At 73.2% G+C, this 55,639-nt stretch carries 53 protein-coding genes and 1 pseudogene (2 of these 54 cut by a window edge); 28 read left to right on the top strand and 26 right to left on the bottom strand.

All coding sequences use genetic code 11. From position 1 onward, the window contains the following. Positions 1–660, top strand: partial view of an MOSC domain-containing protein gene (locus tag ACWGR4_RS04910; protein ID WP_452133052.1) — the 3' portion only. It extends 168 nt beyond the left edge of the window; the window shows 660 of its 828 coding nt (coding positions 169–828); the start codon falls outside the window, past its left edge; its stop codon occupies positions 658–660. Positions 661–724: 64 nt separating this feature from the next. Here ACWGR4_RS04910 and ACWGR4_RS04905 read toward each other — a convergent pair. The 7 genes and pseudogenes from ACWGR4_RS04905 to ACWGR4_RS04875 form a co-directional block, all read right to left on the bottom strand. After that, positions 725–1,123 (bottom strand): annotated as a pseudogene (locus ACWGR4_RS04905) (YchJ family protein); the annotation flags it as partial. A gap of 67 nt (positions 1,124–1,190) precedes the next feature. Further along, positions 1,191–1,682 carry a TetR/AcrR family transcriptional regulator gene (locus ACWGR4_RS04900; RefSeq protein ID WP_380000594.1) on the bottom strand — a complete coding sequence of 164 codons (492 nt, stop codon included), beginning with the start codon at positions 1,680–1,682 and terminating at the stop codon, positions 1,191–1,193. Positions 1,683–1,756: 74 nt separating this feature from the next. Next, the gene (locus ACWGR4_RS04895) at positions 1,757–3,016 is read right to left on the bottom strand and encodes an MFS transporter (protein WP_380000592.1); all 1,260 of its coding nucleotides are present in this window, start codon (positions 3,014–3,016) and stop codon (positions 1,757–1,759) included. Between the two features lie 170 nt (positions 3,017–3,186). Further along, entirely contained in the window at positions 3,187–4,647 is a 1,461-nt protein-coding gene (locus ACWGR4_RS04890; RefSeq protein ID WP_452132473.1) for a M1 family metallopeptidase, read from the bottom strand. Between the two features lie 219 nt (positions 4,648–4,866). Beyond that, positions 4,867–5,712: a siderophore-interacting protein gene (locus ACWGR4_RS04885; protein ID WP_452132472.1), complete on the bottom strand. Its 846-nt coding sequence runs from the start codon at positions 5,710–5,712 to the stop codon at positions 4,867–4,869. Positions 5,713–5,836: 124 nt separating this feature from the next. Next, positions 5,837–6,613: an SGNH/GDSL hydrolase family protein gene (locus ACWGR4_RS04880; protein WP_452132471.1), complete on the bottom strand. Its 777-nt coding sequence runs from the start codon at positions 6,611–6,613 to the stop codon at positions 5,837–5,839. Between the two features lie 12 nt (positions 6,614–6,625). Next, complete coding sequence (locus ACWGR4_RS04875) at positions 6,626–7,363, bottom strand: class I SAM-dependent methyltransferase (protein ID WP_452132470.1); 738 nt, start codon at positions 7,361–7,363, stop codon at positions 6,626–6,628. Positions 7,364–7,617: 254 nt separating this feature from the next. Here ACWGR4_RS04875 and ACWGR4_RS04870 point away from each other — a divergent pair, with 254 nt between their 5' ends. Further along, positions 7,618–8,046, top strand: a complete 429-nt coding sequence (locus ACWGR4_RS04870) for a response regulator (protein ID WP_380000581.1) — start codon at positions 7,618–7,620, stop codon at positions 8,044–8,046. 34 nt (positions 8,047–8,080) lie between these two features. On the opposite strand, the gene ACWGR4_RS04865 is transcribed toward ACWGR4_RS04870, so the two are convergent. Beyond that, a complete protein-coding gene (locus ACWGR4_RS04865) occupies positions 8,081–9,022 on the bottom strand; it encodes a TetR/AcrR family transcriptional regulator C-terminal domain-containing protein (RefSeq protein WP_452132469.1) in 942 nt (313 codons plus the stop codon). Positions 9,023–9,236: 214 nt separating this feature from the next. On the opposite strand from ACWGR4_RS04865, the gene ACWGR4_RS04860 reads away from it, so the two are divergent. Continuing rightward, positions 9,237–10,868, top strand: a complete 1,632-nt coding sequence (locus tag ACWGR4_RS04860; RefSeq protein WP_452132468.1) for an MFS transporter — start codon at positions 9,237–9,239, stop codon at positions 10,866–10,868. A gap of 21 nt (positions 10,869–10,889) precedes the next feature. Here the strand turns inward: ACWGR4_RS04860 and ACWGR4_RS04855 are convergent, their stop codons facing one another. Next, positions 10,890–11,774, bottom strand: a complete 885-nt coding sequence (locus ACWGR4_RS04855) for a class I SAM-dependent methyltransferase (protein WP_452132467.1) — start codon at positions 11,772–11,774, stop codon at positions 10,890–10,892. A 222-nt stretch (positions 11,775–11,996) separates the two neighbouring features. Here ACWGR4_RS04855 and ACWGR4_RS04850 point away from each other — a divergent pair, with 222 nt between their 5' ends. Then, positions 11,997–12,374, top strand: coding sequence for a DUF952 domain-containing protein (locus ACWGR4_RS04850; RefSeq protein WP_452132466.1), 378 nt, complete (start codon positions 11,997–11,999; stop codon positions 12,372–12,374). Positions 12,375–12,426: 52 nt separating this feature from the next. On the opposite strand, the gene ACWGR4_RS04845 is transcribed toward ACWGR4_RS04850, so the two are convergent. Both ACWGR4_RS04845 and ACWGR4_RS04840 read right to left on the bottom strand, forming a co-directional pair. Beyond that, the gene (locus ACWGR4_RS04845; RefSeq protein ID WP_452132465.1) at positions 12,427–13,584 is read right to left on the bottom strand and encodes a hypothetical protein; all 1,158 of its coding nucleotides are present in this window, start codon (positions 13,582–13,584) and stop codon (positions 12,427–12,429) included. A gap of 265 nt (positions 13,585–13,849) precedes the next feature. Continuing rightward, the gene (locus tag ACWGR4_RS04840; RefSeq protein ID WP_452132464.1) at positions 13,850–14,647 is read right to left on the bottom strand and encodes an arylamine N-acetyltransferase family protein; all 798 of its coding nucleotides are present in this window, start codon (positions 14,645–14,647) and stop codon (positions 13,850–13,852) included. Positions 14,648–14,868: 221 nt separating this feature from the next. Between ACWGR4_RS04840 and ACWGR4_RS04835 the strand changes: the two genes are divergently transcribed. The 6 genes from ACWGR4_RS04835 (at position 14,869) to ACWGR4_RS04810 (ending at position 23,152) form a co-directional block, all read left to right on the top strand. Beyond that, complete coding sequence (locus ACWGR4_RS04835) at positions 14,869–15,930, top strand: ATP-binding protein (protein ID WP_452132463.1); 1,062 nt, start codon at positions 14,869–14,871, stop codon at positions 15,928–15,930. Positions 15,931–15,941: 11 nt separating this feature from the next. Further along, positions 15,942–17,840 carry a vWA domain-containing protein gene (locus ACWGR4_RS04830; protein ID WP_452132462.1) on the top strand — a complete coding sequence of 633 codons (1,899 nt, stop codon included), beginning with the start codon at positions 15,942–15,944 and terminating at the stop codon, positions 17,838–17,840. Positions 17,841–17,989: 149 nt separating this feature from the next. Beyond that, positions 17,990–20,203: an MMPL family transporter gene (locus ACWGR4_RS04825; RefSeq protein ID WP_452132461.1), complete on the top strand. Its 2,214-nt coding sequence runs from the start codon at positions 17,990–17,992 to the stop codon at positions 20,201–20,203. Between the two features lie 112 nt (positions 20,204–20,315). Then, positions 20,316–21,545 carry a sensor histidine kinase gene (locus ACWGR4_RS04820; RefSeq protein ID WP_452132460.1) on the top strand — a complete coding sequence of 410 codons (1,230 nt, stop codon included), beginning with the start codon at positions 20,316–20,318 and terminating at the stop codon, positions 21,543–21,545. Next, the gene (locus ACWGR4_RS04815) at positions 21,542–22,222 is read left to right on the top strand and encodes a response regulator transcription factor (protein ID WP_452132459.1); all 681 of its coding nucleotides are present in this window, start codon (positions 21,542–21,544) and stop codon (positions 22,220–22,222) included. The genes ACWGR4_RS04820 and ACWGR4_RS04815 overlap by 4 nt, the downstream gene beginning before the upstream one ends. Before the next feature lie 129 nt (positions 22,223–22,351). Beyond that, on the top strand, positions 22,352–23,152 hold the full coding sequence (locus ACWGR4_RS04810; RefSeq protein WP_452132458.1) for a glutamate racemase: 801 nt from the start codon (positions 22,352–22,354) through the stop codon (positions 23,150–23,152). A 12-nt stretch (positions 23,153–23,164) separates the two neighbouring features. Here ACWGR4_RS04810 and ACWGR4_RS04805 read toward each other — a convergent pair whose 3' ends face one another. From ACWGR4_RS04805 to ACWGR4_RS04795, 3 genes are all read right to left on the bottom strand, one after another. After that, positions 23,165–23,566, bottom strand: coding sequence for a VOC family protein (locus ACWGR4_RS04805; protein WP_452132457.1), 402 nt, complete (start codon positions 23,564–23,566; stop codon positions 23,165–23,167). Positions 23,567–23,648: 82 nt separating this feature from the next. Further along, positions 23,649–24,488: an NAD(P)H-binding protein gene (locus tag ACWGR4_RS04800; RefSeq protein WP_452132456.1), complete on the bottom strand. Its 840-nt coding sequence runs from the start codon at positions 24,486–24,488 to the stop codon at positions 23,649–23,651. Between the two features lie 107 nt (positions 24,489–24,595). Then, positions 24,596–25,090, bottom strand: a complete 495-nt coding sequence (locus ACWGR4_RS04795) for an FBP domain-containing protein (protein WP_380000552.1) — start codon at positions 25,088–25,090, stop codon at positions 24,596–24,598. A 108-nt stretch (positions 25,091–25,198) separates the two neighbouring features. Between ACWGR4_RS04795 and ACWGR4_RS04790 the strand changes: the two genes are divergently transcribed. The 13 genes from ACWGR4_RS04790 (at position 25,199) to ACWGR4_RS04730 (ending at position 38,448) form a co-directional block, all read left to right on the top strand. Continuing rightward, positions 25,199–25,765: a TetR/AcrR family transcriptional regulator gene (locus ACWGR4_RS04790; RefSeq protein WP_380000550.1), complete on the top strand. Its 567-nt coding sequence runs from the start codon at positions 25,199–25,201 to the stop codon at positions 25,763–25,765. A 91-nt stretch (positions 25,766–25,856) separates the two neighbouring features. Then, positions 25,857–26,393 (top strand): DUF1697 domain-containing protein, encoded by a 537-nt coding sequence (locus ACWGR4_RS04785; protein ID WP_452132455.1) that lies wholly within the window; start codon positions 25,857–25,859, stop codon positions 26,391–26,393. Between the two features lie 109 nt (positions 26,394–26,502). Next, positions 26,503–27,174 carry an ArsR/SmtB family transcription factor gene (locus ACWGR4_RS04780; RefSeq protein WP_452132454.1) on the top strand — a complete coding sequence of 224 codons (672 nt, stop codon included), beginning with the start codon at positions 26,503–26,505 and terminating at the stop codon, positions 27,172–27,174. Then, the gene (locus ACWGR4_RS04775) at positions 27,171–27,923 is read left to right on the top strand and encodes an ABC transporter ATP-binding protein (protein ID WP_452132453.1); all 753 of its coding nucleotides are present in this window, start codon (positions 27,171–27,173) and stop codon (positions 27,921–27,923) included. The genes ACWGR4_RS04780 and ACWGR4_RS04775 overlap by 4 nt, the downstream gene beginning before the upstream one ends. Beyond that, positions 27,923–30,460, top strand: a complete 2,538-nt coding sequence (locus tag ACWGR4_RS04770) for an ABC transporter permease (protein WP_452132474.1) — start codon at positions 27,923–27,925, stop codon at positions 30,458–30,460. Before ACWGR4_RS04775 ends, ACWGR4_RS04770 begins: the two co-directional genes overlap by 1 nt. Before the next feature lie 211 nt (positions 30,461–30,671). Further along, positions 30,672–31,028 (top strand): arsenate reductase family protein, encoded by a 357-nt coding sequence (locus ACWGR4_RS04765; protein WP_452133166.1) that lies wholly within the window; start codon positions 30,672–30,674, stop codon positions 31,026–31,028. A gap of 89 nt (positions 31,029–31,117) precedes the next feature. After that, a complete protein-coding gene (locus tag ACWGR4_RS04760; protein WP_452133165.1) occupies positions 31,118–33,991 on the top strand; it encodes a Na+/H+ antiporter subunit A in 2,874 nt (957 codons plus the stop codon). Then, entirely contained in the window at positions 33,988–34,800 is an 813-nt protein-coding gene (locus ACWGR4_RS04755) for a Na(+)/H(+) antiporter subunit C (RefSeq protein ID WP_380000538.1), read from the top strand. Before ACWGR4_RS04760 ends, ACWGR4_RS04755 begins: the two co-directional genes overlap by 4 nt. Beyond that, positions 34,797–36,368 carry a Na+/H+ antiporter subunit D gene (locus ACWGR4_RS04750; protein ID WP_452133164.1) on the top strand — a complete coding sequence of 524 codons (1,572 nt, stop codon included), beginning with the start codon at positions 34,797–34,799 and terminating at the stop codon, positions 36,366–36,368. The genes ACWGR4_RS04755 and ACWGR4_RS04750 overlap by 4 nt, the downstream gene beginning before the upstream one ends. Further along, positions 36,365–36,952 carry a Na+/H+ antiporter subunit E gene (locus ACWGR4_RS04745; RefSeq protein ID WP_452133163.1) on the top strand — a complete coding sequence of 196 codons (588 nt, stop codon included), beginning with the start codon at positions 36,365–36,367 and terminating at the stop codon, positions 36,950–36,952. The genes ACWGR4_RS04750 and ACWGR4_RS04745 overlap by 4 nt, the downstream gene beginning before the upstream one ends. After that, positions 36,949–37,227 carry a monovalent cation/H+ antiporter complex subunit F gene (locus tag ACWGR4_RS04740; protein ID WP_380000532.1) on the top strand — a complete coding sequence of 93 codons (279 nt, stop codon included), beginning with the start codon at positions 36,949–36,951 and terminating at the stop codon, positions 37,225–37,227. The genes ACWGR4_RS04745 and ACWGR4_RS04740 overlap by 4 nt, the downstream gene beginning before the upstream one ends. Further along, the gene (locus ACWGR4_RS04735; protein ID WP_380000529.1) at positions 37,214–37,564 is read left to right on the top strand and encodes a cation:proton antiporter; all 351 of its coding nucleotides are present in this window, start codon (positions 37,214–37,216) and stop codon (positions 37,562–37,564) included. The genes ACWGR4_RS04740 and ACWGR4_RS04735 overlap by 14 nt, the downstream gene beginning before the upstream one ends. Positions 37,565–37,785: 221 nt before the next feature. Then, positions 37,786–38,448, top strand: a complete 663-nt coding sequence (locus ACWGR4_RS04730) for a sirohydrochlorin chelatase (protein ID WP_452133162.1) — start codon at positions 37,786–37,788, stop codon at positions 38,446–38,448. Between the two features lie 232 nt (positions 38,449–38,680). Here the strand turns inward: ACWGR4_RS04730 and ACWGR4_RS04725 are convergent, their stop codons facing one another. The 8 genes from ACWGR4_RS04725 to ACWGR4_RS04690 all read right to left on the bottom strand — a co-directional run bounded on the left by ACWGR4_RS04725 (position 38,681) and on the right by ACWGR4_RS04690 (position 49,383). Next, positions 38,681–38,980: a DUF6342 family protein gene (locus ACWGR4_RS04725; RefSeq protein ID WP_380000526.1), complete on the bottom strand. Its 300-nt coding sequence runs from the start codon at positions 38,978–38,980 to the stop codon at positions 38,681–38,683. Positions 38,981–39,254: 274 nt separating this feature from the next. Beyond that, positions 39,255–39,707, bottom strand: a complete 453-nt coding sequence (locus tag ACWGR4_RS04720) for an NUDIX hydrolase (protein WP_452133161.1) — start codon at positions 39,705–39,707, stop codon at positions 39,255–39,257. Then, positions 39,707–40,411, bottom strand: coding sequence for an HAD family hydrolase (locus ACWGR4_RS04715; protein WP_452133160.1), 705 nt, complete (start codon positions 40,409–40,411; stop codon positions 39,707–39,709). The genes ACWGR4_RS04720 and ACWGR4_RS04715 overlap by 1 nt, the downstream gene beginning before the upstream one ends. A 68-nt stretch (positions 40,412–40,479) precedes the next feature. After that, a complete protein-coding gene (locus tag ACWGR4_RS04710) occupies positions 40,480–41,307 on the bottom strand; it encodes an SWIM zinc finger family protein (RefSeq protein ID WP_452133159.1) in 828 nt (275 codons plus the stop codon). Then, positions 41,304–44,075, bottom strand: coding sequence for a DEAD/DEAH box helicase (locus ACWGR4_RS04705; protein WP_452134180.1), 2,772 nt, complete (start codon positions 44,073–44,075; stop codon positions 41,304–41,306). The genes ACWGR4_RS04710 and ACWGR4_RS04705 overlap by 4 nt, the downstream gene beginning before the upstream one ends. Positions 44,076–44,080: 5 nt before the next feature. Then, positions 44,081–44,761 (bottom strand): TetR/AcrR family transcriptional regulator, encoded by a 681-nt coding sequence (locus ACWGR4_RS04700; protein WP_452133157.1) that lies wholly within the window; start codon positions 44,759–44,761, stop codon positions 44,081–44,083. 254 nt (positions 44,762–45,015) lie between these two features. Then, positions 45,016–46,995, bottom strand: coding sequence for a hypothetical protein (locus ACWGR4_RS04695; RefSeq protein WP_452133156.1), 1,980 nt, complete (start codon positions 46,993–46,995; stop codon positions 45,016–45,018). A 105-nt stretch (positions 46,996–47,100) separates the two neighbouring features. Next, on the bottom strand, positions 47,101–49,383 hold the full coding sequence (locus tag ACWGR4_RS04690) for an ATP-binding cassette domain-containing protein (protein WP_452133155.1): 2,283 nt from the start codon (positions 49,381–49,383) through the stop codon (positions 47,101–47,103). A gap of 135 nt (positions 49,384–49,518) precedes the next feature. Between ACWGR4_RS04690 and tsaD the strand changes: the two genes are divergently transcribed. Then, complete coding sequence (gene tsaD, locus ACWGR4_RS04685; RefSeq protein ID WP_452133154.1) at positions 49,519–50,595, top strand: tRNA (adenosine(37)-N6)-threonylcarbamoyltransferase complex transferase subunit TsaD; 1,077 nt, start codon at positions 49,519–49,521, stop codon at positions 50,593–50,595. A gap of 26 nt (positions 50,596–50,621) precedes the next feature. Here tsaD and ACWGR4_RS04680 read toward each other — a convergent pair whose 3' ends face one another. Beyond that, positions 50,622–50,915, bottom strand: coding sequence for a hypothetical protein (locus ACWGR4_RS04680; RefSeq protein WP_452133672.1), 294 nt, complete (start codon positions 50,913–50,915; stop codon positions 50,622–50,624). 77 nt (positions 50,916–50,992) lie between these two features. Between ACWGR4_RS04680 and ACWGR4_RS04675 the strand changes: the two genes are divergently transcribed. After that, positions 50,993–51,679, top strand: a complete 687-nt coding sequence (locus tag ACWGR4_RS04675; protein ID WP_380000508.1) for a helix-turn-helix transcriptional regulator — start codon at positions 50,993–50,995, stop codon at positions 51,677–51,679. 19 nt (positions 51,680–51,698) lie between these two features. Here ACWGR4_RS04675 and ACWGR4_RS04670 read toward each other — a convergent pair whose 3' ends face one another. Both ACWGR4_RS04670 and ACWGR4_RS04665 read right to left on the bottom strand, forming a co-directional pair. Continuing rightward, complete coding sequence (locus ACWGR4_RS04670; protein WP_452133671.1) at positions 51,699–52,109, bottom strand: VOC family protein; 411 nt, start codon at positions 52,107–52,109, stop codon at positions 51,699–51,701. A 77-nt stretch (positions 52,110–52,186) separates the two neighbouring features. Then, positions 52,187–53,419, bottom strand: a complete 1,233-nt coding sequence (locus ACWGR4_RS04665; protein WP_452133670.1) for an MFS transporter — start codon at positions 53,417–53,419, stop codon at positions 52,187–52,189. A gap of 152 nt (positions 53,420–53,571) precedes the next feature. Between ACWGR4_RS04665 and ACWGR4_RS04660 the strand changes: the two genes are divergently transcribed. The 3 genes from ACWGR4_RS04660 to ACWGR4_RS04650 all read left to right on the top strand — a co-directional run bounded on the left by ACWGR4_RS04660 (position 53,572) and on the right by ACWGR4_RS04650 (position 55,505). After that, positions 53,572–54,465: a LysR substrate-binding domain-containing protein gene (locus tag ACWGR4_RS04660; protein WP_452133669.1), complete on the top strand. Its 894-nt coding sequence runs from the start codon at positions 53,572–53,574 to the stop codon at positions 54,463–54,465. Positions 54,466–54,552: 87 nt separating this feature from the next. Next, positions 54,553–55,185 (top strand): YigZ family protein, encoded by a 633-nt coding sequence (locus ACWGR4_RS04655; RefSeq protein WP_380000500.1) that lies wholly within the window; start codon positions 54,553–54,555, stop codon positions 55,183–55,185. 107 nt (positions 55,186–55,292) lie between these two features. Next, positions 55,293–55,505, top strand: a complete 213-nt coding sequence (locus ACWGR4_RS04650; protein WP_380000498.1) for a hypothetical protein — start codon at positions 55,293–55,295, stop codon at positions 55,503–55,505. Between the two features lie 103 nt (positions 55,506–55,608). Here the strand turns inward: ACWGR4_RS04650 and ACWGR4_RS04645 are convergent, their stop codons facing one another. Further along, a protein-coding gene (locus tag ACWGR4_RS04645; protein ID WP_380000496.1) for a DUF1349 domain-containing protein crosses the window boundary here: on the bottom strand, positions 55,609–55,639 show its 3' end. Its footprint extends 563 nt past the window's final position; only the last 31 of its 594 coding nucleotides appear in the window; its start codon lies beyond the right edge, outside the window; it ends in the stop codon at positions 55,609–55,611.

Genomic DNA, 55,639 nt, shown 5'->3' with positions numbered 1-55,639 from the left:
ATCCGACCGGAGATCGACGCCGACGGCACTCGGCTGATCCTGCATCGGCCGGACGCCGACCCGGTCACGATCGAGGTGGACACCGACGGCCCGCGCCGGGACGTGGACCTGTTCGGCGATCCCTATCGGGGCATCGACCAGGGCGACGCGCCGGCCGCGTGGTTGTCGGACGCGCTCGGCGTGCCGAGCCGCCTGGTTCGGGTGCCGCCGGAGCACGACCGGGTGACCGACGGCGCGATACCCGGCACCTGCGGCTACGCAGACAGCTCGCCCCTGCACGTGCTCTCCCGCGCCTCGCTCGCGCTGCTGCACGCGCGCCTGGCCGAGCGCGGGGAGGCGCCGCTGCCGATGAGCCGCTTCCGGCCGAACGTCGTGGTGGACGGCTGGGCCGAACCGCACACCGAGGACCGGATCCGCCGATTCACGCTCGGCGAGGCCGAACTGGGCTACGCCAAGCTCGCGATCCGGTGCGCGGTCACCCTGGTCGACCAGCGCACGGGGGCCAAGGCCGGCCCGGAACCGCTGCGCACCTTCGCCGGATACCGTCGCGCGCCGCAGGGCGGGGTGGCCTTCGGCGGCAAGTTCGCCGTGCTGCGCCCCGGCAAGGTCGCGGTGGGCGACGAACTCACGGTCACGGAGTGGGGCGAGTCGGAGATGTAGCCGGATCGGGGCCGTGCGCGAACCGGTCGGGTCCGATCCAGGCCGACGGAGGCAGTGGGCCGACGTACACCCACGCGCCCTCGTGCCGGACGAAGCGGCTGTGCTCGCGTACCTCGCCCCGGTTGCCGCGTTCGAGGTAGGTCGCGGTGAACTCGACGGTGCCCTCCTGGTGGAACGAGCCGCCGTCGGTGCTTCCGTGCACCTCCAGGCCCAGCCAGCGGGTGCGGTCGTCGAGGCCGACCCGGTCCGGCCGGGTGTCCGGGTACCAGGTGCGCAGCAGGTACGGCTCGTCGCCGACGACGAAGGCGCTGTAGCGCGAGCGCATCAGCGACTCGGCGGTGGGCGCGGGGGAGCCGGCGTGGCGGGCGCCGCAGCACTCGCCATAGGTCGCGGACAGGCCGCAGGGGCAGGGCGAGGCGGCGGTGACGGCGTCCGGTCGGGGCCGCGAGGTGCGTCGGGACATGACCCGATTCTGGCCCATCCGGCGGGCGGGGGAGCCGGCGACCACACCGCGCGTGGTCGGGCGGGCGTCAGGCGGGCGCCAGGCAGGGGCCCGGCAGCAGGTCGCGGATCATCGCCTCCCACTCGTCGGTGCTCGGCGGCGCGTCGGTGAGCAGCGCCTGGATGAGCAGCCCGTCCAGGGCGCCGACGAAGACCCGGACCCGGACCGGATCGCCGCTGAAGCGCAGCGCGAAGTCGGTGACGGCGGCCGTCCAGTGGTCGGTCGACTCGCGCAACTCCGGGCGGCGGGCGGCGAGCAGGAACAACTCGTACTCGGCGACCAGCCGGCCGGGGGCGGTGCAGATGTGCCGCAGGTGCTCGGCCAGCGCGCGCCGAGGGTCGCCCGGGGTGTCGACGAGCCCCCGGATATGCACCGCGTCCTCGGTCATACACGTGGTGAGCGCGGCGGTGAGCAGGTCGTCGACGCCGGCGAAGTAGTACGTGGACGCGCTGGTGGGCAGGCCCGCCTCGCGCGAGACGGAGCGGTGGCTGACCCCCGCGGCGCCGTCCCGCTCGACCACCCGCAGGGTGGCCTCGATCAGTGCGCGGCGCCGGCGTTCGCCCTTGGCCCGCCGGCCGTCGACGGCTTCCTCGGTCAGTGGGACTCACCTTCTCGTACGGGTGCGGCCTGGGGCAGTGAGCCGCCGTGCGCGACGGTCGTGCCGACCACGCGCGGGGCGGTCCGCCGCAACACACGGTATCCACCGAGCGCCATCACGACCGCGACGAGGGCCGCGCCGACCGCGACTCCGAAGCCGGCCCGGGCGCCGAAGTGGTCCACGACCAGACCGGACAGCGAGGAGCCGGCGGCCACGCCGATGCCGATGCCGGTGGCGGTCCAGGTCATGCCCTCGGTCAGCCGCGCGGGCGGGACCAGGCGCTCGACCAGGCTGACCGTGAGGATCATGGTGGGCGAGATGGACATGCCCGCGACGAACACGGTCGCCGCGAGTGCGGGCAGGTTGCCCACGAGCAGCAGCGGCAGGATGGTGATCGCGGTGCAGCCCACGCTGATCAGCAACATCCGGGGCAGCGGGGCGGCGAACTTGAACGCGCCGAACGCAACCCCGGCGATGCAGGAGCCGGCCGCGTAGGTGGCCAACACGAAGCTAGCGTTGCTGCGTTGACCGTGCTCCTCGGCGAAGGCGATGGTGACCACGTCGACGGTGCCGAAGATGGCGCCGATCGCGATCAGGGTGACCACGAGCACCTGGAGCCCACGGATCCGCATGACCGACCTGGTCGGGCCGGCGGTGCGCGGGTGCGGCGGGGGCTCGGTGCCGCGCTGCACGGTGAACAGCAACACGCCGACGGTGAAGAAGACGATCGCGGCCAGCGGCCCCGCCTCGGGGAAGACGGACACCGAGAGCTGGACGGCGATGATCGGGCCCAGGATGAAGCACAGTTCGTCGACCACGGACTCGAACGAGAACGCCGTGTGCAGGTGCGCCGAGCCGCGGTACAGGACCAGCCAGCGGGCGCGGACCATGGCCCCCATGCTGGGCATGCAGCCGGCCGGCACCGCGCACACGAACAGGGTCCACGCGGGGGCGTCGTAGCGGGCGCACAGCAGGAGGGCACCCATCGCGAACACGCTGACGGCGGTGGCCGGCGGAAGTATTCGGCCCTGCCCGTAGCGGTCCACGATCCGCGACACCTGCGGCGCGATCAGCGCGGTGGCCAGTGCGAAGGTGGCCGCCACCGCGCCGGCCAGACCGTATTCGCCGCGCAGTTCGGAGAGCATGGTGACGATGCCGATGCCGGTCATCGAGATGGGCATGCGGGCGATGAAGCCGGCCGCCGAGAATCCCTTGGCGCCGGGCGCGGTGAAGATGTCTCGGTAGGGGTTACGCACGGGAGTTCCCGTCGATAGAAAAATAAAGTGGGACGTTCGTTCCGGTTTCTATCACGGGAGAGGCGGTCGGCAAAGTCGCTTACCCGGGGTTGTTTCGCGCGGGAGCACGCCGAACCGGCCCGGGCGCGGCGGTGGTCGGCCGCCGCGCCCGGGATGTCGGGATCGCGCGGTCAGGCCGGGTCGACGGTCCAGTCCGGGTGGCCCGGCATCGGCGGGGTCTTGGCGCCGTACAGCCACGGGGTCAGGAATGGGGCCAGGTCGCGCTGGGCGACCTGGGAGGCCAGGTTCACGTAGTCGGCGGTGCTCGCGGCGCGGCCCTTGAAGCGGGTGGTCCAGGCCCGTTCGATCCGGGCGAAGGTGTCCGCGCCGACCTCGGCGCGCAGCGCGTAGAAGACCAGCGCCGAGCCGTCGTAGCGCATGCGCTTGAACAGGTTCGGCTCGGTGGGCTCGGCCGGCGCGCCGGTGTCCCGGCGCCAGATGTCGTGTTGCCGGTACGCCTCGCGCATCAGCGCCTCCATGTTGGCGCCGCCGTTCTCCTCGCTGTAGACGCGCTCGTAGTAGCGGGCGTGGCCCTCGCTCAGCCACAGGTCGGACCAGCGTTCGATGGCCACGCTGTCGCCGGTCCACTGGTGCACCAGCTCGTGCACCATGTTGCGTTCGGCGTTGATCTTGTCGCCGAGCAGGTCGCCCTCGGGGAGCAGGGACAACCCCTGGGTCTCCAGCGCGACGCCGAGGTCGGTGTGCGCGACGAGCAGGCCGTAGCCGTCGAACGGGTACGGGCCGAGCTTGTCCGTCACCCAGGCCAGGTGTCGCGGGGTCAGCGAGCGGTACTGCTCGACCCGGTCGACCAGGTCCGGCGGGATCGCGTCGCGCAGCCGGGTACCGTCGGCGGCCTTGCCGTCGATCAGGGTGTACTTGCCGACGGCGAGTTGGAAGAGCTGGCCGGCCACCGGTTGCCGGCTGTCGTAGGTCCAGCGGGTGCGGCCGGGAGCGGCCGGGCGCTTGTGGACGAGGGTGCCGTTGGAAAGCGCGGTGAGGTCGTCGGCCGCGGTGATCTCGACCGTGGTGCGGGCGCGCAGGCTCGGGTGGTCGTTGCTCGGGAAGATCATCTTGGCGCCGTCGGGCTGCGGGTAGATCACCGTGCCGTCGGGGGTGGGGATCCAGCCGAACGTCTCGATGGCGTCGTCGCGGTGGCGCTGCTGGGTGGGGTCGGCGGTGTACTCGACCCGGACGGTGAACGAGCGGCCCTTGCGCAGCGGGCGGGCCGGGGTGATCACCAACTCGTCGCCGTCGCGCCGGGTTTCGGCCGGGCGGCCGTCGACGGTGACCCGGCCGAGGGTGTTGCCCGCGAAGTCGAGGTCGAACCGGGACAGCGCCTGGGTGGCGGTGGCCTCGATGGTGGTGACGGCCGGGAACGCGGCGCCGGGCGCCTGCCAGTCGAAGGCGAGCGTGTAGTGGTCGGCGCGGTAGCCGCCGTTGCCGCTCAGCGGGAACAGCGGATCGCCGATGCCGGGCGCGCCCGGGGTGGGCCGGGCGTCGTCGGCGTGGGCCACGGGGGCGACGGCCGCGGTGAGGGTGAGGGCGGTCGCGAGGGCGAGGAGGGATGTGACGGTGTGTGGTGGACGTCTCATGGGCACCACCCTGTGCCGGCCCGATCGCCCGCGGTAGTGCCCCACGCGCGGTTTCACCCGGCCGGCCCGGCAGTTCGCCCGAGCGGCGTGCACCCGCGGTCGGGCCGGGGTGGGCCCGACCGCCGTGCGGCCGTCGCCGCCCCGGGAGTTGGATCCGGGTGTGGTCGGGCGCGGCGGCGGTCCGGGGGCGGGGCCGGACCGCCGAGGGGTGGGACGGGTTCAGGCGCGCTGTTCGGTGGCGCGTTCGGCGGCCTTTTCGGCGGCCTTGTCCGCCTGGAAGCCGTCCTCGTCACGGCCCTTGCGCCAGTAGCCGGAGAAGGAGATGTCGGCGCGGTCGACGCCGCGCTCGTCGACCAGGTGTCGGCGCAGTTCCTTGACCACGCCGGCCTCGCCGTGCACGAACGCGTGCACCCGACCGGTCGGGAACTCCAGCGCGCGCAGCGCGTCGAGCAGGCCGGGGCCGGCGTCGCGGGTGATCCAGGTGAGGTCGAGGTCCAGCTCGGGATGGGTCGCGGGCAGGATGCCGGTGGGCGCCTCGGCCGCGGTGCCCACCTCCAGGAGCGCGATCGCCCGGGCGGCGGCGGGCAGCCGCTCCATCGACGCGGCGATCGCCGGGTAGGCGCTCTCGTCGCCGACGAACAGGTGCCAGTCCGCCTCGGGGTCGGGCGCGTAGGCGCCGCCGGGACCGAGCAGGCGCAGCGTGTCGCCCGGCTTGGCGCGCGCCGCCCAGGGGCCGGCCAGGCCCTCGTCGCCGTGGTGCACGAACTCGATGGTCAGCTCGCCGGCCGCCGGGTTGTTCGCGCGCACCGTGTACGTACGGGTGCGCGGCCAGTCCTCGCGCGGGAGTTCGGCCCGGATGACCTCCATGTCGAACGGCTCCGGGTAGCTCACCCCGGGCAGCGGGAAGAGCACCTTGACGTAGGCGTCGGTGTAGCCGTTGTCGGTGAAGTTCCGGTAGCCCTCGCCGCCGGCGACGATCCGGATGAGGTGCGGGCCGACCTGTTCGGTGCTGCGCACCTCGAGTTCGATCAGCTTGCGGGGCTTGCGTACCGGGCTGTCCGCCATGGGGGGTTCTCCTCGCCTGCACTGTGCGACTCGGCGCGTGTTTGTTAGGTAACCCTAACCTGACATGCGCGCCGTCGGTCGCCCGGGGCCGGAAAGATTCCGGCCGGGGGCCTGAAGACACGCGCTATCGCCACGGGGTGAGTTCGGCGCGCTTGGGGGCGCGGCCGTCGCCGGAGGAGCGGCCGGTGGCGCGGCGGGCCAGCCAGGGGCCGAGGTGGGTAGTGGCCCAGCGCGCGTCGGCGCGCCTGCGGTCGCCCCACGTGCGTGGCGCGGCGGCGGGCAGCGGTGCGCGCCAGTCGTCGTCGCCGGGCAGGCCGAGTGCCTGCGCGGTGGCCTCGGCGACCCGGCGGTGTCCTTCGGTGGACAGGTGCAGCCGGTCGTCCGCCCACATCCGGGGATCGTCGAAGACGCGCGCGGTGAACAGGTCGACCACGGTGGCGTCGTGGCGGGCGCCGACGGTGTCCACGAACTCCACCAGGCGTTCGATCCGGGGCATCAGCCGGGCGGAGGAGCGCAGTCGGCGGGTGGGGTCGGTGCTGCGGAACAGCACCAGGTGTCCCCCGCCGGCGGCGAGCTTGGCCGCGGCCTGCTCGAACACCGCGCAGACCGCGCCGACGTCGCAGCGCGGGCGCAGCACGTCGTTGAGGCCGCCGGCGAGGCTGATCAGCGCGCCGTCGAGCGCGACGGCGGTGTCGACCTGCTCGTCCGCGATCTGCCGGATCAGCTTTCCGCGCACGGCCAGGTTGGCGTAGCGCAGCGTCGGCGTGTCGTCGGCGAGTCGGTCGGCGAGGAGGTCGGCCCAGCCGCGGTAGTTGCCGTGGGCGTCCGGGTCGGACATGCCTTCGGTGAAGGAATCGCCTACCGCGACGAAGGTTTCGAAGGTGGGGTGTGTGTTGAGCATCGCCTGACGAGCCTAGTGCGGGCCGCGGTTGGGTGTTGGTCGGGTCGGATTCGGTGTGCCCGCCCGCTTCGCCCGTTGCGTTGTGTCCACGCACTGGGGTTTCGAGGCGTCGGGCCGGGCCGGTCGGGCCCCTCGGCCCTGTGGCTCCCGGCGTTGGGCCACCCCGAAGAAGTAGTCGCCGAGGAGGGACTTGCTGCCGATGACGTCGAGGCCGTGTCGGGGGAGTTCGGCGAGGAAGTCGCGGGCGTCGAAGCGGTCCTCGGTGGGGTGGTCGAACAGCAGGGCCAGGGTGGGGCGGGCCAGTGCGCGGGCGGTCATCTCGGAGAAGTAGAACCGGCCGCCCGGGCGCAACACCCGGCCCACCTCGGCCAGGCAGGCGCGCCAGTCCGGGATGTGGTGCACGATCGCGAAGTCGAAGACCGCGTCGTAGCTCGCGTCCGCCGCGTCGACCGCGGTGCGCAGGTCGGTGGCCGAACCCTGGACGATGGCGACCCGGCTGTTGCCGTGCCAGCGCCGCCGGGCCCGGGCGAGCGAGTCGGGGTCGACGTCGATGCCGTCCACCCGCGCGGCGCCGAAGCGGTTCAGGATCAGCTCGATGCCCCGGCCGGTGCCGCAGCCGATCTCCAGCGCGTGTGCGCCCGGGTCGAGCCGGCCGCCCAGGCGCAGCAGCAGGGGTGTCTCGTACCAGATCTGCGGGCCCCGGCGCAGTGGACTGGCCACGACCATCTTCTCGACGGTGTTCATCCGCATGGCGGTTCCCCCCTGGTTCGCCGAGCACCGGTCTGCGCATCCGCCCGGTTGCCGAGTGTGACCGACGCCCCACGATGGGCCATCGCGTGATATGCGTCAAGGACCGGGACGGGCGGTGCCGGTGTGCTCTCCGTATCGGTGGACCGGAGGCGTTAGCCTTCGGAGGCGGGTCGGTGGTGCGTGCGCGCCGAGTTCGATGGATGGGTGTCGGTCCGGTCGAGGGTCGGCCGTGGCCGTGATCCGAAGGTGGTGCGATGAGCCAGACCGCGATGACACGAACGCTGACGGTGTTGCTGGTGGAGGACGATCCGGGCGACGCGTTGATGATCGAGGAGGCGTTGCTGGACCGGGAACGGGGGCACACCCTGTGTCGGGTCGCGGACGGCATGGAGGCGCTGGAGTGGCTGCGTACGCATGCGCGGCCGGATCTGGTGATCCTGGATCTGAACATGCCGCGGATGGACGGTCGCGAGGTGTTGTCGGCGATGAAGGCCGACGAGCGGTGGCGGACGATCCCGGTGGTGGTGCTGTCCACCTCGGCCGCGCCGGACGACGTGCGGCGCAGCTACGACCTGCACGCGAACGCGTTCGTGACCAAGCCGGTCGAGTTGGAGTCGTTCCTGGAGGCGGTGCGCCGGATCGACGAGTTCTTCCTGAGCCTGGTGACGCTGCCGCGCGGGTGAGCGCGGGCGCGCCCGCCGTTTCGGCGCGGCGCGCTCACCCGCTCGCGGGGATCAGGCAGGCGATGCCGTCCAGGAGGCGGTCCAGCCCGAAGGTGAACAACGTTTCGAGGCTCAGTTCCAGGTCGGGGTCGGTCAACGCGGCGGAGTACATCGGGAAGTCGCCGCCGGCCAGGATCAGGTCCATGGTCTCGTCCTGGGCCTGCATCCATTCCTCGCTGGACACGCCGGTGGCGCGTTCGGCCTCGGATTCCCCGGCGAGATTGATCGCGGTGCCGCGTACATAGTTGAGCATCGTCACCGCGATGTGGATCATCACGCCCGTCGGCAGCCCCTCGAACTCGGCCATCGCCCACTCCACATGCCGCATGCCGCGCACCGTCGGCAGCGGGCGGGTCATCGACATGACCTGGGCCAGCCACGGGTGGCGGCGGTACATCGCCCACTGCATCCGGCACGAGGCCTCCAGGCGGGCCCGCCAGCCGATGCGGTCCTCGGTGGGGAACGGCGCCCCGGCGAACACGCTGTCGGCCATCGCGGCGAGCAGGTCCTCCTTGCCGGGCACGTGCCGGTACAGGCTCATCGGAGCCACCCCCACCTCGGCGGCGATCTGCCGCATCGACACCGCCGCCAGGCCGCGTTCGTCGGCGATGGCGATCGCGGCCGCGATCACTCGCTCCCGGGTGAGTTCGGCGTCGGTGCGCGGCGGGTGTGTGGGCGGGACGGTGATCGCCCGGACCCGGGCGCGCGGCGCGTCGGAGCGGTCGACGACCACGGTGCCCACCCCGCGCACCGCCCGGACCAGTCCCGCATCGCGCAGCACGGTCAGCGCCTTGGTGGCGGTGGCCATGGCCACGCCCCACTCCGCGGTGATCGCCCGGGTGGAGGGCACCCGATCGCCGGGACGCAGCTCGCCCGTCTCGATCCGCCGACGCAGCTCGTCGGCGATCCGGATCGACGGCGTGGCGTCGCGGGGCATCGGGGCCTCCCGGGCTGTCGGTACTCCCTGTCCTGGTCAGTGCACTATAGGGCACCCTTGCCGCCGGATTGGTGCACTAGTTTCTGTGCACTACTTTGTGAAGCCTTTATTCCCGCTGAATATCGGGCTGTTGTTGCGCGGCGTACGGTGTGTTTACTCTGTACGCGGCGGAGCGTACGCCGTACGGATGCAGTGCGGCGCGACAGTGCGAACAATGGGGGAGATTCCAGTGGCGATCGACGAGACGACCGGAAAGCCGGGGGCGGCGCCGTCGGCGGGGCGGCGGGAGTGGGTCGGGCTGGCCGTCCTGCTGGTGCCGCTGCTGTTGGTGAGCATGGACGTGTCGGTGCTCTACTTCGCGGTGCCGTTCATCGGCCGGGCACTGGAGCCCACCGGCACACAGCAGTTGTGGATCCTGGACATGTACGGGTTCGTGCTCTCCGGCCTGCTGATCGTGATGGGCGCGCTCGGCGACCGGATCGGTCGGCGGCGGCTGCTCCTGGTGGGGGCGGGGCTGTTCGCCGGGGCGTCGCTGCTCGCGGCGTACGCGCAGGACGCGCAGACGCTGATCGCCGCACGGGCCCTGCTCGGGGTGGGTGGGGCGGCGCTGATGCCGTCCACGCTGGCGCTGATCCGCACCATGTTCGTCGACCCCAAACAGCGCGGGACGGCGATCGCGATCTGGACCGCGGTGATGACCGGCGGCATCTCGCTCGGGCCGATCCTGTCCGGTGTGCTCGTCGAACACTTCTGGTGGGGTTCGATCTTCCTGATCAACGTGCCGGCGATGGCGATCCTGCTGATCCTGGTCCCGGTCTTCGTCCCGCGTCATCGCGGCGTCGCACACGGGTCGTTCGACCTGATCGGCGCGGTGCTATCGCTCGGCACGCTGCTGCCGGTGGTGTACGGGATCAAGGAGATCGCCCGATCCGGGGCACAGACGTTGCCGATCGCGAGCATCGCTTTCGGGCTGATCGTCGGGGCGCTCTTCGCACGGCGCCAACTCACCGCCGAGCATCCGCTGTTGGACCTGGAACTGTTGCGGATGCGGGCGTTCGGCGGGGCGGTGTTCGCCAATGTGATGTCGATGTTCGCGATCGTCGGATTCGCCATCTTCACCACGCAGTACCTCCAGTCGGTGCTCGGGATGAGCCCGCTGCGCGCCGCGCTGTGGAGCCTGGTGCCGTCGCTGGCGGTCGCGGTGGCCACGCCCGTGGCCACCGTGCTGGCCCGGCGGATCGATCGGGCCTGGGTGATGAGCGGCGGATTCACGGTGGCCATCGGCGGGTTCGCGGTGCTGGCGACCGCTCGGCCCGACTCCTCGCTCGCGCTGCTGCTCGGCGGCGCGGCGGTGTACGCGGCCGGCGTGGTCGCGGTGATGACGCAGGTGACCGAGATGGCGATGGGCGTCGCGCCGGCCGAGCGGGCCGCCTCCGCCTCCGCCGTGTTGGAGTCGGGCAGCGAACTCGGCGGTGCGCTCGGCATGGCGCTGCTCGGCACGATCGGCGACGCGGTCTACCACCGGGCGATGGCCGACACCGGTCCCGCGGGGCCGGCGCGGGAGACCCTGGGTGGGGCGCAGGCGACCGCGGCCCGGTTGTCGGGGGACGCGGGGCGGACCCTGCTGGACACGGCCCGGGACGCGTTCTGCGACGGGATGAACGCCGCGGCGATCGGCGCGGCGGTGGTCATGGTGATCGGGGCCGGCTACTGCGCGCGGTTCCTGCGCGGGGTGCCGGTGGCCGACGCCGGGGCGGGAGAGGGGACTTCGGCGCTCGCCGAGGCGCCGGTCGCGGGCGCGCCCGCGGGCGCGCCCGCGGTCGATGTGCCGGTCGACGCCCGCTGACCCCGGCGCGCGGTCGTCGGCTCAGCGGCGCGGGCAGGCGCGCGCGGTGTGGATCGTGGTCGCGGCGAGGTAGAAGGCGTCCGGGCGCCACAGGATGCCGGTGTCCGTGTCGGGATCGAGCAGGGCGTCGAGGGTGGCCAGGTCCTCGGCGTCCAGGCGGTCGGCCAACAGGGCGCGGCGGTGCGTGAGTTCGGCGTGCAGGTGCTCGCGCGGCAGGGCGTCCAGCGGTGAGGGCAGGTCGATCAGGAACGAGTGGGTGCCGGTCGGGACCAGGCCCGCGCGGGCCAGCATGGCCGGCCGGTCCTCGACCGCCGCCCGGGCGCCGGGCAGGCTCGCCCGCAGCTCGGCGAACCAGTCCTCGTGGGCGGCGTCGAGCCGGGCCTGAAGGCCGGGTCGGCCGATGCCGATGTCGCGGGGCAGGAAGCGGGTGGACAGGCCGCGCTCGGCGATCGCGATCATCCCGCCGGGACGCAGCACCCGGGCCAGGGCGTCCAGCGCGGCCTGCTGGTCGCCGAGGTGGTGGACCACGTCGCCCGCCCAGATCAGGTCGGCGCTGCCCAGGGTGTCCAGGTCGGCGGGCAGCTCGACGTGGTGGGTGTGTACCCGGTGGCCCAGGCCCTCCCGGTGTGCGCGGGCGCCGGCGCGGGCCAGCAGGGCGGGGTTCGGCGCGACGGCGACCACGTCGGCGTTGGGGAAGTAGCGGGCCAGCAGGCAGGACGCGACCCCGGGGCCGCCGCCCAGATCGAGGATCCGGTCCACCCGGGCCAGCGTGCGGTCGCCGTACAGCGCCAGATCGCGCAGCCGTGCGGCGGCCTCCTCCAGGAAGGGGGCGTGCAGCTCGGCCTCGCGTTCGAGGAGCGGGCCTGCGTCCCGCCCCGGGGGGTCGGTGCGGGGGTCGGTGGTCATCAGGTGCGTCTCCCGAGTTCTGGGCTACCGTCGCCGCGGTTGGCCGGGTCCGTCGTCTGCCGTGTGCTGCGTGTGAGGGACACAACGTCGGCGAAGGGCCGCGGTAATCCACGATCGGCGAGCGTTCCCGGCGGCGCACCGGATCGGTGACCTGCGCCGCGGGCGCCGGCGCGCCGGGGTCGGGTGACCGGCCGCCCGGCGGCGCGGCGTTAGGGTCGGGGCATGAGCGAGGAGATCGTCTACAAGCTGGTCGGCGCCGACGAGTGGGCCGAGGCGCTGCGGGCCGGCCGGTTCGCGGGGTCCGGGATCGACCTGGTGGACGGCTACGTGCACCTGTCCACGGGCGCGCAGGTGGCCGAGACTGCCCGGCGGCACTTCGCCGGCCGCGACGATCTGGTCCTGGTGGCACTGGATCCGGCCGTCCTGGGGGCGGCGCTGCGCTGGGAACCCTCGCGTGGCGGCGCGCTCTTCCCGCACGTGTACGGCGTGGTCGACCCGGCCGCGGCGCTGTGGACCGCCCCCCTGGACCTGCCGGCGACCCCCGACGGCGACCACGTGGCCGAGGCGGTCCTCGCGGCACTCGACACCTACGGACACTGACCGCCGGGCGGCCTGTGCCGGGACGCGCGGAGACCGCGGGGCTCGGACGCCGTCATCGGGTCGGCGTGCGCAGCAGGTCGCCGGAGATCGAGTCCTCGACGAAGGCGTTGATCCCCGGGCCGGTGAGTTCGCGGGGGGCGAAGTCGTCGAAGTAGGCCAGCGGTACGTGTACGCACAGCAATGCCGCGGCCACCAGCACCCGGTGGCGTGAGCGCACCCGGGACGGGGCCGCATCGGGCGGCTCCTGCCCCAGCCACCACCACGCCACCACGGCCGTGTTGGCCAGGAGCAGGAACGCCCAGCGGTGGGTGTCCCATCCGGCGAACGCGGCCACCAGCGGCGCGACGGCCGCCGCGATCGCCAACAGTCGGCGCGGCCCCACCACGGTGCCCCCGGCGAACGCCAGGGCCGGCGCCGCGGCGAGGAGCACCGCGAGCGGGACCAGGAACCACAACACCTCGAATGGCTCGTACATCCGCAGACTCTCCGCCTGCGTCCGGCCGAAGATCTCGAACACGTCGGCCCGGGCCGGGAATCCGCCCTCGCGCAGCCGAGCCTGCAGACCGGGCGCCGCCCCGTCGGCGGCCGGCGAGACGAGCAGCACGGTGCCGCCGACGAGCACCGCGGGCAGCAGTACGGCCGCCGCCCGGCGGATCGGCAGCCGGTCCACCACCAGCAGGGTGAACAGCGGGATCACGGTCAGCATCGCGATCTCGTGCACGCACACCGCGACCGCCATCACCAGCGCGGCGGCGATCACGCGACCGCGGGCGAGCAGCCACCACGCGCCGAACAGGGCCAGGAACAGCAGCTGTTCGAAGTAGCCGACCTCGTGGAAGAGGTAGCCGCCGGTGGGCAGCACCAGCCACCCGGCCACCAGGGCCCGCCGGGCCGGCACCCGGGTGCGCGCCGCCGCGACCACCACGACCGCGAGCAGCGCGGCCAGGATCACGAACGACGTGCCGGCGAACAGCGCGTACGGGTAGTCCGTCGCTTCCGCGACCGGATGCAGCACTGTGCCGACCACGAACCGCCGGTGGAAGCCGTCCTGGAGCGAGATCGTCTGCAATGTCGCGGTCCACGCGCTCGGTGCGCGGATCCCGGTGTACGCGGCCAGTAGCACGCACGCCACGAGGAGCAGCGTGCGGCGGGTGGGCGCCGAGAGGCGTCGTCGGGGCGGGTCGGCCGACGCGGAGATGCCCGCGGACATGGCTCGGACGACCGGTTGAACAACCGGTTCGTAGCAGGTTTCGGGCATGACTGACCTCGCCGTCGGCGCCCCGACAAGAGCGCGAAGGTATCGGGAAGGAATGGAGGCTCGGGAATGGTGAACGTGGTGGGTCGGCCGAACCCACTGGTGACTAGACGGGTCGAACGTGTGGGGATGTGACGGGTGAGCCCCGGGATTTCCTGTGGCGCTGATCACAGCCACGGAGTCGGCCGCGCGCCTGCCCGGAGCGTGCGGCCGACCGTGATCAGGGGGTTTCGGTGGGAATCGGCGGGTTCGCCAGTCGGGTCGGGATCCGGTCCAGGGTGATGCCGAAGTGCTCGCGGTAGGCGGCCAGGAGGGCGGCGTCGTCGACGAGTCGCTCCTCGTGGCGGTCGGTGCCGGTGGTCCGGATCAGGGTGCGGTCGGAGATGGTGATCCGTCCGTCCGGGAGGGCGAGCGAGCACACCGGGGCGTGGGTGAAGCGCGACGCCGGCGCGGTCTGGTGCCACCAGCACCCGGTCACGAAGTCGCCCGACACGCGCGGGCGGGGCTCCAGGCGGTACGCACGCTTTCCGTCGTGCAGGATGTCGACCTCCCCGTACTCGCCGTCGACGATCCGGAACACTCCGCCCGGGTCCACCTGGTCCGTCCGCAGATCCAGCCGTATCGGGTGGTGGGTGAAGCGCCCGAAACCGACGTCGACCAGCCACGGATGCTCCAGGTCGACGCGCAGCGCCAGGTGGTCGAACGGGATCCCCACCCGCCCCGAGTCGCCGTAGGTGTACGCGGACAACAGGGTGACGCGGTAGCCGAGTTCGCGCAGCAACACGGCGAACGCACCGCAGAGTTCGTAGCACAGGCCGCCGCGCCGCCGATCCAGGATCTTCGCGAGCAGCGTGTCCTCGTCGAGCGAGAGCGGGCGACCCAGGTGGATGTCCAGGTTCTCGAACGGGACGGTCAGCAGGTGCCGCCACTGCAACTCGGCCAGTGTCCGCGGATCCGGGGACGCCGGGCGAGGGACGCCGAGCAGGGCCAGGTAGCTGTCGATGCGGTTGAGGTTCACCGTGCCTCCGGGCTGTGTGCGTGGTACCGGCCGACTGCGGCCGCGCCTCAGCATGCCCCGCGGGGCCCGGCCCCGCCGGCCCGGGTCGGCCTTCCCCGCAGCGGCGCGAGCGGCCGTGCGGGGCGCGGAAATTCGCACGACAGGCCCGGCCCCGCGGCGGCATCATGCGAGGGCCGCAGCCCGACTCCGGCGCCCCCCACACCCCTCGCCGAAAGGTCGCCGTGCAGGCCGCACACACGATCACCCCCGCAGCACTGCCCGACGTCCTGCTGCATACCGCGCTGGTGCGACCGGTCTTCGTGTGGGGCGCTCCCGGGATCGGAAAGTCGTCGCTGGTACGCGACTTCGCCGCCTCGATCGGCCTGGAGTGCGTGTCGCTCCTCGGCACCCAGCTCGCCCCCGAGGACCTGATCGGCGTGCCGCAGATCGTGGCCGGCCGCAGCCGGTTCTGCCCACCCGAGCAGATCGCCCGGGACGAGCCGTACTGCCTGTTCCTGGACGAACTCAACGCCGCCTCCCCGGACGTGCAGAAGGCGTTCTACTCGCTGATCCTGGACCGACGGATCGGCTCGTACACGCTGCCCGCCGGGTCGGTGGTGATCGGCGCGGGCAACCGGGCGAGCGACAACGCGCTGGCCCGACCGATGTCTTCGGCGCTGATCAACCGCCTCGTGCACGTACACCTGCGCGCCTCGGTCGACGACTGGCTCGGCTGGGCCGGCGTCAACGGCATCCACCCCTGGATCCTGGAGCACATCCGGGCCCGACCCGACCACCTGTGGAGCGCGCCGCCCAAGACCGAGGAGGCGTTCTCCACGCCGCGCGCGTGGCACATGCTCTCCGACGGGCTGTACTCCTTCGGCCCCGACGTCGGCGACGAACACGTGCGACTGCTCGCCCACGGCACGCTCACCCCCACCCACGCCGCCGCGTTCCTCGGCTTCCTCAAGACCGTGCGCAACGCCTACGGCCTGGACGCCATCCTCAAGGGTGATGCGCGTTGGCCGGCCGCGCCTGCCGACCGGGACCTGCTCTACTTCCTGGTCGAGAGCTTCCGCGCGCGACTGGCCAAGGACCTCCCGGCCGACCGCCGGCACGTCTCGCCCGCGCTGCGCGACTTCGCCTTCCGGGCCAAGGGGCTCCTGGCCGAACTCGCCGAGATCTCCCTGGAGATGGCCCAACTCGTGATCGCCGACGACCGGGAGGGCGCCGAGCCGCTGCCCGCGTGGTTCCTGCTCGAAGCCGCCCGCGACCTGCCGCGCCTGGTCGGCGCGCGGCGCTGAACGGGCCGCCGATGGCCGCCCGTCGGGCCGGTGGGAAGAAGCCGGCCGTCAACCACGCGGACAAGGTCGTGGCGGCGCGCGAAGCCGGCTGGTCGGCGACCGACGTGGCGCCGATCGCCTACCTCGCCCACCTGGTGCGGCACGACTACGACACCCTCGGCCCGGGCGCGCTGGGCCACATCGGCGAGCGCGGCACGCTGACCGTGGACCGGCACCGCTACGTGCCACCGCTGCTGTGGGAACGGGCCTACACCCATCTGCTGCTGCACCTGGCGCTCGGCCACCTCGACGGGCACACCCTCGCCGAGGCCGGCCTCGGCCATCCCGCCGCCGTGATCGACGACGCGTACAACACCGCGTGCTGCGTCGCGGTGCACCGCTTCGCCGACGGCCTGGGCATCGGCACCCCCCTGACGGAGTTGCCCCGACTGCCCGACGGCGACGAACGCGAACTCACCCAACGCTGGCGCCTCGAGGGTGTGCCCGAGGCGCTGCGCCGGCTCGGGACCAACGGCACCTCGCCCTGTCTGCGCCGCGAACCGCCGCCGACCCGCGACGCCCCGGCGCCGCGGGACTGGCCCGCGGTGATGGCGCGCGGACTGGTCGAGATGGTCGCCACCTCGTTGGAATCCGCAATGGCCGAACCGGGCGAGCAGGTCGGCGTCGCGGGGCGGGCCCGCACCCAGGGCCCCTGGGACCGCGCGTTGTCCTGGTTCGTCTCCTCCTACCCGCTCCTGGGCGCCCTCGCCGCCGGCCTCACCGTGGTCGCCGACGCCGAACTGGCCCGCTCGTGGGGCATCTCGATCGCCGCGGTCAGCGCCGAGCACGGCGAGATCTACGTCAACCCGCACGTGCAACTCTCGGTGGAGGAATGGCAGTTCGTGCTTGCGCACGAGATGTTGCACGCCGCACTGCGGCACGACCGGCGGCGCGAGCACCGCGACGCGCACCTGTTCAACGTGGCCTGCGACTACGTGATCAACGGGTGGCTGGTGGAGATGGGCGTCGGGGTGATGCCCGGCGGCTTGCTCTACGACGCGCGACTGACGGGACTGTCCGCGGAATCCGTGTACGACACGCTGACCACCGACCTGCGCCGGGCCCGCAAACTGCGCACCCCCGGCTCCCGCGAGCACGGCGACATGCTGGGCGAATGGCTCTCCGAACCGGCCGCGGCGGCGCGGCGGTCCAGCCGGCGCGGCACCCCCGGACCGCTGCCCGCGCGGCCCGGGACCCGGGTCTCCTCGGTCGACCTGGACGCCTTCTATCGGCGCGCGCTGACCGCCGGTCTCGCCTACCACGACGTCGGGCGCGGCCTGTTGCCCGCCGGTCTTGTCGAGGAGATCCGCACGCTGGAACAACCGCCGCCGGCCTGGGACGTGCGGCTGGCCCGCTGGTTCGACGAACACGTACGCCGGCCCGAGACCGTGCGCACCTACGCCCGGGCGGGCCGCCGCCAGGCCGCCACCCCCGACATCCCCCGGCCCGGGCGGGTGCGGCCGGAGGACGTCGACCGGCTGTGTACGTTCGGCGTGGTCCTGGACACCTCCGGATCGATGGACACCACCCTGCTCGGCAAGGCCCTGGGCGCGATCGCCTCCTACGCGAGCGCCCGGGACGTACCGGCCGCGCGGGTCGTGTACTGCGACGCCGCCGCCTACGACGCCGGCTACCTGCCGGTCGAGGACATCGCGCAGCGGGCCAAGGTGCGCGGGCGCGGCGGCACGGTCCTGCAACCGGGGATCCGACTCCTGGAGGGCGCCGCCGACTTCCCGCCCGACGGGCCGATCCTGGTGATCACCGACGGGCACTGCGACGTGTTGCGGATCCGGCGCGAACACGCCTTCCTGGTCCCGGCCGGCGCCCGGCTGCCGTTCTCCCCGCGCGGGCCGGTGTTTTGGGTCGGCTGAAGGGGCCGCCGACCTGCGCGACTACTGCGATTGCGGTAGACGGTCGTGCGGTTTCGGTAGGTCGCGGTGTCCGTAGCCGCATGACGACGCGAGGGGTCGTCCCGAACGAGGCTCGAAGGGTCATCGCTCGTGGATAGGGAGACCCTGACGTGGCGACTTTTCTGTATCGGCTCGGCCTCGCGGCCTTTCGGCGGCGCGGTCGGGTGCTCTTGGTGTGGCTGGGGGTGCTGGTCGTGGTCGCGGTGGGCGCCGCGCAGGCGTCGGGGCCCTCGGACGAGGAGTTCTCGATGCCGGGGATCGAGTCGCAAAAGGCGTTCGATCTGATGGAGCAGCGTTTTCCCGGAACCGCCGCGGACGGCGCCACCGCCCGGATCGTCTTCGTCGCCCCGGGCGGACACACGGTGACCGACGGCGACCTGCGCAAGGCCGTCGAACAGGCGGTGAGGGCGCTGGGCGAAGGCCCGCAGGTGGCCGGTGTCGCGGACCCGTTCGCGTCGAAGGCGGTGAGCAAGGACGGTGCGACCGCGTATGCGACCGTCACCTACAAGGTGGAGGCCAACGACGTCACCGACGCCGCCCGTACGGCGGTGAACAAGGCGGCGGACCGGGCCCGTTCGGCGGGCCTGACGGTGGAGACCGGCGGATCGGCGATGGACGCCGGCGGCGGCCCCGGCGGGAGCGCGGAGCTGGTCGGCCTCTCGGCGGCGGCGATCGTACTGCTGTTCACTTTCGGGTCGTTGGCCGCCGCGGGCCTGCCGCTGCTGACCGCGATCGTCGGGGTCGCGGTGAGCCTGTTCGCGATCCTGCTCCTCGCGGGCCCTTTGGGCCTGTCCTCGGACACGCTCACCCTCGGGATGATGCTGGGCCTGGCGGTGGGCATCGACTACGCGCTGTTCGTGGTCTCGCGCTATCGGGAGGAGCGTGGGCGCGGGCGGGCGCCGCACGAGGCGGCCGGGGTGGCTGTGGGTACCGCCGGATCGGCGGTCGTGTTCGCCGGGGTCACCGTGATCATCGCGCTCGCCGGGCTGTCGGTGGTGGGGATTCCGACGCTGACGAAGATGGGCCTGGCCGCCGCCGGAGCCGTCGCGGTCGCCGTGCTGGTCGCGTTGACCGTCGTGCCCGCGCTGCTCGGCTTTTGGCCGAACGCGGTGCTCGCCCGCCGGGTACGCAAGGGCCGCGCGCGCGGCGGCCCGGCCGCCGGGCGGGACAACCTCGGCACCCGCTGGGCGCGTTTCGTGCTGCGCCGTCCCGTGGCGGTGCTGGTGCTCGGCGTGGTGGGCCTGATCGCGCTCGCCGTGCCGATGGCGTCGCTGCGCCTCGGCATGCCGGGCGACGAGGCCAAGTCCACCGCCACCACCGAGCGGCGTGCCTACGACGCGCTCGCCGAGGGCTTCGGCCCGGGCTTCAACGGCCCGCTGACCATCGTCGTGGACGCGAAGGGAGCGCCCGACCCGCAGGCCGCGGTGCGCGCCGTCGGCGACCGGATCGCCCGTACCGACGGCATCGTGTCGGTCGCGCCGGCCCGCTTCAACGAGGCCGGCGACACGGCGGTCTTCCGGGCCACCCCGTCGACCAGCCCCACGGACGAGAAGACCAAGGACCTGGTGGAGACGATCCGCCGCAACCGTCCGGCCGTGGAGCGGCAGGCGTCGGCGACGTTCGAGGTCACCGGTACGACCGCGCTGAACATCGACGTCGCGGCCAAGGTGCAGTCCGCGCTGGTGCCGTACCTCGCGGTGGTGGGCGGCCTGGCGGTGGTCCTGCTGCTCGTGGTCTTTCGGTCCGTGCTGGTACCGGTCAAGGCGGCGCTGGGCTTCGTGCTGTCGGTGCTGGCGGCGCTGGGTGTACTGGTGCTGGTCTTCCAGAAGGGACACGCCGCGGACCTGTTCGGCGTGGAGCAGACCGGGCCGATCATGAGCCTGATGCCGATCTTCATGATGGGCATCGTCTTCGGACTGGCCATGGACTACGAGGTGTTCCTGGTCTCGCGGATGCGGGAGGCGTACACCCACGGGGAAGGCGCCCATCAAGCCGTCGTGTCCGGGTTCCGGCACAGCTCCCGGGTGGTGACCGCCGCCGCGCTGATCATGGTCGCGGTCTTCTCCGGATTCATCGGGGAGGACGGGTCGCTGATCAAGATGCTCGGGTTCGGTCTGGCCGCCGCGGTGCTGTTCGACGCCTTCGTGGTCCGGATGGCCATCGTGCCCGCGGTGTTGGCCCTGCTCGGCGACCGGGCCTGGTGGTTGCCGACGTGGCTGGGTCGGGTCCTGCCCCGCGTCGACGTGGAGGGCGCGGCGCTCGATCACACGCGCTCGCACAACCCGCACCCGGATCCGGACGGGCCGGTCCAGGCGCGCGTGTGACGCCGCCGCCCGCGGATTCCGCCCGAGCACGCCCTCTCGGGCGGTCCGCGGGGCCCGCCCGCGCCGTCATCGGCGACCATGGACCTCGGCACGCCCCCTCACGGAGAGCATGATGACCGGCACCCTCGAACGGTACGCGCAACGCCACGCCCGGGTCGCGGACGTGCTGACGGCGGTGGCGTCCTGCGTGTGCACAGTCTTCGGGGCCCGGATCAGTACATCCGAGTCCGCGCCGCCGCACGCCCTGTGGCCCGCCTGGATCCTGCTGCTGTCCGGGGTGGCCGTGGTGGGCTCCCGCAGCCGGCCGCGAGCCGCCCTCGTGGTCACCGCCGCCGCGGCCGCCGTGCTGACCGCGCTGGGCTACCTGCCCAGCCCCCTGCTGCTGGCCCCCGTGATGACCGCCCTGTACTGGCTCGCCGCGCTCACCGATTCGCGGACCGTCGGCGGCTACGGCTCGGCGACCATGACCGTGCTCCTGGCCACCTCGCTGGCCGGCGCGCCGATCGGCGACGACTTCACCCTGCGGACCGTGGGCACGGTCCTGTGGCTGCTGCTGCCGGTGTCCCTGGGCAGTTGGAGCCGGTTGCGGCGCGCCTACGTCGAGTCGGTGCAGGCCCGCGCCGCGCATGCCGAGCGCACCCGCGAGGAGGAGGCCCGGCTTCGCGTCGCCGAGGAACGGATGCGCATCGCCCGCGAACTGCACGACGCCGTCGCCCACCACATGGCCGTCGCGCACGCCCAGGCCGGCACCGCCGCCCACCTCGCCGACACGCACCCGGAGCAGACCCGGCGGATCCTGACCGACCTGGTCGGCACCACCACCGCCGCGCTCCTGGAACTGCGCGCCACGGTGGGCGTGTTGCGCCGCACCGCCGATCCGGACGCCGATCCGCTGGAGCCCGCGCCGGGCCTGGACCGCCTTCCGACGCTGGTCGCGGCCTGCGCGTCGGCCGGTCTGACGGTCACCGTCGACACCGAAGGACAGGCCCGACCGTTGTCCCCGGGCGTGGACCTGACCGCCTACCGGATCATCCAGGAGGCCCTGACCAACGCTACGAAACACGCGTCGGACCACGCGGCCCGGGTCCGGCTCCGCTACGACGACGCGCGCCTGTTCATCACCGTCACCAACGACGGCACCACCGACGGCGGACCCGTGCCGCCGGTGCCCGGCGGCGGATACGGACTGATGGGGATGCGCGAACGCGCCCACTCCGTCGGTGGCGACCTGCGCGCCGGCCCCCGACCCGAGGGCGGCTTCGAGGTCGCGGCGGCCCTCCCCTTTCAGCCCCGCACCCCGGCGGACACCCCGGCCGGACGACGACACGAGGAAACCCGTTGACCATCCGTGTCCTGCTCGCCGACGACCAGGCCCTGCTGCGCGGCACCTTCCGGCTCCTGATCGACTCCTGCGCCGACATGGAGGTGGTCGGCGAGGCCGCCGACGGCGGGCAGGCGGTGACGGCGGCCCGCGCCCACCGGCCCGACGTGGTCCTGATGGACATCCGCATGCCCGGCACCGACGGCCTCGCCGCCACCGCCGCGATCTGCGAGGACCCCGACCTCGCCGGCACGCGCGTACTGATCCTGACCATGTTCGAGACCGAGGAGTACGTCGCCCGGGCGCTACGGGTCGGGGCCAGCGGTTTCCTCGGCAAATACGTCACCACGGACGCGCTCCTCGACGGCATCCGAACCGTCGCCGGGGGCGAGGCGCTGCTGTCCCCGGGCGCCACCCAGGCACTGATCACCCGCTTCCTCACCACCCCCGCCTCCGGACCGCCGCTGGCCCCGGCCGAACGCCTCGCCGACCTGACACCCCGCGAACAGGAGGTCACCGTCCTGGCGGCGCACGGCAAGTCCAACGACCGGATCGCCGCGGAGCTGGTGCTGAGCGTGCTGACCGTCCGCACCCACATCCAACGCGCCATGACCAAACTCGGCGCGCGCGACCGCGCCCAACTCGTCGTCATCGCCTACCAGAGCGGCCTGGTGCGCCCCGAACCCCCCGGCCTGTGAGGACGGTGGGTGTCGTGTCCCAGGTGCGCATCGGTACGCCCGCGGGCCCTGCCGGACGGCGGCGTACACCACGCCCATGGATGTGCCCCTCGTGGGCGTGGGCGGGCGCGGGAGGCTAGGTTGGAGCGCATGCGTGTGGCGTTGATCGATTCCGGGACGGGGTTGCTGCCGACAGCCGGGTGGTTGCGGCGGTTGCGGCCCGATCTGGACCTGTTGTTGTGCATGGACCCCGATCACATGCCCTGGGGCGACCGGAGCGAGGCGGTGATCACCGAACGGGTGCTGGCCGCCGGTGAACTGGCCGTCGCGCGCGGCGTCGACGGCATGGTGGTGCCGTGCAACACGGCCACCGTCACCGCGCTCGACACGCTGCGCGCCCGACACGAACCCGCCGTGCCGGTGGTGGGCACGGTGCCCGCGATCAAGCCGGCCGCCGCGGCCGGCGCGCCGTTCGCGGTCTGGGCCACCGCGGCGACCACCGCGAGTGCCTACCAGGCCCGGCTGATCGAGGAGTTCGCCGCCGGACACACCGTGGTCCGGATCGCCTGTCCGGGCCTGGCCGAGGCGATCGACCGGGCCGACGAGCCGGCCATCGCGGTGGCGCTCGCCGACGCGGCGCGCCGCACGCCAGCCCACTGCGCGGGCGTGGTCCTGGGCTGTACGCACTACCCGCTGGTCGCCGAGCGGATCGCCGCCGCGCTGCCCGCCGAGGTGGTGCTGTACGACAGCGCCGAGGCGGTCGCGCGGCAGACGTTGCGCCGGCTGGGGCTGAGCGAGGACGCCGGGGCGACTCCGGGCGGCATCGAGGTGGTGCTCAGCGGGCGCCCCGGCGCGCTCCCGCCGAACGCGCTGGCGTACCCGCTCGGCCGGGCCCTCGCCGGTCGCCGCCCGCTGGAAGCGTCCACCGGGATCGGCGCCGGATCCGCCTGAGCCGGCCGCCGCTCAGGCGTTCCAGGTGCGGGTGCACAGCACCAGCGGGTAGCCGTCCGGGTCGGTGACGGTGACGCCGAACCTGTCCCAGTAGGGGTTGTGCGCGGCGGTGCGGGTGCCGCCCGTCGCGATCAGCCGGTCCACCAGCTCGGGGTCGATCGGGCCGCCCAGGTAGAGCACGAACAGGTCGTCGACGGTCGGTGTCGGTGGCAGCGGGTTTTCCGGGTCCCGGGTGAGTTCGAAGTGCCAGTGGCCCCCGGGCAGTCCGACCATCACCAGGTCGTGCTCGCCGGGGACCTGCTCGGTGGTGCGCCACAGGACGCTCAGGCCCAATCCCTCGACGTAGAACCGCTCGGCGGCGGCGAGGTCGAGGGAGGGGCGGGCGATACGGACGTGCGTGTCGATGTCGATCATGGCGGTGAGGCTAGCGGGCGCCCGCCGGCCGGCCGGGAGCGGACGGGCGCCCGCGACGGTGTGGGGCGGGCGCCCGGCGGTCTCAGCCGAAGTCGGCCGCGTGTTCCCTCGCCCAGTCCCGGAAGCCGCGCGGCGGTGTGCCGGTGAGGTCCTGCACCGTGGTGGTGAGCACGGCCGGCTGCGGCGGGGCGTCGGCGCCCGCCAGCAGCGCGTCCACCAGCGCCGGCGGGCGACCGTCGGCGAGCATCCGGGCCCGGGCGACGGCCGGCGGGACCGGCTCGAAGCGCAGCGGACGGCCGATCGCCGCGCCGATCAGGGCCACCTGGTCGGCCCGCCCGAGCACGTCCGGGCCGGTCAGTACGTAGCCGGCGCCCGCGTGGCCGTCCTCGGTCAGCACCCGGACCGCCACCGCGGCGATGTCCCCCGGATGCACCACCGGCTTGGCGGGCAGGTCGGGCCCGTGCACGACGCCCGTCTCGCGGATCTGCCCCGCCCAGCCCAGCGTGTTGCTCGCGATCGTCTCGGCACGCAGGAAGGTCCACGTCGCACCGGAGCCGGTGATCGTGCGCTCCAGATCGGCATGCAGGGCGCCGATCGGGTCGTCCCGCCCGGCGAGCGCGTCGCGTACCCGCGACGAGGAGAGGTAGACGACCCGGTCGGTGTGCTCGGTGACCGCCGCCAGCACCTCCGGCGCGCCCTCGGCGGTGAGGAAGGGCCAGACCAGGAACACCGATTCGACCCCGGTCAGCGCCGCGGCGAGGCCGGCCGGATCGGCCAGATCGCCGGCGACCACCTCGACGCCGGGGGGCAGGTCGGCGGTTTCGGGACGCCGGACCAGCGCCCGTACCTCGGCTCCCGCGGCGAGCAGTTCGGCCACCACATGGCGGCCGACGTTGCCGGTCGCCCCCGTTACCAGAATCATGCATCGTCCCTTTCGTGCCGTCGGGCGGAGGGGGAGGTGCCGCCCTCCGCCGTCGGACGCTCGCGCGACCGACGCGGACGAGAGGTCAAGCCCGGGTGCGGCGCGGCTTATTCCAGGACCTTGGCCAAGAACGCGGACAGGTTGCCCTTCGTGCGCTCGATCTGCTCGGGCACGGTCAGCGATTCCTCGAACCGGCCGCCGGGGGCCGGCTTCTTCAGGCCGCGGACGTAGAGCGAGCAGGCCAGGTCGGTGCACATGTACACGCCGACGGAGTTGCCGTCGCGGCCCGCGCGGCCGGTGCGGCGCGCGGTCATCAGCGATACGCCGCTGCCCGGGTGTGTGGTCAGACACAACGAGCACATGCTGCGGTGCAGGTAGCCACGCCGCTGGGCGGGGAAGCGCAGGGTGACGCCGACGAGGTCGCCGGCGTGTTCGGTCACCAGATAGGTGCGATCCGGTGCGCCCGGATCGCCCCAGCCCAGGAAGTCCAGCTCGGCCCATGGGCGTTCGGCCAGGTCACGGGGCATCGGCAGGCGTTGAGCCTCGCCCTTGGAACAGTTGACGAACGACGTGCGGATGTCCTGCTCGGTCAGTGGGTTCATGCGGCGGAAACTAACAGTGCCTGTGTAGTCTAGGCAAGAACCTAGAGGGACTAGGAAGTGGGAAAAACACCGGGGTGCGATGATCGGCGCCTCGACGGAGGGGGCGGGTTGGCGCGCAAGGGACTGACCGCGGAACGGGTGACCAGGGCAGCCGCGGATCTGGCCGACGAGGTCGGCTTCGAGAACATCACCCTGACCGCGCTGGCGCGCGGCTTCGGGGTGAAGGACGCGAGCCTGTACTCCCATGTGCGCAACCTCCAGGAGCTGCGCGTGGGGATCGCCCTGCTGGCCGCCGCCGAGCTGGCCGATCGCATCGGGGTGGCGGTGGCGGGCCGGGCCGGCCGGGACGCGCTGACGGCGTTCGCCCGGGCGTACCGCGACTTCGCGCTGGAGCACCCCGGTCGCTACGCGGCCACCCAGGCGCGGATCGATCCGGCCCTGCTCGCGTGCTCCGACGGCCATCGGCGCAACGTCGACTACACCTACGCGATGTTGCGCGCCTACGGCCTGGAGGAACCGGATCTGACCGACGCGGGGCGGCTGTTGCGCAGCACGTTCCACGGCTTCGCGGTCCTGGAGGCCAACGGCGGGTTCGGCCACGTGCGCCCGCCGGGGGAGTCCTTCGAGCGGGCCGTGCAGGCGCTGCACGCGGCGCTGGAGCGGTGGCCCGACTGAGCGCTTGCCGCAGCGGCCGGCGCGCGGTTCGATCATGGTGCCCGGCGGCGGGTCGCCGGTCCGGCGGCACCGGGTTCGAGAGAGGCGTGTGGTGACGAGGTACGTGGCGCTGTTGCGCGGGATCAACGTGGGCGGACACCGCAGGGTGCCGATGGCGGACCTGCGCCGGGTGCTGACCGGACTCGGCTTCACCGAGGTGCGCACGCTGCTGCAGAGCGGGAACGCGGTCTTCGCGACCGCCGAGCGGCCGACCGACGAACTCGTGGCGACGATCGAGGCGGGACTGGCCGCCGAGTTCGGGTTCGCGGTGGACGTGATGGTGCGCAGCGACGCGGAGTGGCGGGCGGTGGTGGCGGCCAATCCGCTGGAGGTGCGCGATCCGGCGAAGCTCGCGGTGGCGTTCCTGCGCGCGCCGTTCGACCCGGCGGTGCTGGTCGGGGTCGATCCGGCCGACTACGCGCCGGAGGAGTTCAGCGCCGGCGGGCGCGAGTTGTACATGTACTTCCCGGACGGCCTCGGCAAGGCGCGGCTGACCCCGATCCTGTCCCGCCGGCTCGGCGACGGGGCGACCGTGCGCAACTGGAACACGGTCGTCAAGCTGCTCGCGCTGCTGGAGCCGGCGACCTGAGCCGGCCGCCCCCGGTGTCGGGGCGGCATGAAAACGCGGTGTCGTCCGGATTGCGCGGAGCCGCCCGAAGGCATTGCACAATTTTATGTGCACAGATTAATGTGCACGCATGGGAGAGACGCCGGAACGCCGCGAGGTCACCGAACTCGAAGCGCTGAAGGCACTCGCCCATCCCCGGCGGCAACGGATCATGCGCCATCTGGAGGTGGACGGTCCGGCCACCTCCGCGACGCTGGCCCGCTCGCTGGACCTGAACACCGGCGCGACCAGCTACCACCTCCGGGAACTGGCCCGACACGGCTTCGTGGAGGACTTCGACGACCCCGAGGCGCACGGCCGGGAGCGGTGGTGGCGCGCCGTGCGTCGGGACCTGCGGTTCCCGCCGCGCAGCGAGCAGAGCGCCGAGGTCCGCCCGGTGGTCGACGAGATGACCCGCCTGGTCTTCGCCGCCGACCTCCGGGACTTCCTCGACGCGAGCACCGCACCCGGGGCCGAGGAGGAGATGGACATGCCGTACTCGCGCGGCACCATCCATGTCACCCAGGCCGAACTGGGCGAGTTCTTCGAGGAGTACATCGCCCTCCTGAACCGATACAAGCGCACCGGCCCACTGCCCGACGGGGCACGGGCGGTGCAGACCCGGTTCTTCACGTACCGGTCCCCGGCGGCCGGGGTGGGGACGAACCTGCCCGGGACGGACGCACCCGGAACCGGCGAGCCCGACACGGCGCGCACCACCACGACCCCCGACACCCGAGACAAGGGCGACGCCGCACCATGAGTTCCCACGAACAGATACCCGAAGCCGTGTCCCTGATCGGAGTCGGACGCGTGCACGGCAAGGGCACCGCCGCCGTCACCGCCCTGAGCGACGTCACCGTCGGCATCCCCCGCGGCGGCTTCACCGCGGTCATGGGCCCCTCCGGCTCCGGGAAGAGCACGTTCCTGCAATGTGCGGCCGGTCTGGACCGGCCGACCAGCGGCACCGTGCGGCTCGGCGAGACCGACCTGTCCGGGCTGAACGAGACCGGCCTGACCGAACTGCGCCGCGAGCGCATCGGCTTCGTCTTCCAGGCGTTCAACCTGATGCCCTCGCTGACCGTGCTGGAGAACATCACGCTGCCGCTGCGCCTGGCCGGCCGCAAGGCGGACCGCGACTGGCTCGCCGAGATCGTCCGGCGGGTGGGCCTGGCCGGGCGTACCGAACACCGCCCCGCCGAGTTGTCCGGCGGCCAGCAGCAGCGCGTCGCGATCGCCCGCGCGCTGGTCACCCGGCCCGAGGTGGTCTTCGCCGACGAACCCACCGGCGCGCTGGACACGGTCACCGCCAAGGAGGTGCTGGTCCTGCTCCGCGACACGGTGGACACGATGGGGCAGACCGTGGTGATGGTCACCCACGACCCGGTCGCCGCCTCCTACGCCGACGACGTGCTGTTCCTCGCCGACGGCCGGATCACCGACCGGCTCGCCGGCGCGAGCGCCGAGCAGATCGCGGACCGGATGACCCATCTGGGCGCGTGGGCCGCCTGATGCTCTTCCTCGCCCTGCGTACGCTGCGCGCCCGAAAAGGCGGCTTCGTCGGCGCGTTCGTCGCGCTGATCTGCGCCGCCGCCCTGGTCACCGCGTGCGGCGCGCTCCTGGAGACCGGCCTGCGCGGCGACATCCGCGTCGAACGCTACGCCGCCACCGACACCGTGGTCACCGCCGACCAGAACCTGCACTGGACCAAGCACAAGAAGGGCAAGACCAAGGTCAAGTCCAAGCCGCTGACCGAGCATGCCTGGCTGGACGACGCCGCCGTGGACCGGCTGCGCACGATCCCCGGCGTGGAGGTGGTGCCCGAACTGACCTTCTCCGCCCACGTGCTCACCGCCGGCGGCCGGGCCCTGGACACCGACGACAACGCGTGGGGGCACGCGTGGGAGTCGGCGCGGCTGACCCCGTTCGGGCTGCGCGCGGGACGCGCCCCGGCGGCGGCCGGCGAGATCGTGTTGGACGCGGACCTGGCCCGGCGGGCCCGGGTCGAGGTCGGCGGCACGGTCACCGTGCAGGCCGGACCGGCCCCCGGCGCCTACCGTGTGGTGGGCGTCGCGACGCCGCCCGGTCGGGACGCGCTGACCCGGCAGGCCACCGTGTTCTTCGGCGCCGAGGACGCCCGGCGACTGGCCGGACACCCCGGACAGGTCGCGGCGGTGGGCCTGTTCCCCGCCCCCGGCGCGGACCCGGGCACCGTGCGCAAGGCCGCGAGGACGGCCCTCGCGGGGACCGGCGCGCAGGTGCGGACCGGTACCGATCGTGGCCCGGCCGAGTTTCCGGCGGCGGCCAAGGCCCGGGTCACCCTGATCAGCCTCGGCGGCGCGCTCGGCGGCACCTCGCTCCTGGTGGCCGTCCTGGTTGTGGTGGGCACGTTCGCGCTGTCCATCCAACAACGTCGGCGCGAGATCGCGCTGCTGCGCGCGATCGGGGCGACGCCCCGGCAGATCCGGCGCATGGTGGGTCGCGAGGCGCTGGTGGTCGGCCTGCTCGCGGGCGCGCTCGGCGCGTTCGCCGGACTCGGCCTGGCCCGTTGGCTGCACGGGCGATTCGTGGCGTTCGGCGCGATGCCGGACACGCTGGAATTGAAGCTCGGCCCGTTCCCGCTGATCGGCGCGGCACTGTTGACCCTGGTCGCGGCCTGGACCGCGGCCCGCGTGTCGGTCCGGCGCGCGGCGCGGGTGCGGCCCACCGAGGCCCTGGCCGACGCGGCGATCGAACGGCCCCGGGTGGGCGTCGGGAGACTGATCGGCGGACTGATCGCGGCGGCGGGCTACGCCGTGCTGCTCCTGGTGCTCAGCGGGTTGGACACCGAGCCCAAGTCGACCCCCGTCACGTTCCTCACGGTGATCCTGGCCGCCGTCGCGATCGCGCTGCTCGGTCCGATCGTGGCCCGCGCGGCGACCGCCCTGTTCGGCGCGGTGGTCGGACGCCTGTCGCCGGTGAGCGGCTTCCTGGCCGCGCGCAACGCCCGGGCCGCGGCCGAGCGGGTGGCCGCCGTGGTCACCCCGCTGAGCCTGGCGGTGGCGATGGCCTCGACCATCCTGTTCACCCAGACCACCGCGAGCCACGCCGCGCAGGAGCAGGCGAAGGCGGGCACGTTGGCCTCGTACACGCTGGCCGCCGGCCCCGGTGTACCCGGCCGGGCGGCCGAGGCGGCGCGCGCGGTGCCCGGGGTCGAGGCGGTCACCGAGGTGCTGCACACGCTCGTCCGGGCCGGCCAGGACAAGTTCCCCGCCCAGGGCGTCACGCCCAAGGGCCTGGAGCGCACGCTCGACCCGAAGACGAAGTCCGGTTCGTTGACGGCGATGACCGACACCACGGTCGCGGTGAGCGACCTGGCCGCCAAGACCAAGGGGGTCGGGGTCGGCGACGACCTGAAGGTCACCATGGGCGACGGCGTGGTGGTCGCGCTCAAGGTGGTCGCGATCTACGAACGCGGCCTCGGCTTCGGCGACCTGACCCTGCCGTACGCGGTGACGGCGGCGCACGTGGACCGGCCGGCCGCCGCGGCGGTGCTGATCTCCGGGACACCCGCGTTGTCCCGGGAGCCGCTGCGGCGCGCGATGGCCGACTTCCCCGGGGTCCGGGTGCTCGACCGCGGCGAGGTCGAACAGGCCCGGCGGGACCAGGCCGGCACCCAGGCCCAGGTCAACTATGTCGCGATGGGGCTGATCATCGCGTTCACCGGGATCGCCGTGGTGAACACGCTGGTGATGGCCACCTCGGCCCGGCGGCGCGAGTTCGCGCTGCTGCAACTGGTGGGCACCACGCGCCGACAGGTGATGCGGATGTTGCGCTGGGAGACCGGGGCGGTGGTGCTGCTTGCCGCCGGGCTCGGCTCGCTGGTCGCCTACGCGACGCTGACCGCGTACAGCATGGGCATGACCAAGAGCGCGTCGCCGTACGCGCCGCCGGTGACCTACGCGACCGTGGTGGTCGTGGCGGCGGTGTTGGCGCTGGTGTCGACGGTGGTGCCGGCGCGGGTCGCACTGCGCGGAAACCCGGCGGACACGATGGGGCTGCGCGACTGATCGCCGCATGGTCGGGGGGAACGCCGGCCGGGCCTCGGGTGGCCCGGCCGGCGTCGTGTGGTGGGGGAGTCGGAACGGTCGAACGCCTCGGGCCCGCCCCTCCGCGTCCCCGATTCCCACGGGGTTTCGAACGCGGCTCCGGCCGTTCGCCGTCGGGGGGCGGGGTGGGGTTGAATGGCGGGTCTTGTCGGTCGGGTCGGGAGGCGGCAGCGTGGAGATTTGGCTCAATCCGGCGTGTTCGAAGTGTCGGGCCGCCGTGGATCTGTTGGACGCGGAAGGCGCCGCCTACACCGTGCGGCGGTACCTGGAGGAGCCGCCGTCCGCGGCGGAGATCGAGGCGGTGCTCGGGCGCCTGGGGCTGGAGCCCTGGGACCTCACCCGCCTCGGGGAGGCGGTCGCCGCGGAACTCGGCATCGCCGACTGGGGTCGGGAGGCCGGGGATCGGGCACGCTGGGTCGCGGCGTTGGCGGCGCATCCGGTGTTGATCCAGCGGCCGATCATCACGGCCGACGACGGTCACGCGGTGGTGGGACGCAGCCCCGAGGCGGTGCGCTCGGCTCTCGGGTGAGGGCGGGTGCTCGTCGGGAAGAGGGGAAAATCGGGAGACATGTGTCCGATTTGAGGTGATTTAGGGTAGTTACGTCCTAACGTAGCGTCATGATCCTCTCGGTGGCCTCGTACTTCGTGGTCGCGGCGATCGCTCCATGGCTGGTTCGCCGCCTCGGGCGCAACGCCTTCGTGGTGCTCGCCGCGCTGCCGGTCGCGACCACCGGCTGGGCGCTTGCCCAGGCCGGCTCGGTCTTCGACGGCCACGCCCTGGTCGAGTCGCGGGCGTGGATTCCCCAGCAAGGCGTCGCGCTGGCCTTCCGGTGTGACGCCCTGGCGCTGCTGATGGTGTTCCTCGCGGCGGGCGTGGGCGTACTCGTCCTCGTCTATTGCGCGCGCTACTTCGACGACGACGAACCCGGGCTCGGTGCCTTCGCCGGGGTCCTGGTCGCCTTCGCCGGCGCGATGATCGGGCTCGTCACCACCGACGACCTGATCCTGCTGTACGTGTTCTGGGAGTTGACCACGGTCTTCTCCTACCTCCTGATCGGCCATCGCAGCGAACACCGGGGCTCGCGCCGGGCCGCGATGCAGGCGCTGACCATCACCACCTTCGGCGGCCTGGCGATGCTGGTCGGGCTGATCCTGCTCGGCGAACGAGCCGGCACCTACCGGCTCTCCGAGATCCTGGCCGATCCGCCCGGCGGCACGCTCGTGACCACCTCGATCGTGCTGATCCTGGTCGGCGCGCTGGCCAAGTCGGCGATCGTGCCGTTCGGATCCTGGCTGCCCGCAGCCATGGCGGCGCCCACCCCGGTCAGCGCCTACCTGCACGCCGCCGCGATGGTCAAGGCCGGCGTGTACCTGATCGCCCGGCTCGCCCCCGGCTTCGCCGAACTCGCGCCCTGGCGGCCGATCGTGCTGATCACCGGCTGCGCCACGCTGCTCCTGGCCGGGTGGCGCGCGCTGCGCGAGAACGACCTGAAACGTGTCCTCGCCTACGGCACGGTCAGCCAACTCGGCCTGCTCACCGTGGTCACCGGCGCCGGCAACCGGGACGCGGCGCTCGCCGGCATCGCGATACTGGTCGCGCACGCCCTGTTCAAGGCCGGCCTGTTCCTCGTGGTCGGCATCATCGACCACGGCGCCGGCACCCGCGACCTGCGCCGACTGTCCGGCCTGGCCCGCGCCATGCCGGTCACCTGCCTGGTCGCGGTGGTCGCCGCGCTGTCCATGGCCGGACTGCCGCCGACGGCCGGGTTCGTCGCCAAGGAGGCGGTGTACGAGGCGTTCCTGCACCGGGGCCGGGCCGACACCGTCGTGCTCGGCGTCCTGGTCGCCGGATCGGCGCTGACCGCCGGCTACAGCCTGCGCTTCGTGTGGGGCGCCTTCGCCCGCAAGCACGGCGTGCCCACCACCAGGTGCGCGCCCCTGGGGGGACTGCTCCTGGCCCCGGCCCTGCTGCTCGGCGCGAGCTGCCTCGGGCTCGGCTTGGCCGCGCCCTCGCTCGACCACTGGATCTCCTCGTACGCCGACCTGTTCCCGGCCGGCGGCACCGACTACCACCTGGCCCTGTGGCACGGCCCCGGCATCGCGCTGAACCTGTCCACCGCCGCCGTCTGCCTGGGCATCGTGCTCTTCCTGGCCCGCGAGCCGGTGGTGCGGGTACAACTGGCCACCGCGCGAGTCGAGCCCTCGCGGCTGTACGACCTGCTGGTGCGCGGCGTCGATCGGGGCGCGTTGCAGCTGACCGGTACCACCCAGCGCGGGTCGATGCCGGTGTACGTCGGGGTGATCCTGCTCAGCCTGATCGCGATCACCGCCGCCGCCGCGCTCGGCCGACTCCCGCTGCCCTTCCCGGACACGCCACGCTGGTGGGACTCCGCCGCCCAGGTCGTGGTCGCCCTCCTGGTCGTGGCCGCCGCGCTGATCGCCGCCGGCACCCGGGGCAGGCTGCCCACCGTGCTGCTCGTCGGCGTCACCGGCTACGGCTGCGCGACGTTGTTCGTCCTCCAGGGCGCCCCCGACCTCGCGCTCACCCAGGGCCTGGTGGAGACGGTCAGTCTGGTGGTGTTCCTGCTGGTCCTGCGCCGACTGCCCAGCCGCTTCCGAAATACCACCCGACCCGTGCGCCGCGCCGTGCACATCGTAATTGCGGTGCTGACCGGGGGCGTGCTCGCGAGCGTCGCGGTATCGGCGTTCGCCGCGCGGACGCGGCCCCCGGTGTCCGAGGCGTTCGCCGCCGCGGCCAAGGAGGCCGGGGGCAAGGAGATCGTCAGCGTGCTGCTCGTGGACATCCGGGCCTGGGACACGATGGGCGAGATCGCGGTGCTCGCGGTCGCCGCGATCGGGGTGACCAGCCTGATCTTCGTGCGCCGGACCCGGGAGTTGCCCCGACTCGCCGACCGCGCGCCCGACGCGCCGCCGCTGCCCGTCGACGGTGACGACGCACATCCGAGCCACGAACCCGAGCCGGCCGGCCGCCTGGTCGCCGCCCGCACGCTCGCCCCCGAGCGGCGCACGGTGCTGTTCGAGGTGGTCGCCCGGGTGGCCTTCCCGACCGTGCTCATCCTCTCCCTCTACTTCCTGTTCAGCGGCCACTCCACGCCGGGCGGCGGCTTCGCGGGCGGGATCACCGCCGGACTCGCGCTCCTGGTGCGCTACCTCGCGGGCGGCCGGTACGAACTGGCCGAAGCCGCGCCGCTGCCCGCCGGGCGGCTGCTCGGCACCGGCCTGGTGGTCGCCGCCGGCGCCGCCCTGGTCGGCCTGATCGTCGGCGGCGCACCGCTGCGCAGCACCGTGCTCGACGCCGATCTGCCGGTGTTCGGCGGCGTGCACATCGCGACGTCGGTGTTCTTCGACATCGGCGTCTACCTCCTCGTGATCGGCCTCGTGCAGGACGTGCTGAGCGCGTTGGGCGCGGAGTTGGACCGACGCATCGAACAGACCCGCGACCCCGATGCCGAACGGACAGTGATCGTATGAAAAGCCCCACCCTGATCCTGGTACTCACCGCGGCGGTCCTGGTGGGCGTCGGGGTGTACCTGATCCTCGAACGCAGCCTCACCCGCGTGCTCCTCGGAGTGGTGCTGATCGGCAACGGAGCCAACCTCATCGTGCTCTCCGGCGGTGGCTGGGCGGGTGGCGCGCCGGTGCTCGGCGTGACCCTCCCGGGCCGGATGAACGACCCGCTGCCCCAGGCGATGGTGCTGACCGCGATCGTGATCACCCTCGCGGTGACCGCGTTCGTGTTGTCGATGGTGCACCGGCACTGGGAGTTGACCGGGACCGACGAGATCCAGGACGACGCCGAGGACCTGCGCGTGGTGCGCCGCGCCGAACGCGGCGACCTGCGGGCCGAACACCGGCGGCTGCGGCGCGAGTTGCGCGAGCAGACCGCGGCCAGGCGGGCGGTGGTGCGCAGGCTCGCGGTCGAGGCGCGGGCCAACTACGCGGCCGAATGCCGGCGGCTCGGCGTGGACGAGCGCGGGCACGGCGGGCGGCCCGAGGAGCAGCGGATCGCCCGCGAGCGGCGCGCCGAGCTGCGCCTGCGGCTGCGCGGGATCAAGTCCGAACACCGGGTCCAGCAGCGCGAGTTGCGCGCCCGCTTCCGGGCCGCGCGGCGCGAGTTGAACCGGCAGGCGCGGGCCGAGCGGGCGGCCGTGGCGCGGGCGGACGGCGTGGTGGACGCGGTGCCGGACACCGAGTTTCCGCGCGAGACGACCACGATCGGGTCCGGCCACGGCGCGACGGCGTTCCGGGCGGACCGGGGCGGGAACGAGCCGCGCCGATGAATCACCTGGTCGCGCTGCCGGTACTGCTGCCGCTGTTCGGCGCGGGCCTCAAGCTGGCCATCGGCGGCCGGCTGCCGCGGGGCCAGCGGGTGATCAGTGTCGGCGTGTTGACCGCCGTACTCGGCGTGGCCGTTGCGCTGCTCGTGTCGGCCGACCGGGACGGTCCGGTGGTGGCGCAGATGGCGGGCTGGCCCGCGCCGACCGGCATCGTGCTGGTGGCGGACCGGCTCTCCGCGCTGATGCTGGTGATCTCCTGCGCGGTCACCCTGGGCGTGCTGATCTACTCGATCGGCCAGGGACGTGCGGACGAGGACGAGGCCACGCCGCTGTCGGTGTTCCACCCCACCTACCTGATCCTGGTCGCCGGCGTGGCCGACGCGTTCCTGGCGGGCGACCTGTTCAACCTGTACGTGGGCTTCGAGGTGCTGCTCGCGGCCAGCTACGTGTTGTTGACCGTCGGCGGCACCGCCGCGCGGGTGCGCGCGGGCGCGGGCTACGTGGTGGTGGGCCTGCTGTCCTCGCTGGTGTTCCTGGCCGCGATTGCGATGGTGTACGCGGCCACCGGCACGGTCAATCTGGCCCAGCTCGCGGTGCGGTTGCCCGAGGTGGACCCCGGGGTGCGGTTGATCCTGGAGTCGATGCTGCTGATCGCGTTCGGGGTCAAGGCGGCGGTGTTCCCGCTGTCCGCGTGGTTGCCCGACGCGTACCCGACCGCGCCCGCGCCGGTCACCGCGGTGTTCGCCGGGCTGCTGACCAAGGTCGGGGTGTACGCGATCATCCGGGTGCAGACGCTGCTGTTCCCGGACGGGCGGGTGCGCGAACTGCTGCTCGTGGTCGCCGCGGCGACGATGATCGTGGGCATCCTGGGCGCGATCGTGCAGCGCGACCTGAACCGGTTGTTGTCGTTCACGCTGATCAGCCACATCGGCTACATGGTGTTCGGGATCGCCCTGGCGAGCGCCGCGGGTCTGGCCGGGGCGGTGTTCTACGCGGTCCACCACATCACCGTGCAGACCTCGCTGTTCCTGGTCGCCGGGCTGATCGAGCGGCGCGGCGGAAGCACCGACCTGGGCCGGCTCGGCGGTCTGGCCCGGATGTCGCCCGTGCTCGCGGTGTTGTTCTTCGTGGCCGCCATGAACCTGGGCGGGATTCCGCCGCTGTCCGGATTCCTGGGTAAATGGCTGCTGTTGCGCGCGGGTGCGGAGTTCGGCACGGTCACCTCGTACGTGCTGATCGGCGCGGCGGTGGCGACCAGCCTGCTCACGCTGTACGCGATGGCCCGGGTGTGGGGGCAGGTGTTCGGCGGTACGGCCGACCACTCGGGGGCGACCGCCTACTCCTCGGGCGCGAGCCTGAGCGGGCGCGACGTCGCGGCGACCACCAGTGTGCTGCCGCGCGCGATGACACTGGCGACCTGCGCGCTGGTCGCGGTGGGGGTGGCCTTCACCGTGTGGGCCGGCCCGCTGGTCGCGCTGGCCGATCGTACGGGGGCCGAACTGGTGGGTCGCTCCGCCTATGTCGACGCCGTCCCGTTGCCCGGCGGGGTGCACCGCAGCGGAGGCCGATGAACGCCACCCGGGTCGACGCGGCGCGCCCCCGGCGGCGCATCTCGCCGCTGCTCGTGGTGTGGCTGACCGCCGTGTGGGTGGCGCTGTGGGGCACGTTGACCGTGGCCAACGTGCTCACCGGGGTGGTGTCCGCGGTGCTCATGCTTGCCCTGTTGCCGCTGTCGCCGGCGCGGGATCGGCTCGCCTTCCGGCCCTGGGGGCTGGTGCGCTTCGTGCTGCGCTTCGGGCTCGACCTGGTGGTGTCCTCGCTACGTGTCGCGTGGCAGGCGCTGTGGCCGGGCAGGTTGCCGCGCAACTCGGTGCTCGCGGTGGAACTTACGCCCCGCTCCGACCTGTTGCTCACCCTCACCGTGCTGGCCCTGAACGTACTGCCCGGCAGCATCGTGATCGAGATCGATCGGGGCCGCTCGACCACGCTGTTCATCCACGCGCTCGGCGCCGACACACCGGCGGCGGTGGCGGCGGCCCGCCGGGCGGTGCTGCGATTGGCTGCCCGCGCGGTCGGCGCGTTCGGGACCCGCGCGGACCGCGCCGGCCCGGAGGATCCGTCCCTGTCCGCCCGAACTCCCGGGGAGCACCCATGAATCCACTCGTCGGCGGCACCGTGATCGTGCTGCTCGGCTCGGCCGCGCTGATGGCGCTGATCCGGCTGGTGCGCGGGCCGTCCACGCTGGACCGGGCGGTGGCGGTGGACATGCTGCTCGCGGTGATGTTGGCAGCGATCGCCGCCGAGGCGACGCTGAACCGGCACACCACCACCGTTCCGGTGCTGCTCGCGCTCGGCCTGGTCGGTTTCCTGGGCTCGGTGTCGATCGTGCGCTTCTCCGCCCGGGAGGGGAGCCGACGTGCGCGCGGGTGAGTTCGCCGACGGCGCGGCGGTGGGCTGCCTGCTCGCGGGCTGCGCGCTCGCCTTCGTCGCGGGGGTGGGCGTGTTGCGCTTCCCGGACACCCTGTCGCGGATGCACACCGTGGCCAAGCCGCAGGTGCTCGGGCTGCTCCTGGTCACCCTCGGCCTCGGCCTGCGGCTGCGCAGCGGGATCGACGTCGGGATGCTGGTGATGGTGGCGTTCTTCCAACTGACCACGGTCCCGGTGGCCACCCACCTGGTGGGCCACGCGGTGTACCGCCTGCCGCACCTGCCGACGGGCGACCTCGTCGTCGACGAACTCGCGGAGCGGCCCGACCCGGCGGGTTGATCCGGATCCGGACGGTGCTCGTGGCGCCGCGCGGTCGGATGATCGGCTGATGGTCGGATTTCACTCCGATGGCCGGGGTTGGTGCGCCGGTTCGGTGGATACCCGGGACGAGACAACCATCCGGGCGCGGCCGGCCGAGAAAGGAATCCACGATGAATCCCGAACCCCGCGAGGCAGCCGGCCGGCCCGGGCGCGATCGTGCCCCGAACGGCGGTTGAGTCGTGGCGGAGCGGGTGGCCGTGGTGGCGGTCGGCGGGCACGAGAGCGCGCACGGCGCGGCGCTGCCGGGACTGCTCGGCCCCGAGGTGACATCGGTGGCCGCCGGCCGGCAGACGCAGCGGGCGGTGTCCGCGCTGCTGGGCCGGGGGGCGGACCGGGTGTGCGTGGTGCCGATGACGCTGGGTCGGGACGCCGGGCTGCTCGCGGAGACCACGCGGACCCTGCGCGCGCTGCCGGCGGCGGAGCGCCCGCGGGTGGTTCTCGGTCGGCCGTTCGGTGCCGGCGGACAGCTGATCGGGTGGTTGCGCGCGGCGGCGGCGCGGGTGCCCGCGCGGGCCGCGGTCCTGGTCACCGCGCCCGCGGCGGGACCGGACGAGGACGCGGAACTGTACCGACTGGCCCGGCTGGTGTGGCAGTACGGCACCCACCGGATCGTCGAGGTCGCGCTGATCGGCGGCGACCCGGACCTGGGCCGCGCCCTGGAGCGCTGCCGCGTGCTCGGCGCGGCCCGTACCGTCGCGATCCCCGCCTCGTTCGTGCTGCCGGCGGTGCCGGGCGTGGCCCCGTTGTTGTCGAAGGCGACCGCGGCCGGCATCCTCGCCGCCCGGGTCGGCCTGGCCGTGGACGGCTTTCGCCCCCGCGTCCGCACGGCTGAGCTTGCCTGATCCGGGCGAGCGCGCCCGAGACCGGCCGGCCGGCCGGGAACGACGGTGGGAGCGGCGGCGGGCCCTTGCCCCCAACCCCCACCGTCGTTCGGACGCGCTCGGGCGCCCTGGTGCCGTTCACGTTCCCCGGGGCTCACCTACGGCGGCGCCGCCGATGCCGATGAGGTGCCCGTGCGCCGCGTCGCCTGTGGTGCGCGGTGTCGCGGGCACGGGGGTCGACGCGCGTCACCCGTCAGTACGACAGGTCCTTTTGGTCCGTGATCAGCTTCCCGGCGATGCGCAGGTTTCCGTCGGAGTCGAGGACCGCGATGATCTTCTTCGTGGAGCCGTGGTACGTCGTGAAGTAGATCTTGTCCGCCTCCTGGGAGGTGGAGTAGTTCGTGTTCACCGACAGCTCGATGCTCACCGGCGAGCTGATCAGCACGTCCTTCTTGGGCGAGGTCGGGTAGACCTGGTTCTGCCGCAGCTTGATGCGGCCGTGGGTGTCGCCCTCTTCCCAGTCCGAGGCAAGTCCGAGATCGATGTCCGCCATGAGGCTTCCTCTCATTTCCCCAGCGGGTCGTGACTCGTCCCGGATCTCGACCGCTGTTCCGTGCCGAGGTCCGATCCCGCACGCCCGCCCTCCAGTGAAGAGCCTTGCTCGGCCGAGGTGACGCGGTACGTCACCCGGACCGAGCACGAACGTACACAGGCGGTTCGCTTGATGGCGTCGGGTTCCGCATCATTGGCTTATTTACTGAATATCAACCGCTTTTCGGTCAAGCGGTGCGCATTGACACGTGTCGTATGAAGAAGGTGCCGGACGGTCAACGCGCCGAGGCGGAGTGGGTGCGGAAGAGGTCGAGGGTGGCCGCGCACTGCGAGTGCAGCGGTGCGGGCGGAGTGTCGGGGGTGAACCAGGCCAGGGCGTCGAACTTGTGGGGTTCGCCGATGGTCGCACCCTCCGGGTCGATGCGGACCGCGAAGACGACCGCGACCCAGTGCGACGCGATCGGGTCGCCGCGCAGGACGTTGCGGGCGCCGAGGGGCTCGATGGACAGCGGCTCGGTGCCGTACTCCTCGCGCACCTCGCGCGTGACCGCCTCCTCGAACGTCTCGCCCCACTCCAGCGCGCCGGCGCCGGTGTCCCACGTGCCGGGCTCGTCCCGGGCGGCGGCCGCGCGGCGGGCCAGCAGCACCCGCCCGGCGCCGTCGTGGCAGACGAAGACGCAGGACACCGAGGGCCCGGCGGGCCGGTCCGCGGGCCGGTCGGCGGCCATCAGAAGTGCCGGAGCAGGTCGGGGAACGCGGCCAGGGTGAGCACCCGTTCGTCGTGCGGGTCCAACTCGCTCTGCTCCAGGACCCAGGTGTGCGCGTTCGGGATGAACACCGCGCCCAGGCCCGCGCCGCGCGCCGGCAGGATGTCCGATTTGGGGGAGTTGCCGATCATCCAGGTGGTCTCCGGCGCCAGCGCGTGCTCGCGCATCAGGTCGACGTACACGTCGACGCCCTTCTCCGGCACGATGTGCGTGCTGCGGAAGTGGTGGGCCAGCGCGGAGGCGTCGATCTTGCGCTGTTGCTCCTCGGTGTCACCCTTGGTGAGCAACATCAGGTCGTGCCGGGCGCCGAGCGCGGTGAGCGTCTCCACCACACCGGGCACCAGTTCCATCCGGTCCTCCAGGAGCGCGACCGCCAACGTGTCGATGTGCCGCAGCTCCGCCTCGGTGGCGGAGCGGGCGAACAGCCGCTCCAGCGTTTCGCCCAGGCTGCGCAGGAACATCTTGCTGCCGTAGCCGTGGGTGATCGCGTTCGCGGCCTCCACGTCGTTGAGGATCGCCCGGATCTGGGTCCGGTCCAGGGTGGGGTGGGCGACCCAGTCGAGGTAGTTGTCGATGACCCGCTCGAACAGGATGTTGTTCTCCCACAGAGTGTCGTCCGCATCGAAGATCAGGACCTGACGAGGGGAGCCCGCTGGGGTGTGCATGGTTCGGTTCATTTCTGTCCGGTCGGCGATACGGCGCCGTTCATCCTAGAGCCGAAACCCCCGCACGATCATCGGGTTATCTCTTCCGCCGGCGGATTTCGGACGGTGGCCTCGTCCCGCTCCGCGAGCAGTTCCCGGGCCCGCCGCGCCGCCGCCGCGGCCAGTCGTTCCAACTCGCCGGCCGGGATGCCCGGGGCGGGGGCGACGCGCAGCGGCGCGGCGGGTTCGTGCACCGGCGGCGGGTCGGCCGGCAGGGCGTCGACCGCACGGTACGCCGCGCGCGCGTCGATCCCGGCCGCGTCGCCCGGTTTCGTGGTGGGACGCGGCTGCCGCGTGCGCAACCGCTCCAGCACGGCCGGTTCGTCCCGGCCGCGCATCAGCAACAACACGAACGGGTCCGCGTCCAGCAGCCAGGCCGTCTGATAGCCCAGTGCGGCGCCGTGTCGACACGGCAACTCCCAGTCGGGGCAGTCGCATTCGTGATCCAGCTCGTCCATGCCCGGCAGCAGGGACACGTCCGCGTCCGCGGCGGCGGCCACCAGCTCGCGTGGCAACTCCCGCTCCAGGAGCGCGGCCAGGTGCCCCGCCTCGGCGGCCACCTGGTCGAGCAGGCGCTCCCAGCGCGCGTCGTCCAGCGGCTCGATCCGAACCTCGGTGCGGTACGACGTGCCGTCGGCGTCGGACACGCGCGCGGTGATCCGGCCCGGTGCGATCGTGATCGGCCCGACCCGGCCGGAGGCGGCGTATGCGCGGCCGTTGCGCAGCGGCCGGCCGTCCAGCGCGGCGTGTTCGAGGGCTTCCGTCCAGGCGCGGCCCCACCAGGTCCGACCAGCGAGGCCGTGGGCGCGGCGCGGGGCGAAGGCGGGAAAGGCGCGGGCCGACGCGGCGGCGGTCATCGGGCACTCCTCAACTGGACCAGGTCGGCGAGTTCGGTGTCGGAGAGTTCGGTCAGCGCGGTCTCGCCGTGGGCGAGCACGGAGTCGGCGAGCGCGCGCTTGTCCCGCAACATCTCGGCGATCCGGTCCTCGATGGTGCCCTCGGCGATGAACCGGTGCACCTGCACGGGTCGGGTCTGCCCGATCCGGTACGCCCGGTCGGTGGCCTGCTCCTCCACGGCGGGGTTCCACCAGCGGTCGTAGTGCACCACGTGGTCGGCGCGGGTGAGGTTGAGCCCGGTGCCCGCGGCCTTGAGCGAGAGCAGGAAGACCGGGACCGCGCCTTCCTGGAAACGGGTGACCAGGGCGTCGCGGCGGGCCACCGAGGTGCCGCCGTGCAGGAGTTGGTTGCCGATGCCGCGGGCGGTCAGGTGGGTGCGCAGCAGTCGGGCCATGGCCACGTACTGGGTGAACACCAGCACCGAGCCGTCCTCGGCCAGGATGGTGTCCAGCAACTCGTCGAGCAGTTCGAGTTTGCCGGAGCGGCCCGCGAGGCGGGGCTCGGGCTCCTTCAGATATTGCGCCGGGTGGTTGCAGATCTGCTTGAGGCCGGTGAGCAGCTTGACGATGCGCCCGCGCCGGGCCATGTCGGAGCCGGCCGCGTCGAGTTCGGCCATCGCCTCGCGCACCGCCGCCTCGTACAGTCCGACCTGCTCGCGGGTGAGCGCCACCGGCTGGTCGGTCTCGGTCTTGGCCGGCAACTCGGGCGCGATGCCCGGGTCGGACTTGCGGCGGCGGAGCAGGAACGGCGCGACCAGCCTGGCCAGTCGCTCGGCGGTGGGCCCGTCGCGGTCCGCCTCCACCGGCTTGGTCCAGCGTCGGCGGAACGTGCTCGCGGTACCGAGCAGGCCCGGGGTGGTCCAGTCCAGGATCGCCCACAGCTCGGTCAGCCGGTTCTCCACGGGTGTTCCGGTGAGCGCGATCCTGGCCCGCGCCGGGATGCGGCGCAGCGCCTTGGCGGTGGCGGAGGTGTGGTTCTTGACGTGTTGCGCCTCGTCGGCGACCACCAGGTCCCACGGCACGGCGGCCAAGCGGGCCGCGTCCAGGCGCATCGTGCCGTAGGTGGTGAGGACGAATCCGGTGGTGAGGTCGTCGAGGCTGCGGGCGCCGCCGTGGAAGCGGCGCACCGGGGTGCCCGGTGCGAAACGGGTGATCTCCCGCTCCCAGTTGCCGAGCAGCGACGCCGGACAGACCACCAGGGTCGGCGCGGCGCCGTTCGGGTCCTCGGCGTCGGCCGCGCGGTGCAGGTGCAGCGCGATCAGGGTGATCGTCTTGCCCAGGCCCATGTCGTCGGCGAGGCAACCGCCCAGGCCCAGCGAGGTCATCCGGTCCAGCCAGCGCAGTCCGCGCAGCTGGTAGTCGCGCAGCGTCGCGGCGAGCGCGGCGGGGGCGCCGATCGGCTCGCCGCCGCCGTCCGGGTCGGCGATCCGCGCGCGCAACTCGTCCAGCCATGCCGAGGTGCCCACCTCGATGCGTTTGCCGCCCACCTCGATGCCGCCGGTCAGCGCGCCGGTCAGGGCCTCGATCGGGGTGAGCGGCTTGATCGAACGATTGCGGGCCTTGGCCATCAGGGCGGGATCGATCAGCACCCAGCGGTCGCGCAGGCGCACCACCGGGCGGTGCGACTCGGCCAGCGCGTCCAGTTCGGCGGTGGTCAACGTGTCGCCGCCGAGCGCGAGTTGCCAGTCGAAGCCGAGCGGGGTGTCGCCGCCGAGAAAGGCGCGCAGGTCCCGGGGCGCGTGGTCGTGGGCGCCGATCACGGCCCGGGCGGTGAGATCGCGGACCAGGTCGCGGGGCCAGTGCACCTCGACGCCGGCGGCGGCGAGTCGGGCGGTCGCGGCGCCGAGCAGGGTCCCCAGGTCGTCGTCGGCGACCACCACGCGGTCCGGGACGCTCGCGGTCAGCAGCGGTTCCAGGGCGGGCCAGATCCGGGCCGCCCGGCGCAGTGCGACCAGCACGTCGGGCCGGGCCCGTTCGCCGAAGCGCGCGTCGGTGCCGGTCCACAGCGTGTCGGCGTCGACCACGGCGGTCGGGTCGGCGAGCGAGTGCGCCTGGACGATCGCCACGAACGGCGCGCGCTCGACGTCGTTGCTCTCCAGCCGCAGCGAGATCCGGACACCCCGGTCGTGCCCGGCGGCCACCCGGTCCGACCACGGGCGCAGCGCGGGCAACTTCCGCGCGGCGGGAGCGGCGAACGCGCCGTCGCCCGCGTGCGGCCCGGCGGCGGTGCGCGGCATGGTGTCGGCGACCGCGTCCAGGAAGGCCCGGACCAGCGGGGTCGCCGCCGGGAGCAGGGTGCCGCCGTCGGTCGGGATCGCCCGCGCCTCGCCCGGCATCGCGTCGGCCAGCGCCCGCACCCGCTCGACGTCGGCGACGTCCAGCGGACCGGCCCGCCACGCGTCGTGGTCGGCGGCGGAGAGTCCGGGCAACATGCGCCCGCGCGCGACCAGTTGCAGGGCAAGCACGGTGGCCGCGCCCCAGAACGCGGCGGCCGGATGCGCGTCGGGGGCGCGCCGGGCCCGGGAGAGCACCCGGACCGCGTCGGCGACGGGCAGCCGTACGGCGGGATGGGTGCGGGCCACGCCGTCGGCGTCGAGCACGGTGATCGTGTCCGGGCCGTCCTCGTGCGGCCAGAACGCGACGGTGCCGGCGCGTGGCGGATCGGCGGGCGCGAAGGTGGCCGCGTGGCGGGTCAGGTCGAGCGGGGGGTGCGGGGCGCGGGTGGCGATGTCCGTTACTCCTGGGGTGCCGGGGACGCGGCGGGGGAGCGCCGCGAGCGGATCAGGTTCTCGATGCCGTCCAGGACCAGGCGCAGGCCGAATTCGAAGCCCGCGTCGGGGGCCTGCTCGTAGACGCCGCCCTCCCAGATCCGGGTGAGGGTGGGGAAGCGGGTGGGTCGGATCAGTTGCTCCAGGTAGGGGGTGCTCTCCGCCCACCAGTCGTCGTAGCCGGCGCCGCCGGCGAGTGCGTCCCGACCGACGTCGACGGTCACCTGGGCGACGCCTCGCACGTAGCCGTCGACGAGGCCGACGACGTGCGCCATCTCCGCGTCGGACAGCCCGAGGTCGGCGACCGTGCGCAGCCCCGCCTCGGCCCGGGCGGTCAGTCGCGGGCCCATCAGCAGCAGGCCGGGTCCCCACAGGCGCACCACCCACGGATGCCGGCGGGCCAACTCCCGGTCGGCGCGGGCCCGTTGTTCGAGCGCCGCGCGCCAGCCGATCCCGGTCGGATCGGGCAGGGCGCACTCGCCGAGCACGGTGTCGAACATGACGTGCAGCAGCTCCGCCTTGCCCGGCACATAGGTGTAGAGCGACATGGTGCCGACGCCGAGGCGTTCGGCGACCGCGCGCATCGACAACGCGTCGAGCCCGTCGGCGTCGGCCAGCTCGATCGCGGCGCGGACGACACGATCCACGGTCAGCCCCTGCTTCGGCCCACGGGTGGGCCCGTCGCCCGTACGCCACAACAGCGCGAGCGTCCGCGCGGGATCTGCGCGCCCACCCCGTTCCCGTGCCACTCGTACGCCCTTCGTCGGAAACTCCGTATGGCGTACCGTACGCTATGCGGAGTAGTTCCGTACAGCGTACCGAGTTCCCTTTTTCGGTCGGCGGTCGGCGGTCGGCGGTCGGCGGTCGGCGGTCGGTGCGGTCGACGGCTGCCCGACCCGGGTCAGGCCGGGCCGTCACCCCGCTCGACGACGTCCCACGCGTGGGCGAACAGTTCGGGCAGGGTCAGGTGCCAGGTGTGCCGCCCCCAGACCCGGTCGCCGATCGTCTGCACGCCGAGCAGCTTCGCCTTCCACACCTCCATCGGCCACAGCCACTTGTGCGTCGCCCTGGCCCAGTCGCCCGGGAGGAAGATGCCGCGCCCGGCCCGTGCGCGCTTGTCCGCGACCACCACGCCGGCCGTCTCCAGCGCGCCGGCCGCCCGCTTGTGGCGTGCGGTGTTCCAGCCGTTCCAGCGGCGCACCCGGCGATCGCTCGGGCGTTCGAGGACGAGGATTTGCAGGTACAGGGCCGCCGCGTCGGTGTCCACCGACAGCGCCTTGGCGACCCGGGCCACCGTCTCGGGCGCGGCGACGGCCGGGTCGCACTCGTACCCGCCGACCGGCAGCGCGCCGCTCGTGATGCGCTCCGCCACCCGCCTGCTCCAGTCGCCCCGGATCAGGTCGACCACGTCGCGGGCGTACGCACCACTGGAGGCCACCTCGCGCAGCAGCGTGGAACGTTCGTCGTCGGTGTAGTACGCGGGCCGGAAGTGCAGGCGGGTCGTCGGGTCCGGGTGGCGGTCGGTGGGTTCGGCGATCGAGGCGATGGTCAGGCCGTCGTCGAAGGTCGTCGTGGTGAGCGGGATCGGGCCGACGTAGGGGCGATCGCCGAACAACTCGCGCAGCCGGTCGGCGGAGTCGCACGTCCGCGCCGCGTAGCCGGCGGCGAGGAGCAGGCCCGGATGATCGAACCGGGCGCGCAACTCGGCCAGCAGGGCGGGCACTCCGGCCCGGACCGGGTCCCCGGCGGGCAACTCGGCGTAGATCACGGGCAGCGCGCCGGCGAGCGACTTCAGGAACTCCTCGAACCAGCGCACCCCCTGCCCCTCGCTGGTGCAGTACACCCCGCCGACGCCCTCGGCCAACCAGGGATCGTGGTCCACGCTGCTCAGCGGGTGGGTGGCCGGGGCCAGGAACGCGGCGCAGATGTGGGCGGCGGGGGTGTGCAGCGTGACGTGGTCGAGTTCGGCCAGCACCGCCAGTGTCTCCTCCGGCACCGGGGTCGTGCGCCCGAACCGGGCCACCCACGCGGCGCCGATGCGCTCGGCGAGTGCGTCGGCGCCGGTCGGCTCCCACAGGTCGGCCGGATCGTCCGGGAGCACGCCCGCGAACACCTCCAGGCGGTCGGTCTCGGTGAGGCGGCGCAACTCGTCGAACCCGGCTTCGAGTTCGGCCGGGCCGAGGCCCAACTCCCGGCGCTGGTCCGGCTCCATCCGGGGCACGGTGTTGATGCCCCCGGCGTTGCCGGTCAGCAGCAACGCCGACGCCGCCCGGGAGACCCCGGTCGCCTCGGCCAGTCGGCCGCCCGCGTCGGCACGCCACGGCATCGGCCCGCGGGCGCGCACCGTCTCGACCAACCGGCGCAACTGCCCCGCGTCGCCCCAGCCGCGCGGCGCGTCGACCCACTCGACCGGCCCGCCGAACTCGGGCGGCGCCGCGTCCCCGGTCCACACCTGGAGCACGTCGCAGCGGCCGTCCCGGGGCCACGAGGTCGCGATGGTGGCCCCCCGGTCGTCGCGCACCGCCGTCGCCTCGGCGCGTGCGTTGCCGATGCGGATCCGCGCGGCCGGGTCGGCGAACACCGTGTCCGCCCACAGGTCGAGCAGCGCGAGCAGCGCCTCGCGGTGCTCGGGTTTGGTCGACGGTGCCGCCGCGCGCAGCGCGACCGCCTCGATCCGGCCGATCAGCGCCGGCCAGGACCCGTCGCCGACACAGCCCGGCCCGTCGGACTCGGCGGGCGGGGACCAGGTGCCGCCGAGGTAGCCGCCGACTCGGGTGAAGCCCGCCAGGATCTCGCGGTACCACATGCCCGAGCCGGTGACGAGGCCGCCGAGCGCGGAGGAGAACCACTGGTCACGGGGGTCGACAGTCGTATGTGCCATCCGACATGCCTATCGTGTCGCCCCGACGCCGACTCCGGCGGCCCGCGACCCCCGCGACCCCCGGCGGCCCGCGACCCCGCAGGCCCGCGCGTCCCCGGTCGTGGGTCAGCCCACCCGCGCCCGCTCGGCGGACGCGAGCGCCGCGCGCAGGAACTCGCCCGTCGCCGAATGCTCCGCCTTGACCAACTCGGCCGGGGTGCCCTCGAACACGACCGTGCCGCCGTGCTTGCCGCCGCCCGGACCCAGGTCGAGCACATGGTCGGCGCGCCGGATCACGTCCAGGTTGTGCTCGACCACCACGACCGTGTTGCCCGCGTCCACGAGCCGGTCGAGCAGTCCGACCAGGGTGTCCACGTCGGCCATGTGCAGGCCGGTGGTCGGCTCGTCGAGGATGTACACGCTGCCCGTCTTGTGCAGTTCGCTCGCCAGCTTGAGTCGCTGCGCCTCGCCCCCGGACAACGAGGACAGCGGTTGGCCCAGCGTCAGATAGCCGAGTCCCACCTCGACCAGCGTGGTCACCCGGGCGCGCAACTCCGGTTCGACGAACCAGTGCACCGCCTCGTCCGCGGTCAGCGCCAGCACGTCCACGATCGACTTGCCGCGCAGGGTGTACGCCAACACCTCGTTGCGGAACCGCCGTCCCTCGCACACCTCGCAGCGGGTGGTCACCGGGTCCATGAACGCCATGTCGGTACGGACCACGCCGCGCCCCTCGCACTCGGGGCACGCGCCGGTCGAGTTGAAGGTGAACCACCCCGGGTCCACGTCGTTGGCCTTGGCGAACAACCGGCGCAGCCGGTCGAGGACACCCACGTAGGTGATCGGCGTCGAGCGCGAGGTGGTGCCCACGCCCGACTGGTCGACCACCACCGCCTCCGGATGCGCGGCGACCAGGACGTCCGAGATCAGCGTGCTCTTGCCGGAGCCCGCGACGCCGGTGACCACGGTGAGCACGCCGGTGGGGATGTCCGCGTCGACGTCGCGCAGGTTGTGCAGGTTCGCGCCGCGGATGGGCAGCACGCCGGTCGCGGTGCGCACGATCGACTTGAGCGCGGCCGGCCGACGCAGCGCCCTCCCGGTCGGCGAGTCGGCGGTGCGCAGGTCGGCGAACGGGCCCTCGAACACCACGGTGCCGCCGTGTACGCCCGCGCCGGGACCGACGTCGACCACGTGGTCCGCGATCGCGATCACGTCCGGGTCGTGCTCGACCACGAGCACCGTATTGCCCTTGTCCCGCAACCGGGTGAGCAGATCGCCCAGCCGGACCACGTCGCGCGGATGCAGGCCCACGCTCGGCTCGTCGAAGATGTACGTCATCCCGGTCAGACTCGACCCGAGGTGGCGCACCATCTTCAGGCGTTGCCCCTCGCCGCCGGACACCGTCGAGGTGGGCCGGTCCAGGTGCAGGTAGCCGAGCCCGATCGCGACGATCCGCTCCAACGCGGCGGCGGCCGGCTCGGCCACCCGACGGGCGACCGGATCGCTCAGCCCGGTGAGCACCGGCACCAGGTCGGCGATCTCCATCGCTGCGTAGTCCGGCAACGAGCGCCCCTCGATCAGCGACGCCCGCGCCGCCGCGTTCAACCTGGCCCCCGCGCAGTCCGGACACGCGCCCTCGGTGACGAATCGGGCCAACGTCTCGCGGCTCTTCTCGGCCAGCGCCGAGGTGTCCCGCTTGAGATAGAGCCGATTGAACCGGTCGACCAGACCCTCGTAGTCGATGTGGTGCCGGCCGTTGCTGTTGACGATCTCCACCTTGGCGCCGGTGCCGTACAGGAACAACCGCCACTGCTCGTCGGTGAACTCGCGCACGGGGACGTCGGTGGGGTACAGGCCGTGGTGCGAGTACAGCTGCCACTGCCAGCCGCCGACGGGGAACGCGGGGTGGCGGATCGCGCCCTCCCGGATCGACCGCGACGGATCGATCAGCGCGTCCAGGTCCAGCCGTACGCTCCGGCCGAGCCCCTCGCAGGTCGGACACATGCCGCCGGGCGCGTTGAACGAATAGTGGTTGGCCGGCCCCGCCGAGGGGGTGCCGTGCCGGGAGAACAACACCCGAAGCAGCGGATGGATGTCGGTCATGGTGCCCACCGTCGACCGGGAGTTGCCGCCGATCGGGCGCTGGTCGACGACGATCGCCGTGGACAGGTGCTCGATCGAATCGGCCCGGGGCCGCTCGTGTTTGGGCAGCCGGTTGCGGACGAACGCCGGGAACGTCTCGGCGAGTTGCCGTTGCGACTCGATGGCGATGGTGTCGAACACGATCGACGACTTGCCCGATCCGGAGACCCCGGTGAACACCACGATCCGGTTCTTGGGGATGCGGAGCGAGACATTTTTGAGGTTGTGTTCCCGGGCGCCGGTGATCACGATGTCGTCGTAGTTCATGCCGCCACGGTATGAAGGGGTCCCTGACAGATGCTGTCAAGGATTCGCGCGCGATCCCGGAACGACCCGGGGAAGCGCCGCCGGTTTGTTGCAGGTGATGTGCAAATACCTGTGGTCGGCAACTAGGCTCGGTGCATGAGTGCCTCACCCATCGTCCTCGGCATCGAATCGTCCTGCGACGAGACCGGGGTCGGTCTGGTCCGCGACGGCCGGCTGCTCGGCCACGCCGTGTCCACGAGCATCGCCGAACACGTGCGCTTCGGCGGCGTGGTGCCGGAGATCGCGGCCCGTGCGCACGTGCACGCGGTGACCCCGACGGTCCGGGCCGCGCTGGAGTCGGCGGGGCTGCGGCGCGGCGACATCGGCGCGGTGGCGGTGACCACCGGGCCGGGCCTGGCCACCGCGCTCCAGGTCGGCGTGGCCGCCGCCAAGGGCTTCGCGCTCGCCCTGGACGTGCCCCTGTACGGGGTGCACCACCTGGCCGGGCACGTCGCCGCCGACACCCTCGAACACGGGCCGCTGCCCGACCCGAGCGTGGTGCTGATCGTCTCCGGCGGACACACCTCGTTGCTCCTGGTGCGCGACCTCGCCCGCGACCCGATCGTGCACCTCGGCGACACCCTCGACGACGCGGCGGGGGAGTGCTTCGACAAGGTGGCGCGGGTGTTCGGCCTGCCCTACCCGGGCGGTCCGGCCATCGACCGGGCGGCGCGCGACGGCGACCCCGACTCGGTGGCCTTCCCTCGCGGACTTACCGGCCCGCGCGACGACCCGTACGCGTTCTCCTTCTCCGGCCTGAAGTCCGCCGCCGCCCGCTGGGCCGAGCGCATGCGTGCGCAGGGCGCCGAACTCCCGGTCGCGGACGGCGCCGCCGCACTCCAGGAGGCGGTGGCCGACGTGCTGACCCGCAAGGCGGTCGCGGCCTGCCGTGCCCACGACGTACGCACCCTGGTCGTGGTCGGCGGTGTCGCGGCCAACTCCCGGGTGCGCTCGCTCGCGGCGGAACGCTGCGCCGCCGCGGGCATCGAACTGCGGGTGCCGCCGCCGCGCCTGTGCACCGACAACGGCGCCATGATCGCGGCCGTCGGCGACCTGTTGATCCGCGCCGGCGTCGCCCCGGCCCCCCTCGACGTCTCGATCGACCCGTCGGCGCCGCTGGAATACGCCTCGCTGCACCCGATGGCGCCCGCGGCGCGGCGGGCGGCCGGGTAGTCCCCGTCCGCCCGCCGCTCGCCTCGTCAGGGGGTGTAGCGCAGGAGCCAGTCGCGGTCCGGGTCGCGGCCGAAGTCGGGGTCGTTGGGCGGGTCGGCCGGCTTCTCCTCGACCAGGTCGGCTGCTGCCACCCGCTCGGGCAGGTGGCCCCAACGTGCGGCGCGGGCGGCCTGATCGGCGTCCGGGTCGGCCGCCGTGCGTGCCGCGGTCGGCGGCTGCGGGTGGTCGTGGCCTCGCTCGGTTTCGGGCCGTTGTCCGGTGTCGGGTCGTGCTTCGTCGTTCGGCTGTGGTTCGAGGTCGGACCGTTGTTCGTTGCCCATGACTACCCCTGCCCTGTTCAGGCCGTGCCCGCTTGACGGCTCAACCGTACCTCCGGCGGCGCGGGGATAATGGGGCCGTGTACGTCGAACGTCGTTCCCACCTGGCTCCGCTGATCGTCTGGACCCGAACCGTCGAGGAGGACGGATCCGCGCGGGTACTCCCGGACGGCTGCATCGACCTGATCTGGTCCGGGGACGAGCTGGTCGTGGCCGGTCCCGACACGCTGGCCCACGTGGTGGAGGACCGGGTCGGGGCGCGCTACGCGGCCGTGCGCTGCGCCCCCGGGGTCGGGCCCGCGCTGCTCGGGACGCCCGCCGACGCGCTGCGCGATCGACGGATCCCGCTGGCCGACGTGTGGGGCGAGCGCGACGTGCGGATCCTGAGCGAACGCCTCGCCGCCGCCCCCGACCCGGCGGCGTTCCTGGAGGAACTGGCCGCCGCGCGGCTGCGCGACCGCGACCCCGAGGCGGCCCGCTTCGCCGGCACCGTGGTCGGCGAGTTGCGGGCCGGCGCCGACGTCGCGACGGTCGCCGCCGGCGTGCGACTGAGCGAGCGCCAACTGCACCGCCGCTCGCTGGCGGCCTTCGGCTACGGGCCCAAGACGCTGGCCCGGGTGTTGCGCCTGGAACGGGCGCTCGACCTGGCCCGCACCGGGATGCCACCGGCCCGGGTCGCGGCGGGCACCGGCTATGCCGACCAGGCCCACTTCGCCCGCGACGTCAAGGCGCTGGCGGGCGTGCCGCTGCGCACGCTGCTGGGCTGAGGGCGCGGCCCCGCCCGGGCTACGCGGCCTGCGACTGCGGGGCGAGCAGGTCCACGCCGTTGCCGTCCGGGTCGTGCAGGACGGCGTACCGCTGTCCCCAGAACGCGTCCCACGGCGCCCGGTATCCGGTGAACCCGGCCGCGACCAGCTCGGCGTACTTCTTGTCCACCTCCGCCGGATCGGCGAACGCGAAGGCCAGCGAGGCCCGGTGGCCACCCGTGGGCGGGGTCCAGTCCGGGGCGAACGAGCGGACCGTCGCGATCGTGTCGAGGACCAGCAACGGGCCGTCCGGCAGCGGCACTTCGACATGCGGCTCGGCATCGGCGTCGGCCGGGACGGCCAGACCCAGGGCCCGGTAGAACGCGAGCGAGGCGGCCATGTCGGCGACCACGAGCCCGATGAAGTGGAAGCGGGGTGTAGGAGAAGTCATGCCCGCACGCTAGCCGGCCGCGGCGCTCGTGGTCTTGAACGAATCGGACGTGTCGCCGGGATGGCCCCGGGTCCACCTCAGCGCCCGGCACGCCGGCCCCACACCAGCGCGAGCAGCGTGGTCGCCGCGGCCAGGGCGGCGCCGAACCACAAGACGCTCGACGTGGCCACCGCGTCCACCGCGACCCCGCCGAGCAGCGAACCCAGCGAGATGGCCAGCTGGAACCCGGTGACGAAGACCGCCGAGCCCGCCTCGGGCGCGTCCGGCGCCACCCGCAACATCCACCCCTGCAACGCGACCGGTACCGCGCCGTACGCCAGCCCCCACACGAGCATCGCCGCCGCGGTCCCCGGCGTCCACGTCCCCGACACCGCGAGCACCACGACCGCCGCGGTGAGCAGCCCGGCCGCGAGGGCCAGTACGCGGTGCGGCGGGCGGGCGGAATACGCCCCGGCCAGTACGTTCCCGACCACCCCGGCCACGCCGTAGCCCAGCAGCAGCGCGCCGATCGGCCCCGGGCCCAGGCCGGCCGACTCCTCCAGGACCGGTCGTACGTAGGTGTACGCGCCGAAATGCCCGGCGATCACCAGGACCAGCGCCGACGCGCCGGCCACCACCTCGCCGCGCCGCAGCAGCGCCGGGATCTCGCGCAGCCGCACCGCCCGTTCGGCGGGCAGCGGCGGGAGCAGGACGAGCAGGGCGACCAGCACCGCCGCGCTGAGCCCGGCCATCGCGGCGAAGGCGGCCCGCCAGCCCGCCCACTCGCCGATCATCGTGCCCACCGGCACGCCGACCACCGAGGCCACCGACACGCCGCCGAAGATCACCGCCGAGGCCCGACCGACCGAACCGGCCGGCACCAGTCGTACCGGCAGGCTCGCGCCGATCGCCCAGAAGCCGCCGATGCTGACGCCGACCAGGACGCGAGCCACCAAAAGCGTGGCGAAGTTCTGCGCGAGGGCGGCGATCGTATTGGCGGCGAGCAGCACGATCATCATCGCGGCGAGCACGATCCGCCGATCCACCCGCCCGGCGGCCACCAACACCGTCGGGGCGGCGAACCCGGCGACCACGGCGGCCAGGGTCATGGCCAGGCCAGTGGTGCCGTCGGAGACGTGCAGGCCGTGCGAGATCGGGGTGAGCAGGCCGACCGGCATCATCTCGGTGCTGACCACCGCGAAGGTGCCGACGGCGATCGCGATCACGGCGAGCCAGGAGCGCAAGGACGCGGTCCCGGGCGCCGGATCGGCGGGAGTGGATCGGGCAGGGTCGGGCAGGTGCGCGTCGGTGTCGACGACCGGGTCGGACATGCCCTCCACCCTGGACACGGCCCCGATCCCGAACAACGGCGAAGATCGCATGCGAGCATAGGGGCCGCTTATGCTCGCAGGTCGGAACGTGGGAGACGGCCCACCCGGGCCCGGCGCCCGGTGCCCGGGGCCGAGCGCGGGAGGGGAACGGGATGAGTGTGGAGTTCCGGGAGCTGGAGTGCTTCGTCGTGCTGAGCGAGGAGCTGCACTTCACCCGTACCGCCGCCAGGCTCTACACCTCGCAGGCCCGGGTCAGCCAGTTGCTGCGGCAACTGGAGGACCGGATCGGCGCACGACTGTTCGAGCGCAGCAGTCGCCGGGTCCGGCTCACTCCGCAGGGCGAGCTGTTCCTGGCCGAGGTACGACCCGCCTACGTCACTCTCACCGGCGCGGTCGACCGGGCCAAGGCCCGCGCCCGGGGCATCGAGGGCGTGCTGCGGATCGGCTTCGTCGGCACCCCGTACGGCGCCCTCCTCGACCTGGTCGGCGACTTCCGCGCCCGGCACCCGCAGGCCCGCGCCGACCTGGTCGAGACGCCGCTGTCGGACCCGTTCGGCCCGGTGCTGCGCGGCGAGATCGACGCCGCCTTCGTGACCCTGCCCGTGGGCGATCCCACGCTGCGCACCGGCCCGGTGATCGCCGCCGACCCGCTGGTGCTCGGCGTCTCGACGCGGCACCCGTTCGCGCGGCGTGCGCGGGTGGACGCGGAGGAGCTGGCCGACTGCGTGTTCGTGGAGATCACCGGACCCGCGCCCGCGCCCTGGCGTGAGCTGCAGTCGCCGACGGTGACCCCGGGTGGGCGGCCGATCCCGCGTGGACCCGGCGCCGGCACCCTCCAGGAGGTGCTGTCGCTGATCGCGGGCGACCACGGCGTGCTGCTGTTCTGCGCCCAGTTCGCCGCGTACAACGGCCGCCCCGACGTGGCCTTCGTGCCGGTGACCGGGCTGACCGAGTCGGCGGTGACGCTCACCTGGCGGCGTGGGGACGAGACCACCCTGCTGCGCGCGTTCGTGGCCGCCTCGGGGCGGCAGATCGTACCGGCGTAGCCGCGCACGGTGAGCCCGGGCCCGGGTCGGGCGCCGTCGGGCCCTACCGTGGGGGCGTCCGTCGATCCCGTACCGAAGGCCCCGGTCATGCCGCTGCTCACGATCAAGTCCGAAGGTGAGGTCGAGGTCGAGGTTCGGCGTTCCCGCTTCGTGTGCGCCCTCGCCCGGGTGTCCGACGACGCGCAGGCGCAGGCGTTCCTGGCCCGCCGCCGGGCGCTGCACGCGTCCGCGCGGCACAACTGCTCCGCCTGGATCGCGGGCGGGCAGGAGAGGGCGTACGACGACGGCGAACCGTCGGGCACGGCCGGTGCGCCGATGCTCCAGGTGTTGCGGCGCCGCGAGCTGACCGAGACGGTCGCGGTGGTGACCCGATACTTCGGCGGCATCATGCTCGGCGCCGGCGGCCTGATCCGCGCCTACGGCTCGGCGGTGACCGAGGCGGTGGACGCGGTCGGCGTGGTCGAGCTGCGCCCGATGCTGGTGCTGACCGTGGATGTCGACCACGCGCACGCCGGGCGGCTGGAAAACGACCTGCGCGGGCTCGGCCACGAGGTGCGCGACATCCGCTACGGCGCCGAGGTGGCGATCGACGTGTGCGTTCCGGAGCCGGATCGGGATCGCTTCGTGGCGCGGTTGACCGACCTGACCGGCGGCCGGGCGAGCGCCCGCGAGACCGGGCGCACGTTCGTCGAGGTGGACGCCTCCCCAAACAATTCCTGACGTACTTCTCGCGCCCGTACGCCCCATGCCGGTTGAAACCCGCCTCAGGTCGGAACACCAATGGGTGTACGGGTACTCGCGCGGGGGCTGCGGGAAATGAGGAAGTGATGACGGCTGGATACGACGAGAAGTCGGCCATCGACCAGGCCGAGGTCGTCCGGGCGGTACGCGAGCGGGTGATCCGGGCCCGTTCCGTGCTGGCGGAGGCGAGTGACGCGCACGACACGAACGCCTTGCCGCCGGCGCTCGACGAGCTGGAGGACGCGCTGCACGAGGCGCGGGAATATGGCGTGAGCGTTCCACCGGCGGGCGAGACCTGAGCGGTCGCCGACCGGCTTCGAGGGTGGTTGATTCAGAGGTGCCTGTTTCAGGGGCGCTTGTTTCGAGGGTGCCTTTTTCGAGGGTGCCTGCTTCAGGGGTTTTTCAGGGGTTTTCGTGCAGGCCCGCGTCGGCG

It is taken from the genome of Embleya sp. NPDC055664 (genome assembly GCF_053618075.1).
Note: the sequence above shows the minus strand (reverse complement) of the source record. Positions and strands in the feature narration are given on the sequence as shown.

Bases quoted from the DNA above. Each gene is read 5' to 3' on its own strand.
- ACWGR4_RS04890 (WP_452132473.1), bottom strand. From the start codon at position 4,647: ATGAGACGTCCACCACACACCGTCACATCCCTCCTCGCCCTCGCGACC.
- ACWGR4_RS04885 (WP_452132472.1), bottom strand. From the start codon at position 5,712: ATGGCGGACAGCCCGGTACGCAAGCCCCGCAAGCTGATCGAACTCGAG.
- ACWGR4_RS04880 (WP_452132471.1), bottom strand. From the start codon at position 6,613: ATGCTCAACACACACCCCACCTTCGAAACCTTCGTCGCGGTAGGCGAT.
- ACWGR4_RS04875 (WP_452132470.1), bottom strand. From the start codon at position 7,363: ATGCGGATGAACACCGTCGAGAAGATGGTCGTGGCCAGTCCACTGCGC.
- ACWGR4_RS04870 (WP_380000581.1), top strand. From the start codon at position 7,618: ATGAGCCAGACCGCGATGACACGAACGCTGACGGTGTTGCTGGTGGAG.
- ACWGR4_RS04865 (WP_452132469.1), bottom strand. From the start codon at position 9,022: ATGCCCCGCGACGCCACGCCGTCGATCCGGATCGCCGACGAGCTGCGT.
- ACWGR4_RS04860 (WP_452132468.1), top strand. From the start codon at position 9,237: ATGGGGGAGATTCCAGTGGCGATCGACGAGACGACCGGAAAGCCGGGG.
- ACWGR4_RS04855 (WP_452132467.1), bottom strand. From the start codon at position 11,774: ATGACCACCGACCCCCGCACCGACCCCCCGGGGCGGGACGCAGGCCCG.
- ACWGR4_RS04850 (WP_452132466.1), top strand. From the start codon at position 11,997: ATGAGCGAGGAGATCGTCTACAAGCTGGTCGGCGCCGACGAGTGGGCC.
- ACWGR4_RS04845 (WP_452132465.1), bottom strand. From the start codon at position 13,584: ATGTCCGCGGGCATCTCCGCGTCGGCCGACCCGCCCCGACGACGCCTC.
- ACWGR4_RS04830 (WP_452132462.1), top strand. From the start codon at position 15,942: ATGGCCGCCCGTCGGGCCGGTGGGAAGAAGCCGGCCGTCAACCACGCG.
- ACWGR4_RS04820 (WP_452132460.1), top strand. From the start codon at position 20,316: ATGACCGGCACCCTCGAACGGTACGCGCAACGCCACGCCCGGGTCGCG.
- ACWGR4_RS04810 (WP_452132458.1), top strand. From the start codon at position 22,352: ATGCGTGTGGCGTTGATCGATTCCGGGACGGGGTTGCTGCCGACAGCC.
- ACWGR4_RS04805 (WP_452132457.1), bottom strand. From the start codon at position 23,566: ATGATCGACATCGACACGCACGTCCGTATCGCCCGCCCCTCCCTCGAC.
- ACWGR4_RS04800 (WP_452132456.1), bottom strand. From the start codon at position 24,488: ATGATTCTGGTAACGGGGGCGACCGGCAACGTCGGCCGCCATGTGGTG.
- ACWGR4_RS04795 (WP_380000552.1), bottom strand. From the start codon at position 25,090: ATGAACCCACTGACCGAGCAGGACATCCGCACGTCGTTCGTCAACTGT.
- ACWGR4_RS04780 (WP_452132454.1), top strand. From the start codon at position 26,503: ATGGGAGAGACGCCGGAACGCCGCGAGGTCACCGAACTCGAAGCGCTG.
- ACWGR4_RS04775 (WP_452132453.1), top strand. From the start codon at position 27,171: ATGAGTTCCCACGAACAGATACCCGAAGCCGTGTCCCTGATCGGAGTC.
- ACWGR4_RS04770 (WP_452132474.1), top strand. From the start codon at position 27,923: ATGCTCTTCCTCGCCCTGCGTACGCTGCGCGCCCGAAAAGGCGGCTTC.
- ACWGR4_RS04760 (WP_452133165.1), top strand. From the start codon at position 31,118: ATGATCCTCTCGGTGGCCTCGTACTTCGTGGTCGCGGCGATCGCTCCA.
- ACWGR4_RS04755 (WP_380000538.1), top strand. From the start codon at position 33,988: ATGAAAAGCCCCACCCTGATCCTGGTACTCACCGCGGCGGTCCTGGTG.
- ACWGR4_RS04750 (WP_452133164.1), top strand. From the start codon at position 34,797: ATGAATCACCTGGTCGCGCTGCCGGTACTGCTGCCGCTGTTCGGCGCG.
- ACWGR4_RS04745 (WP_452133163.1), top strand. From the start codon at position 36,365: ATGAACGCCACCCGGGTCGACGCGGCGCGCCCCCGGCGGCGCATCTCG.
- ACWGR4_RS04740 (WP_380000532.1), top strand. From the start codon at position 36,949: ATGAATCCACTCGTCGGCGGCACCGTGATCGTGCTGCTCGGCTCGGCC.
- ACWGR4_RS04725 (WP_380000526.1), bottom strand. From the start codon at position 38,980: ATGGCGGACATCGATCTCGGACTTGCCTCGGACTGGGAAGAGGGCGAC.
- ACWGR4_RS04720 (WP_452133161.1), bottom strand. From the start codon at position 39,707: ATGGCCGCCGACCGGCCCGCGGACCGGCCCGCCGGGCCCTCGGTGTCC.
- ACWGR4_RS04715 (WP_452133160.1), bottom strand. From the start codon at position 40,411: ATGCACACCCCAGCGGGCTCCCCTCGTCAGGTCCTGATCTTCGATGCG.
- ACWGR4_RS04710 (WP_452133159.1), bottom strand. From the start codon at position 41,307: ATGACCGCCGCCGCGTCGGCCCGCGCCTTTCCCGCCTTCGCCCCGCGC.
- ACWGR4_RS04695 (WP_452133156.1), bottom strand. From the start codon at position 46,995: ATGGCACATACGACTGTCGACCCCCGTGACCAGTGGTTCTCCTCCGCG.
- ACWGR4_RS04690 (WP_452133155.1), bottom strand. From the start codon at position 49,383: ATGAACTACGACGACATCGTGATCACCGGCGCCCGGGAACACAACCTC.
- tsaD (WP_452133154.1), top strand. From the start codon at position 49,519: ATGAGTGCCTCACCCATCGTCCTCGGCATCGAATCGTCCTGCGACGAG.
- ACWGR4_RS04680 (WP_452133672.1), bottom strand. From the start codon at position 50,915: ATGGGCAACGAACAACGGTCCGACCTCGAACCACAGCCGAACGACGAA.
- ACWGR4_RS04670 (WP_452133671.1), bottom strand. From the start codon at position 52,109: ATGACTTCTCCTACACCCCGCTTCCACTTCATCGGGCTCGTGGTCGCC.
- ACWGR4_RS04665 (WP_452133670.1), bottom strand. From the start codon at position 53,419: ATGTCCGACCCGGTCGTCGACACCGACGCGCACCTGCCCGACCCTGCC.
- ACWGR4_RS04660 (WP_452133669.1), top strand. From the start codon at position 53,572: ATGAGTGTGGAGTTCCGGGAGCTGGAGTGCTTCGTCGTGCTGAGCGAG.
- ACWGR4_RS04655 (WP_380000500.1), top strand. From the start codon at position 54,553: ATGCCGCTGCTCACGATCAAGTCCGAAGGTGAGGTCGAGGTCGAGGTT.
- ACWGR4_RS04650 (WP_380000498.1), top strand. From the start codon at position 55,293: ATGACGGCTGGATACGACGAGAAGTCGGCCATCGACCAGGCCGAGGTC.